The 57671-nt window shown below is 41.5% G+C and carries 53 protein-coding genes and 2 riboswitches (1 of these 55 running past the window's edge); of the genes, 46 read left to right on the top strand and 7 right to left on the bottom strand.

The annotated features are described in order from the left end of the window. From purL to purD, 6 genes are all read left to right on the top strand, one after another. Nucleotides 1–1960 carry the 3' portion of a phosphoribosylformylglycinamidine synthase subunit PurL gene (gene purL / locus QT711_RS16410; protein WP_317946050.1) on the top strand. Its footprint begins 272 nt before the window's first position, so 1960 of the gene's 2232 nt are visible here — the last part of the coding sequence; the start codon falls outside the window, past its left edge; it ends in the stop codon at nt 1958–1960. Further along, nucleotides 1936–3363 (top strand): amidophosphoribosyltransferase, encoded by a 1428-nt coding sequence (gene purF / locus QT711_RS16405; protein ID WP_317946048.1) that lies wholly within the window; start codon nt 1936–1938, stop codon nt 3361–3363. The genes purL and purF overlap by 25 nt, the downstream gene beginning before the upstream one ends. A gap of 200 nt (nt 3364–3563) precedes the next feature. Beyond that, nucleotides 3564–4622 carry a phosphoribosylformylglycinamidine cyclo-ligase gene (gene purM, locus QT711_RS16400; protein ID WP_317946046.1) on the top strand — a complete coding sequence of 353 codons (1059 nt, stop codon included), beginning with the start codon at nt 3564–3566 and terminating at the stop codon, nt 4620–4622. After that, nucleotides 4619–5203 (top strand): phosphoribosylglycinamide formyltransferase, encoded by a 585-nt coding sequence (gene purN / locus QT711_RS16395; RefSeq protein ID WP_317946044.1) that lies wholly within the window; start codon nt 4619–4621, stop codon nt 5201–5203. Before purM ends, purN begins: the two co-directional genes overlap by 4 nt. 19 nt (nt 5204–5222) lie before the next feature. Next, nucleotides 5223–6758 (top strand): bifunctional phosphoribosylaminoimidazolecarboxamide formyltransferase/IMP cyclohydrolase, encoded by a 1536-nt coding sequence (gene purH, locus QT711_RS16390; protein ID WP_317946042.1) that lies wholly within the window; start codon nt 5223–5225, stop codon nt 6756–6758. A gap of 18 nt (nt 6759–6776) precedes the next feature. Next, entirely contained in the window at nt 6777–8036 is a 1260-nt protein-coding gene (gene purD, locus QT711_RS16385) for a phosphoribosylamine--glycine ligase (protein WP_317946040.1), read from the top strand. Nucleotides 8037–8262: 226 nt separating this feature from the next. On the opposite strand, the gene QT711_RS16380 is transcribed toward purD, so the two are convergent. From QT711_RS16380 to QT711_RS16370, 3 genes are read right to left on the bottom strand one after another with little or no spacing between them, the layout of a single operon-like run. Then, a complete protein-coding gene (locus tag QT711_RS16380; RefSeq protein ID WP_317946038.1) occupies nt 8263–9354 on the bottom strand; it encodes a Ger(x)C family spore germination protein in 1092 nt (363 codons plus the stop codon). After that, entirely contained in the window at nt 9351–10445 is a 1095-nt protein-coding gene (locus tag QT711_RS16375; RefSeq protein WP_317946036.1) for a GerAB/ArcD/ProY family transporter, read from the bottom strand. Before QT711_RS16375 ends, QT711_RS16380 begins: the two co-directional genes overlap by 4 nt. Then, on the bottom strand, nt 10438–11802 hold the full coding sequence (locus tag QT711_RS16370; RefSeq protein WP_317946034.1) for a spore germination protein: 1365 nt from the start codon (nt 11800–11802) through the stop codon (nt 10438–10440). Before QT711_RS16370 ends, QT711_RS16375 begins: the two co-directional genes overlap by 8 nt. A gap of 181 nt (nt 11803–11983) precedes the next feature. Between QT711_RS16370 and QT711_RS16365 the strand changes: the two genes are divergently transcribed. The 12 genes from QT711_RS16365 (at nt 11984) to QT711_RS16310 (ending at nt 26495) form a co-directional block, all read left to right on the top strand. Continuing rightward, nucleotides 11984–13702: an adenine deaminase C-terminal domain-containing protein gene (locus QT711_RS16365; protein ID WP_317946033.1), complete on the top strand. Its 1719-nt coding sequence runs from the start codon at nt 11984–11986 to the stop codon at nt 13700–13702. Nucleotides 13703–13711: 9 nt separating this feature from the next. Beyond that, complete coding sequence (locus QT711_RS16360) at nt 13712–14788, top strand: DUF3048 domain-containing protein (protein ID WP_317946032.1); 1077 nt, start codon at nt 13712–13714, stop codon at nt 14786–14788. A 26-nt stretch (nt 14789–14814) separates the two neighbouring features. Continuing rightward, nucleotides 14815–15132, top strand: coding sequence for a YerC/YecD family TrpR-related protein (locus tag QT711_RS16355; protein WP_317946031.1), 318 nt, complete (start codon nt 14815–14817; stop codon nt 15130–15132). Nucleotides 15133–15238: 106 nt separating this feature from the next. Beyond that, on the top strand, nt 15239–15931 hold the full coding sequence (locus QT711_RS16350; RefSeq protein ID WP_317946030.1) for a heptaprenylglyceryl phosphate synthase: 693 nt from the start codon (nt 15239–15241) through the stop codon (nt 15929–15931). Between the two features lie 55 nt (nt 15932–15986). After that, on the top strand, nt 15987–18221 hold the full coding sequence (pcrA, locus tag QT711_RS16345; RefSeq protein ID WP_317946028.1) for a DNA helicase PcrA: 2235 nt from the start codon (nt 15987–15989) through the stop codon (nt 18219–18221). Nucleotides 18222–18233: 12 nt separating this feature from the next. Then, on the top strand, nt 18234–20246 hold the full coding sequence (gene ligA / locus QT711_RS16340) for an NAD-dependent DNA ligase LigA (RefSeq protein WP_317946026.1): 2013 nt from the start codon (nt 18234–18236) through the stop codon (nt 20244–20246). Nucleotides 20247–20252: 6 nt separating this feature from the next. After that, the gene (locus tag QT711_RS16335; protein ID WP_317946024.1) at nt 20253–21368 is read left to right on the top strand and encodes a CamS family sex pheromone protein; all 1116 of its coding nucleotides are present in this window, start codon (nt 20253–20255) and stop codon (nt 21366–21368) included. Nucleotides 21369–21553: 185 nt separating this feature from the next. Beyond that, nucleotides 21554–21841 (top strand): Asp-tRNA(Asn)/Glu-tRNA(Gln) amidotransferase subunit GatC, encoded by a 288-nt coding sequence (gatC, locus tag QT711_RS16330; protein ID WP_317946022.1) that lies wholly within the window; start codon nt 21554–21556, stop codon nt 21839–21841. A 24-nt stretch (nt 21842–21865) separates the two neighbouring features. Then, nucleotides 21866–23332: an Asp-tRNA(Asn)/Glu-tRNA(Gln) amidotransferase subunit GatA gene (gene gatA, locus QT711_RS16325; RefSeq protein WP_317946020.1), complete on the top strand. Its 1467-nt coding sequence runs from the start codon at nt 21866–21868 to the stop codon at nt 23330–23332. Then, a complete protein-coding gene (gatB, locus tag QT711_RS16320; RefSeq protein WP_317946018.1) occupies nt 23332–24762 on the top strand; it encodes an Asp-tRNA(Asn)/Glu-tRNA(Gln) amidotransferase subunit GatB in 1431 nt (476 codons plus the stop codon). Before gatA ends, gatB begins: the two co-directional genes overlap by 1 nt. Before the next feature lie 134 nt (nt 24763–24896). Beyond that, the gene (locus tag QT711_RS16315; protein WP_317946017.1) at nt 24897–25466 is read left to right on the top strand and encodes a thioredoxin family protein; all 570 of its coding nucleotides are present in this window, start codon (nt 24897–24899) and stop codon (nt 25464–25466) included. Between the two features lie 87 nt (nt 25467–25553). After that, nucleotides 25554–26495 carry a diacylglycerol kinase gene (locus tag QT711_RS16310; RefSeq protein WP_317946016.1) on the top strand — a complete coding sequence of 314 codons (942 nt, stop codon included), beginning with the start codon at nt 25554–25556 and terminating at the stop codon, nt 26493–26495. A gap of 25 nt (nt 26496–26520) precedes the next feature. On the opposite strand, the gene QT711_RS16305 is transcribed toward QT711_RS16310, so the two are convergent. Continuing rightward, nucleotides 26521–26955 (bottom strand): NUDIX hydrolase, encoded by a 435-nt coding sequence (locus QT711_RS16305; RefSeq protein ID WP_317946014.1) that lies wholly within the window; start codon nt 26953–26955, stop codon nt 26521–26523. 276 nt (nt 26956–27231) lie between these two features. On the opposite strand from QT711_RS16305, the gene QT711_RS16300 reads away from it, so the two are divergent. The 6 genes from QT711_RS16300 to QT711_RS16275 all read left to right on the top strand — a co-directional run bounded on the left by QT711_RS16300 (nt 27232) and on the right by QT711_RS16275 (nt 33313). Next, nucleotides 27232–28578 carry a cytochrome ubiquinol oxidase subunit I gene (locus QT711_RS16300; RefSeq protein ID WP_317946013.1) on the top strand — a complete coding sequence of 449 codons (1347 nt, stop codon included), beginning with the start codon at nt 27232–27234 and terminating at the stop codon, nt 28576–28578. Continuing rightward, nucleotides 28575–29600, top strand: coding sequence for a cytochrome d ubiquinol oxidase subunit II (locus QT711_RS16295; protein ID WP_317946012.1), 1026 nt, complete (start codon nt 28575–28577; stop codon nt 29598–29600). Before QT711_RS16300 ends, QT711_RS16295 begins: the two co-directional genes overlap by 4 nt. Nucleotides 29601–29612: 12 nt before the next feature. Next, nucleotides 29613–29741: a cytochrome bd oxidase small subunit CydS gene (gene cydS, locus QT711_RS16290; RefSeq protein WP_317946011.1), complete on the top strand. Its 129-nt coding sequence runs from the start codon at nt 29613–29615 to the stop codon at nt 29739–29741. A 147-nt stretch (nt 29742–29888) separates the two neighbouring features. Further along, entirely contained in the window at nt 29889–31253 is a 1365-nt protein-coding gene (rlmD, locus tag QT711_RS16285) for a 23S rRNA (uracil(1939)-C(5))-methyltransferase RlmD (RefSeq protein ID WP_317946009.1), read from the top strand. A gap of 171 nt (nt 31254–31424) precedes the next feature. Further along, nucleotides 31425–32261 carry a hypothetical protein gene (locus QT711_RS16280; protein WP_317946008.1) on the top strand — a complete coding sequence of 279 codons (837 nt, stop codon included), beginning with the start codon at nt 31425–31427 and terminating at the stop codon, nt 32259–32261. A gap of 140 nt (nt 32262–32401) precedes the next feature. Continuing rightward, nucleotides 32402–33313 (top strand): hypothetical protein, encoded by a 912-nt coding sequence (locus QT711_RS16275; protein ID WP_317946007.1) that lies wholly within the window; start codon nt 32402–32404, stop codon nt 33311–33313. A 125-nt stretch (nt 33314–33438) separates the two neighbouring features. On the opposite strand, the gene QT711_RS16270 is transcribed toward QT711_RS16275, so the two are convergent. Next, nucleotides 33439–34731 (bottom strand): Na+/H+ antiporter NhaC family protein, encoded by a 1293-nt coding sequence (locus QT711_RS16270; RefSeq protein ID WP_317946006.1) that lies wholly within the window; start codon nt 34729–34731, stop codon nt 33439–33441. 785 nt (nt 34732–35516) lie between these two features. Here QT711_RS16270 and QT711_RS16265 point away from each other — a divergent pair. From QT711_RS16265 to QT711_RS16230, 9 genes are all read left to right on the top strand, one after another. Then, nucleotides 35517–36377, top strand: coding sequence for an ABC transporter ATP-binding protein (locus QT711_RS16265; RefSeq protein ID WP_317946005.1), 861 nt, complete (start codon nt 35517–35519; stop codon nt 36375–36377). Next, complete coding sequence (locus tag QT711_RS16260; RefSeq protein ID WP_317946003.1) at nt 36374–37150, top strand: ABC transporter permease; 777 nt, start codon at nt 36374–36376, stop codon at nt 37148–37150. The genes QT711_RS16265 and QT711_RS16260 overlap by 4 nt, the downstream gene beginning before the upstream one ends. Before the next feature lie 42 nt (nt 37151–37192). Further along, a complete protein-coding gene (locus tag QT711_RS19650; RefSeq protein ID WP_450097603.1) occupies nt 37193–37327 on the top strand; it encodes a listeriolysin S family TOMM bacteriocin in 135 nt (44 codons plus the stop codon). 106 nt (nt 37328–37433) lie between these two features. Further along, nucleotides 37434–37733 carry an LlsX family protein gene (locus QT711_RS16255; protein WP_317946001.1) on the top strand — a complete coding sequence of 100 codons (300 nt, stop codon included), beginning with the start codon at nt 37434–37436 and terminating at the stop codon, nt 37731–37733. Next, the gene (locus QT711_RS16250) at nt 37730–38596 is read left to right on the top strand and encodes a SagB family peptide dehydrogenase (RefSeq protein WP_317945999.1); all 867 of its coding nucleotides are present in this window, start codon (nt 37730–37732) and stop codon (nt 38594–38596) included. Before QT711_RS16255 ends, QT711_RS16250 begins: the two co-directional genes overlap by 4 nt. A gap of 5 nt (nt 38597–38601) precedes the next feature. Then, a complete protein-coding gene (locus QT711_RS16245; protein WP_317945997.1) occupies nt 38602–39549 on the top strand; it encodes a hypothetical protein in 948 nt (315 codons plus the stop codon). After that, nucleotides 39539–40828, top strand: a complete 1290-nt coding sequence (locus tag QT711_RS16240; RefSeq protein WP_317945995.1) for a YcaO-like family protein — start codon at nt 39539–39541, stop codon at nt 40826–40828. Before QT711_RS16245 ends, QT711_RS16240 begins: the two co-directional genes overlap by 11 nt. Further along, nucleotides 40803–41390 carry a CPBP family intramembrane glutamic endopeptidase gene (locus QT711_RS16235; RefSeq protein WP_317945994.1) on the top strand — a complete coding sequence of 196 codons (588 nt, stop codon included), beginning with the start codon at nt 40803–40805 and terminating at the stop codon, nt 41388–41390. The genes QT711_RS16240 and QT711_RS16235 overlap by 26 nt, the downstream gene beginning before the upstream one ends. Before the next feature lie 289 nt (nt 41391–41679). After that, complete coding sequence (locus tag QT711_RS16230; RefSeq protein ID WP_317945993.1) at nt 41680–43041, top strand: MATE family efflux transporter; 1362 nt, start codon at nt 41680–41682, stop codon at nt 43039–43041. 127 nt (nt 43042–43168) lie between these two features. On the opposite strand, the gene QT711_RS16225 is transcribed toward QT711_RS16230, so the two are convergent. Beyond that, the gene (locus QT711_RS16225; protein WP_317945992.1) at nt 43169–44869 is read right to left on the bottom strand and encodes a methyl-accepting chemotaxis protein; all 1701 of its coding nucleotides are present in this window, start codon (nt 44867–44869) and stop codon (nt 43169–43171) included. A gap of 238 nt (nt 44870–45107) precedes the next feature. On the opposite strand from QT711_RS16225, the gene QT711_RS16220 reads away from it, so the two are divergent. From QT711_RS16220 to QT711_RS16210, 3 genes are all read left to right on the top strand, one after another. Further along, on the top strand, nt 45108–45824 hold the full coding sequence (locus QT711_RS16220) for a dihydropteridine reductase (protein ID WP_317945991.1): 717 nt from the start codon (nt 45108–45110) through the stop codon (nt 45822–45824). Nucleotides 45825–46057: 233 nt separating this feature from the next. Next, nucleotides 46058–46786, top strand: coding sequence for a DUF421 domain-containing protein (locus QT711_RS16215; protein ID WP_317945989.1), 729 nt, complete (start codon nt 46058–46060; stop codon nt 46784–46786). Nucleotides 46787–46897: 111 nt separating this feature from the next. After that, nucleotides 46898–47320, top strand: a complete 423-nt coding sequence (locus QT711_RS16210) for a DUF7878 domain-containing protein (protein ID WP_317945987.1) — start codon at nt 46898–46900, stop codon at nt 47318–47320. 53 nt (nt 47321–47373) lie between these two features. Here QT711_RS16210 and dapA read toward each other — a convergent pair whose 3' ends face one another. Beyond that, nucleotides 47374–48258 carry a 4-hydroxy-tetrahydrodipicolinate synthase gene (gene dapA / locus QT711_RS16205; RefSeq protein ID WP_317945985.1) on the bottom strand — a complete coding sequence of 295 codons (885 nt, stop codon included), beginning with the start codon at nt 48256–48258 and terminating at the stop codon, nt 47374–47376. 118 nt (nt 48259–48376) lie between these two features. After that, a riboswitch (Lysine riboswitch) is annotated at nt 48377–48555 on the bottom strand. 181 nt (nt 48556–48736) lie between these two features. Here dapA and QT711_RS16200 point away from each other — a divergent pair. The 10 genes from QT711_RS16200 (at nt 48737) to QT711_RS16155 (ending at nt 57482) form a co-directional block, all read left to right on the top strand. Next, a complete protein-coding gene (locus QT711_RS16200) occupies nt 48737–49459 on the top strand; it encodes a VCBS repeat-containing protein (RefSeq protein WP_317945983.1) in 723 nt (240 codons plus the stop codon). A gap of 405 nt (nt 49460–49864) precedes the next feature. Beyond that, nucleotides 49865–51079 (top strand): MFS transporter, encoded by a 1215-nt coding sequence (locus tag QT711_RS16195; RefSeq protein WP_317945981.1) that lies wholly within the window; start codon nt 49865–49867, stop codon nt 51077–51079. A 129-nt stretch (nt 51080–51208) separates the two neighbouring features. Then, complete coding sequence (locus QT711_RS16190; protein WP_317945979.1) at nt 51209–51787, top strand: ATP-binding protein; 579 nt, start codon at nt 51209–51211, stop codon at nt 51785–51787. A gap of 143 nt (nt 51788–51930) precedes the next feature. Beyond that, on the top strand, nt 51931–52422 hold the full coding sequence (locus QT711_RS16185; RefSeq protein ID WP_317945977.1) for a hypothetical protein: 492 nt from the start codon (nt 51931–51933) through the stop codon (nt 52420–52422). Between the two features lie 191 nt (nt 52423–52613). Continuing rightward, a complete protein-coding gene (locus QT711_RS16180) occupies nt 52614–53612 on the top strand; it encodes a YecA family protein (RefSeq protein WP_317945975.1) in 999 nt (332 codons plus the stop codon). Nucleotides 53613–53657: 45 nt separating this feature from the next. Further along, nucleotides 53658–53858, top strand: a complete 201-nt coding sequence (locus tag QT711_RS16175) for a hypothetical protein (protein WP_317945973.1) — start codon at nt 53658–53660, stop codon at nt 53856–53858. A 176-nt stretch (nt 53859–54034) separates the two neighbouring features. Further along, nucleotides 54035–54140: riboswitch (TPP riboswitch) on the top strand. A gap of 80 nt (nt 54141–54220) precedes the next feature. Beyond that, nucleotides 54221–54802, top strand: coding sequence for a YkoF family thiamine/hydroxymethylpyrimidine-binding protein (locus QT711_RS16170; protein ID WP_317945972.1), 582 nt, complete (start codon nt 54221–54223; stop codon nt 54800–54802). A 2-nt stretch (nt 54803–54804) separates the two neighbouring features. Further along, complete coding sequence (locus QT711_RS16165; protein WP_317945971.1) at nt 54805–55386, top strand: ECF transporter S component; 582 nt, start codon at nt 54805–54807, stop codon at nt 55384–55386. Next, entirely contained in the window at nt 55373–56746 is a 1374-nt protein-coding gene (locus QT711_RS16160) for an ABC transporter ATP-binding protein (RefSeq protein WP_317946066.1), read from the top strand. Before QT711_RS16165 ends, QT711_RS16160 begins: the two co-directional genes overlap by 14 nt. Then, nucleotides 56727–57482, top strand: coding sequence for an energy-coupling factor transporter transmembrane component T family protein (locus tag QT711_RS16155; RefSeq protein ID WP_317945969.1), 756 nt, complete (start codon nt 56727–56729; stop codon nt 57480–57482). The genes QT711_RS16160 and QT711_RS16155 overlap by 20 nt, the downstream gene beginning before the upstream one ends. Nucleotides 57483–57671: the final 189 nt, after the last annotated feature.

Genomic DNA, 57671 nt, shown 5'->3' with positions numbered 1-57671 from the left:
AGCAGCTGTGTTTAAACTTGAATCCCATAACTCCCCTTCTGCAATCGAACCTTTCATCGGAGCAGCAACAGGAGCAGGTGGAATCATTCGTGATGTGTTTTCGATGGGAGCACGTCCCGTTGCTCTCGTGAACTCCATGCGCTTTGGAGATTTAACGGAAGCACGTGATCGTTATTTGTTTAAAGAAGCGGTAGCGGGTATTGCGAGCTACGGAAATACGATTGGAATCCCAACAATTGCAGGAGAAGTGCAATTTGATAATTGCTATTCAAAACGCCCGCTTGTCAATGCGATGGCTGTTGGCTTACTGAACCATGAAGATATTCAAAAAGGGCTTGCTTCCGGTGTTGGCAATACCGTTATGTATGTCGGGGCAAAGACAGGACGTGATGGCATTCACGGTGCAACGATGTCTTCAGCAGAAGTGGCTGTCGATAAAGAAGAGGAACTGCCAGTCATGCAAGCAGGTGATCCGTATCTTGAGAAGCTCCTCATGGAGGCATGTCTAGAACTCGTGAAATCAGATGCGCTAATTGGTATTCAAGATATGGGGGCAGCCGGACTGACGTCTTCATCAGCTGAAATGGCTTCAAAAGCGGGCTATGGTGTGGAGATGAACTTGGATCTAGTTCCACAACGTGAAGAAGGTATGACTGCGTACGAAATGATGTTATCTGAATCCCAAGAGCGTATGCTCGTTGTCGTGAAGCAAGGTCGCGAACAGGAAATCATCGATTTATTCTCAAAATATGGGCTTGAAGCAGTTGCAATCGGTAAAGTGACGGATGATAAGATGTTAAGGCTTTACCATAAAGGGGAAATAGTAGCGGAAGTCTTAGCAGACACACTTGCTGAAGATGCACCTGTTTACTATAAAAAATCAGAAGAGCCTGCGTATTATAAGGAATTCCAAGCGATGGCCAATGAAGAGCCAAACGTTGAAGACTTGAAGGAGACGTTAGTAGCGTTATTGAAACGACCGACCATTGCGTCCAAGGAATGGGTGTACAACCAGTTTGATACGCAAGCACGTGCAAATACTGTTGTGGCTCCAGGCTCTTCAGCGGGTGTCATTCGGGTAAGAGGGACGAATAAAGGCCTTGCCATGACGGCAGATTGCAATTCGCGTTTCATATACCTTGATCCGGAAACGGGTGGAAAAATTGCTGTAGCTGAAGCGACGCGCAATCTGATCTGTTCAGGTGCTGAGCCAATTGCTGCAACGGATTGTTTGAATTTCGGTAGTCCGGACAAACCAGAAGTGTTTTGGCAAATTGAGAAATCTGCGGATGGAATTGCAGAAGCATGCCGTAAATTAAATGCACCCATTATTGGTGGGAATGTTTCAATGTCCAATGAAGTGAATGGAGTGCCTGTGTACCCGACGCCAACGATGGGGTTAGTAGGAATTGTCCACGATTTGGCGCAAGTGACGACTACATCGTTTAAACAAGCTGGTGATACGATTTACGTCATTGGGGAAGCGGCTACGGAATTCGGTGGCAGTGAATTGCAACAAATGATTGAAGGGAAGATTTTCGGTAAAGTGCCTGCAATCGATTTAGACGTGGAAGTAAACCGTCAAAAAGGATTGCTTACTGCGATTCAGAATGGCCTTGTCCAATCAGCTACTGATCTTTCAGAAGGTGGTTTTGCTGTAGCACTTTGTGAAAAGGCGTTTGATGCGAAAGGTCTCGGTGCAGAAGTGACGCTTTCTGGCTCACCAGTGACAGCGCTTTTCAGTGAAACACAGTCACGTTTCATCGTTACGGTAAAAGAAGAACATGCACATGCATTTGAGCAATTGAATGAGGACGCTGTACGAATCGGTACTGTGACCGATCGAGAGGAAATCAGGATTACGGGTGAAGAGGATTCCGTGTTGATAGATGGGACGGTGGAAGAGTTCCGTTCTGCATGGAAAGGAGCAATTGCATGCTTGCTGAGCTCAGAGGCTTAAACGAAGAGTGTGGAGTGTTTGGGATATGGGGTCATGAAGATGCGGCGCAGATCAGTTATTATGGTCTGCACGCATTGCAACATCGTGGTCAAGAAGGTGCTGGAATCGCGACGAAAGATCACAAAGGTCTTCATGTTGTGAAAGGGGAAGGCCTTGTCAATGACGTATTTTCAGGCGACGCTATACGAAGTTTGACAGGTCGCAGTGCGATCGGTCAAGTCCGGTATACGACAGAGGATGGGCGTGGTGCAGAAAACGTACAACCCCTCGTTTTTCGTTCAACGACAGGTAGTATGGCTATTGCACATAACGGGAACTTGATCAATGCAAAAGACTTAAAGGAAAGCTTAGAGAGACAAGGGAGCATTTTTCAAACGACTTCGGATACAGAAGTGTTAGCGCATTTGATTAAGCGAAGTAGCAGTGGGTCCTTGACACAGCGGGACCGTGTGAAAAAAGCGTTGTCCATGTTGAAAGGGGCTTTTGCTTTTGTTGTGTTGACGGAAGAAGGTTTAATGGTTGCTCAAGACCCGAACGGTTTACGACCGTTGTCGTTGGGGAAATTAGGGGATGCATGGGTCGTTTCTTCAGAGACATGTGCGTTTGACTTAATTGGCGCGGAATGCATTCGTTCTGTCGAACCGGGAGAATTGGTCATTATTAATGAAAGAGGTTTGCAGTCGGATCGTTTTGCTGAGCCAGCTGAACGGGCAATGTGTTCGATGGAGTATGTCTATTTCTCCCGACCGGATTCAGATATTGACGGCATAAATATTCATATGGCGCGCAAACGTTGCGGCAAGCAATTGGCTCGGGAAGTGAAAATTGAGGCAGACGTAGTGACAGGTGTACCTGATTCAAGTATTTCTGCAGCAATCGGCTTTTCAGAGGAAAGTGGCATCCCCTATGAATTAGGACTCATCAAAAATCGATATGTGGGTAGAACGTTCATCCAACCGACGCAGTCGATGCGTGAGCGTGGCGTGAAGATGAAACTGTCTCCAGTGCATCAAGTCGTTGCCGGGAAACGTGTCGTCATGGTCGATGATTCGATTGTGCGAGGAACGACGTCAAAACGGATTGTCAGTATGTTGAGGGATGCCGGTGCTACAGAAGTCCATGTCGTCATTGGTGCACCGCCTCTAGTGAGCCCTTGTTTTTATGGCGTCGATATTAGTACGGACTCAGAGCTAATTGCAACCGGACGTTCAGTCGAGGAAGTACGTGAGCTGATTGGAGCAGACTCGCTTACATTCCTTTCTGCTGAAGGGATGCTGAAAGCGATTGGCAGGTCACCTGAGATGAAAAATTGTGGCCAATGTCTTGCTTGCTTCACAGGTGAATATCCGACAGACATTTATGCGGATACGGTATTGCCGCATGAGAAGGAAATCGGACGGTAAGTGATTGTCAGACGCACAAATACCGATCCGTTCGATCTTTTAGCTTGCGTCGTTGATTGTCCATGTAGACGCACTCATACGTAGTTGATGACGTATAAGCGGCTCTGTTTGGTTTACTCAAAGGTGTTACGTATCCAGTAGGTTGGTAATTCGTCATTGTGATGGATAGTTGTACATATTTGCTCAAAGGAGGAAATTCCATGTCGAAGGCTTACGAAAAAGCGGGTGTCAACATTGAAGCGGGTTATGAGTCCGTAGAACGCATGAAATCACATGTTGCACGGACAGCACGTAAAGGGGTTGCGGGTGCATTTGGTGGTTTCGGTGGAATGTTCGATCTTTCTGCGCTCGGGTATAAAGAGCCTGTGCTCGTTTCCGGTACAGATGGAGTCGGAACAAAACTGAAAGTGGCATTCATGGCTGATCAGCATGATACAATTGGCATTGACTGTGTTGCGATGTGTGTAAATGACATTGTTGCTCAAGGGGCAGAACCGCTTTATTTCTTAGATTATATCGCACTCGGAAAAGCAGTTCCTGAAAAAGTGGAAGCGATTGTCAAAGGAATTGCGGATGGTTGTGTACAAGCCGGTGCTGCGTTAATCGGTGGCGAGACAGCTGAAATGCCAGGACTTTACGAAGTCGATGAGTACGATGTAGCAGGATTTGCTGTCGGTGCTTGTGAAAAAAGCAACATTGTGACAGGTGAGTATGTACAAGAAGGCGATGTGTTAGTCGGTCTCGCTTCTAGCGGAATTCATTCAAACGGTTTTTCGTTAGTACGTCAAATTGTTTTTGAAGAGCAAGGCTATACGATGGATGAATACATTGCTGGTTATGAAGAACTTGGACGAATTGGTCACGCGCTGTTGGAACCAACTAAGATTTATGCAAAACCCGTCCTGCAAATACATGAAGAGTTAGACGTACATGCAATGGGGCATATTACAGGTGGTGGTTTCTTTGAAAACCTTCCTCGAATGTTCCCACAAGGTTTTGGTGTGGAAGTGAAGCTCGGCTCTTGGCCGGTACTCCCTATCTTCAACATGTTAAAACATAAAGGGGAATTACTTGATAAAGACCTGTATAGTGTCTTTAATATGGGCATCGGATTTGTGATCACCCTTCCTGCTGAACAGGCGAAACGCGCTATTCAAATTGCAGCTTTGCACGGGGAAGATGCATACGAAATTGGTCGTGTCGTTAAGTCGGAAGGCATTACGTTCATTGGTAAGCACGATGGGAGTTTAGCGCAATGAAAGAAAAGGTGAAGATTGCGGTCTTTGCTTCAGGGAGCGGCAGCAATTTTGCCGCTCTTGAAAATGCATGCCGTGAAGGGGAATTGAACGCAGAGATTGCGCTTGTCATGACGGATAAACCGGCTGCCTTCGTTGTTGAACGTGCCAAGCAAGCTGCAGTTCGCGTCGTAGCAGTTGAGCCTAAAGCGTTCCCAACTAAGAAAGCATTTGAAAAAACGGTAATTGACATTCTCCGCCAAGCTGAAGTGGAATGGATTGTATTAGCCGGTTATATGCGTTTGATCGGTCCTGATTTGTTGGCCGCTTTTCCATCACGCATTGTTAACATCCACCCTTCCTTATTACCATCGTTTCCAGGTAAGGACGCAATCGGACAAGCGATTGCGCATGGCGTGAAAGTGACAGGCGTCACCGTACATCTTGTAGATGAAGGAATGGATACAGGCCCGATTCTTGCGCAAGAAGCTGTTCGGGTTGTGGATGGGAATACTGAAATGACTGCACAATCCATTCATGCCATTGAGCATGTCATTTACAAAGAAACGTTGCAAAAATTATTTGTCGCTAACGCAATTAACTAGTAATCGGAGGATATAAATCATGAAAAAACGCGCATTGCTCAGTGTGTCGGACAAAGCTGGGATTTTAGAATTTGCACAAGCGCTTGTCGCATTGGATTACGAAATTCTGTCAACAGGCGGAACGATGAAACATTTAAAAGACAATGGAGTAGCAGTCACAGCTGTCGATGAAGTGACAGGTTTCCCGGAAATTATGGAAGGCCGCGTAAAAACATTAAATCCGATGATCCATGGTGGTTTGCTTGCTAAACAAGATGATAGCTCCCACATAGCACAAATGAAGGAACACGGGATACAACCAATCCATATCGTATGTGTGAATTTGTATCCATTCAAAGAAACGATCGCCAAACCCGACACAACAATTGAGGATGCTATAGAGAACATTGACATTGGCGGCCCAGCAATGTTACGTGCATCGGCTAAAAACCATGCTTATGTTACCGTCATCGTGGATGCAGGAGACTATGAGCAAGTGCTTAAAGAATTAACATCTGCTGGTGAAACGACACTGGAAACTCGTCGCCGTCTTGCAGCAAAAGTATTCCGGCATACCGCGGCGTATGATGCCCTTATTTCGAGCTATTTGACAGATCTTGCTGGTGAACAATTCCCGGAGCAAGTGACCTATACATACGAATTGAAACAACCGCTCCGTTATGGTGAAAATCCACATCAGAAAGCGGCATTTTATAGCCGTCCGCTCGGCTCGGATTTCTCAATTGCTTATGCAACGCAATTGCACGGAAAAGAACTATCCTATAATAATATTCAAGATGCGAATGCTGCCCTTCAAATCGTCAAGGAGTTCCAACAACCGGCTGCTGTCGCAGTAAAGCATATGAATCCGTGTGGAGTTGGTACTGGAGCAACAATTGCTGAAGCGTTCAATAAAGCATATGAAGCAGATGCTACCTCGATTTTTGGAGGGATTGTGGCACTAAATCGTGAAGTGGATGCGAAAACTGCAGAGCAATTATCGTCAATCTTCCTGGAAATCATTATCGCACCATCGTTTACAGATGAAGCAATGGAGCTGTTGACACAGAAGAAAAACATCCGTTTATTGACCATTTCGTTCACCCAGCAGAAAAAAGATCAGTGGAACACGGTTTCTGTAGAAGGTGGGTTGCTCATACAACAACCGGATACATATGGGTTCGATGATGCGGACATTCGTGTTGCTACAGATCGTAAGCCGACAGAAGCAGAGTGGGAAGCGTTGAAACTCGGTTGGTCCGTTGTCAAACACGTGAAGTCTAATGCAATTGTCGTATCAGATGCGCAAATGACGTTAGGTGTAGGTGCAGGGCAAATGAATCGAGTAGGTGCAGCAACTATTGCATTGGCACAAGCGGGGGAACGGGCTAAAGGTGCCGCACTGGCATCGGATGCATTCTTCCCGATGGATGATACCGTTGAAGCTGCAGCACTAGCAGGTATTACAGCGATCATTCAGCCAGGTGGATCAGTGAAGGACGAAGATTCCATTAAGAAAGCGAATGAATACGGAATTACGATGGTATTCACGGGCGTGCGTCATTTCAAGCATTAATACAAGGGGGATCTATTCATGAAAGTTCTCGTAGTCGGAAGTGGGGGACGGGAGCACGCGATTGCAAGGCAATTTAAGCAGTCTCCTTCTGTCTCTGAAGTGTTTGTTGCGCCTGGGAATGATGGCATGAAAGAAGACGCTGAATGTGTACAAATACGCGCCAACGATTTTGCAGCGCTCGCAGAGTTTGTCGAAAAAAATGCGATTGACCTGACTTTTGTAGGTCCTGAGCAACCGTTAGCGGAGGGAATTGTTGATTACTTCCAAATACGAAATTTACGAATTTTCGGTCCGACACAAGCCGCAGCACAAATTGAAGGCAGCAAATCATTCGCCAAAGAATTAATGAAGAAGTACAACATTCCAACTGCAGCTTACGGCACCTTCACGGATGTGGACGAAGCAAAAGCATTCATCCGTCAACAAGGCGCACCTATTGTTGTAAAAGCCGATGGACTCGCTGCAGGTAAAGGTGTCGTCGTGGCAATGACAATGGAGGAAGCATTGGATGCAGTAGATGAAATGATTGGCAATCAAAAATTCGGTGATTCATCATCACGCGTCGTCATTGAGGAATACCTCGAAGGTGAAGAGTTTTCTTATATGTCGTTTGTCCATGCTGGGCGTATCTATCCAATGGTCATCGCACAAGATCATAAGCGTGCATTCGATGGCGATACAGGGCCGAATACCGGCGGCATGGGAGCATACTCGCCTGTTCCTCAAATTTCAGAACACGTCATCCAAGAAGCGTATAATCGGGTTATCGTACCGACTGTTGAGGCAATGGCATCAGTTGGTCTGCCTTTCACTGGGATCTTATACGCCGGACTCATTTTGACAGCTGAGGGACCAAAAGTGATTGAATTTAACGCTCGTTTCGGTGACCCGGAAACACAAGTCGTATTACCACGGATGGCATCTGACTTGGGAGAATTCATGATGGCGCTCATGACAGGCAAACCATATCAATTGAAATGGCATGATGATGCTGTGTTAGGGGTCGTCGTTGCTGCAGACGGTTATCCGGGAGATGTAGTAAAAGGAAATGCATTGCCAGAGTTAGATGTTTTAAAGAACATCGGTTTGGAAGTGTTCCATGCGGGCACAAAGATAGAAGGTGAAGGGTTTATCGGGAATGGAGGCCGTGTCCTCCTCGTTACATCGAAGGCTTCTTCATTGAAAGAGGCGCAGGAACATGTCTACCAAGGCTTAAATAACTTGGAGTGGAATGATTTCTTCTACCGTACAGATATTGGCTGGCGGACATTTGAGTAATTGATTAAACTACGTCTATAAAATCAAAAAAGCGCGAGAAACCATTTTGGGGTTGAATGGTTTCACGCGTTTTTCTGTTAGCGAAAAGTTGATGTTGCTAATGAGAAGTGATCCGCCGGTTTATGGGCGTGACACCTTTCAGTTTCGTTGCGACCCAATTGATCATTACCGCTTCTTGTCTGCATTCCATCTACACATGATCTTTCTAAAACGAGGTAGGCAGCTATCACTCAATCGCACCCGTACTTTTCAACTGCACGTCTACGGTTACATCGATTGGGAGTGTCGGATAGGCTTCTTTCCATTTATCAAATAGCCCTTCTTCATTCAATCGAGTTGCACGGTAACGCAGACCGAATCCAGGGTCAAGCTCTTCTTCTTGCAGCATCTTCAAGAAATCTAACAGCTTTTTCTCGATGGCTTTTGACGAAAGTTTATTATATTCATCTAACTTATTAATAGATAAAATCTTGTTAGATTGGCCAATGATCCCAATCATCTTGACATCTAACTTTATCGAAACAGGTTGATTGTTTTCTGTAATGATTTTATAAGACGTGCGAATATTATCGATATTGAGCATAAGAACTAAGTCGTCACTCTTTACTTTGTAATCAAATCCGCTCATTTCTTTAAATACTGAATTATAGTACTTCGTTTGGACGGATGTGAGAGCTAGGAATTTATCATTCTTTCCCGTCACGATTGCTTTATTGACACGAAGTTCAGTTTTATCCTCATTTGCCTCCATTATCGGAACAAAGGTATCAATTCCTTTACCGTAGTATTCCCGACGGAACTGAAACAAAAAGGTGGTTGTAATGAACGGACTTTCGGTGCCAGTATGATCGAAGAAATTAAAGATGGACACTGTGGAAGCAGATTCAGTAGAGGGTTCAGTTTTTAACACGTCTTCAGCGGTTGGACGTGCTGCAACAATATACGCAATGAGTTGGATATCACCTCTACGTGTAAAGTAATCCATATATTCCTCTACGCCATTAGCTAACAGTTCTTCATGAATGACTATAGCTTTTAGATGACCAAATTCAAGCACTTTGTCAGTATGTGTTTCGAGGATACGTAATGATTCACCAATTGTATCTCCTTCTTTTGAAAAATAGGCATATTTAGCACCTGAAGCATCTTTAACGGAGCCAATCGGTAAAGCGATTTTTACCGTCACTTTATATCCTTCTCCACTTTCACTAGGATCTATGCCAATCGCTGAAATGAATACACGTTTATCGATATCTTTAAAGCCACATCCTGAAAGAATTAAACAAAGTGAAATAACTAAAAATCGTAATTGCTTCATTTCTTCACACCTCGCTTAATGACGAAAAAGACGATGACCAAGATAGCAAAGAATAGGGGAAGTAAATTAAAAAAATTGCTCGTGAAAATGAATAGTTGATGCTCGGTCAAATAAGATACCATATAAATGCCACCAATCCAAAACAATAATAGAATCAGCGCAGGAGAAAGTTGTTTATCTCTCCACTTCAAATTTTTGAGCGGAAACACTGTTGAGAAGAACTTTACAGATACATGCCAATGAATAACAATGCTTAGTACAGCAATTGCTAAAAAGATTAATAAGAAGACGAAAAGTAAGCGTTCCACTATACCGAAGCGCATACGTATAGAGTCACTTGTTGAAATCCAAGGATAGATTAATCGATCGATTTCGTCGAAACCTGCAATGCCAATAGGCACGAAATAGGTTGTCAATAAGACAAATGTGCCAGCAACTCCGACAATGATAATCTGTTTGGTTCCAAAACGAATTTTTTCAGTTAGAAAACGATTAAAGACAACGAGATTGACAATCCCGATATACAAGTATGTGGAAGCTGTATAGGCGGAATAACTTGGCCACTCATTTACATGCATCAATGCGACTTTTACAAAATCCATATTAAATACGTCGTTCACATATGATTTAACGATGAGTAAAAAGACAAAAGGGCTAAATAGTATAACTGTCAGTTCAATCATGTACAACAAACTTTTCGTTTGTGCAAGCACTCCGTAAGAAATAATCAGCAAAAAACTAAGCACAAACATGAAAATAGATGTTTCTGGAGAAAAAAAACGAATGAGAATAAAAGTGAATGTCACTAAGGTTATAAGCCCGGCGATATACCAGTTCACTGCGAAATAGAGCAGAACAGGAACGGAAAACCATTTTGAAGTTCGGGTTTTGAGTAATTCAATGAGGTCTTGTCCGGGAAAATTGTTAAAACATTTGACGGTGATGAACGTAATAATTACACCCGAAATGGCTGCTAACCCCATGGAGAACAGCACACCGTTTTTACTTTCTACAACGAGTATTCTAGGAACTGTCGCAACTAAGTTCGCAACCATATTAATGAAAATTAAATAATAGACGTATCTATTCATCTCCATTCACCTTCAATTCATCAGTACGGTTTTTCCAATAGATTTTCAAATACGGTTTTCCAAAACTTTCTTTATTCGTCAAATACATCATAATGCCGAGCACACCAATGATGACCCCCGCCAAGCCAAATAGAGAGGCATACAGCAATAAAAAAAATCTTGAAATGCGAATAGAAAAACTCATTTCGTTGATGGGGATAACGAATGTTGAAATTGCAACGAGTGACACGACGATAATCATAATATTGGAAGCAAGGGCAGCCTCGACGACTGCTGTCCCAAGTATTAAACCACCGACAGTTGTTGCTGTTGCACTAACCGCCTTCGGTAATCGAATACTTGCTTCCGTGAGCAATTCAATAAAGACGAGCATGAAAAGCACTTCAATATAAGAAGGATAAGGAACTCCTATTCTGCTCCCGGCAACTGTAAGGGCAAGCTCTGTGCGAATGACATCTGGATTGAAAGAAATGATGGCTACATACAGTGCAGGCAAAATGATACAGGTTAGTAATCCTGCATAGCGTAGCATGAGCGTTGACAGTGAAATCCAAAAAGAGTGATAATGATCTTCCATTGAAACCATGAAATCAAAGAAGACTGCAGGTGCCATTGTCGCCTGGGGACTTCCGTCCACTAGTAGAACAACTTTTCCGGTGGCCAAATTATAGGCGATTCGATCTGGTCTTTCGGTTAATAATGTATCAGGAAACAATGTTAGTTTTTGATTGTTTAAATATAACTCTAAATCCCCTGTAGACTGGATAAGAGGGTTTTTTAAATCTTTCAACCGTTCTTTAACCAGATCTAGGACATGCGTATCAACATGTTTTTCATCATATAAAATGGCAATTGGCCGATTGGATTCATCGTTTAAACTAGCTGTCTCCACTACAAGTGAAGAAGTATAGTATCTATGGCGAATAATATTTAAATTTGTTTCCAAACTTTCACTTAAACCAAACTGAGGTCCATGAATTGTCGGTTCTAAAGCCGTTTCCAAAACTGTGTTTGTAACACTCTTCTTTATGTCCAATAAAAAAGTCCGCTGACCGACGACAACTAAGACATTCCCTTTCGTCAATTCGATGAGAAGTTGTCTTTCAGCTGGAACGTCGACTTTATTCGGCAGTGAAGAAAGATACTGAACAAAAGAGTCTGCGGCACGTAGTTCGAAAAATGGTTTAATAACAATTGTTTGAAGTAGTTGGCCATCTACCACACTTTTTAAATAGAGTACATGTGCTTTTGTTCCATCAATGTGTAATGGTGTTTGTATGATGTCAGCAGATGGTTGTAAATGATGAGCGAGACGTTGTACAAGAATGGGCGCTTGTTCATCATGATTACTATTCAACTTTCGTACCCTCCTTCCATAACCTTGCTCTTAGCGTAACCGAGAAAAAAGAAGTTCATTCTTACCTCTATAGGTTTGTCTTTATGACGGAACATTCTCTCTTCGCGCATATTGGCTCTATATTTCCAACGATTGCTATGCTACGATAAAACCATAGAAAGATAAAAGAGGAGTCAATATTATGTGGGACCAACATACAATAGATGGACAACTTCAAATTATTAACGGTAAAGCTTCGCCTGATATGGTGATCCAGAATGCTACTTACCTCCATTCTGTTTTAAAGCAGTGGGTAACAGGAAACATTTGGATTCATGGTGATCGTATTGTGTATACAGGCAGTCGAATGCCTGTCTTGATGGAGGAGACGGAAGTGGTTGACGCGACAGGGAAAAAAATCGTTCCCGGCTATATTGAACCGCATGTTCACCCATTTCAGTTGTACAACCCTGAATCATTTGCATCTTTTGCAGGGAAACGAGGCACGACGACATTCATTGCAGATAATTTGACGTTCTTCTTGCTCTTAGGGAATGAAAAGGCTTTCAAATTGGTTGACCAATTACACCAATTGCCATTTTCGTTTTATTGGTGGGCGCGGTTTGACTCGCAAACCGTGTTGCACAACGAGAGAGAAATGTTCACTCCAGCAGCAGTTGCTGAATGGATAAAGCGTAGCGATGTGCTGATGGGGGGAGAGCTGACGGGTTGGCCAAGACTTCTGAACGGCGATGCAGAGATGATGACCAATTTGTTTGCTGCCAAGGCTGCAGGCAAAAAGATTGAAGGGCATTTTCCGGGTGCCTCTGAACGAACGTTGGCTAGGATGAAGCTAATTGGCGCAGATGGGGATCATGAAGCGATGACTGTGGAAGAAGTGGAATCACGCTTACTTCATGGCTATGCGGTGACGCTTCGCCATTCTTCCATTCGTCCTGATTTACCGCATTTGTTAAGAGGTATTGTGGACAAAGGATTACATGTTTTTGATCATTTAATGATGACGACGGATGGATCTACACCTTCATTCCACACGGATGGGGTCATGGATAAATGTATCCAAGTTGCATTGGATGCCGATGTTAAACCAATTGATGCCTATGCAATGGCCTCCTATAACATAGCAAGATATTACGGAATGGATGATTTGCATGGACTCATTGCAACGGGTCGATATGCTACGCTGAACTTCCTTGACGACGAATGGCATCCGGTACCTACAGATGTCTTATCAAAAGGAAAATGGCTAAAGAGGGACAATGAATCCACTGGAACTTTCCAGCACGTGGATTGGTCCATCATTCCGGATTGTACACTCGATTTTGATTTGAGTGAACAAGATTTTGACTTTACACATCCTGTCGGCATTGGAATGGTCAATGATGTCATTACGAAACCGTATGAAGTAACGATCGATTTATCAGTGGACAAGTTAGCGGAAGAACATGATGAAAGTTTTCTTCTACTTGTCGATCGACATGGGAAGTGGCGTGTGAACACAGTCATAAAAGGCTTTGCCAATCAAGTTCAAGGATTGGCCTCGTCGTATTCAAATACAGGTGATCTCATTTTGATTGGCAAAGATAAGGGTGCGATGAAGCAAGCATTTGATGAGATGAAACGGATGAACGGTGGAATGGTGCTTGTCGAAGATGGCGAAGTTGTTGCTTCCATCGCTCTACCGATTGGTGGGGGATTATCTGCTTCCTCTGTAGAGCGTTTAATTGAAGAGGAAGTGGCGTTAAAAGAAGCTTTAGCGACTCGGGGTTACCAACATGGAGATGCGGTCTACACCTTTTTGTTTTTACAATCGACGCATTTGCCTTATGTTCGAGCTACGCAGCTAGGACTTTATCATGTAATGAAAAATGAAGTGATCATTCCGTCAGTGGAAAGATAGGGGGAAAAGATGGAAGGGAAAAACAGGGGATGGCTAGTCGGACTGGCGATCGTGTTGTTGCTGTTGTCGGCGTGTTCAAAAAATGAGAAAACAGATGCAGAAGAAGTGGACCACACACAAGAAAAACCCGAAATCATTGAAGTTGAGGATGAGCAGGAGGGAATGGATGACGAGCGAGCACTTTTTCCAACATTGTTTACAGGTGTAAAAGGTGAAACTGAAGTGGGCGATCGTGCAGTCCTTGCTACGATTAATAATCATCCTCAAGCTAGACCACAATCAGGTCTAAGTGCAGCGGATATCGTGTATGAGTTTGTGGCGGAAGGCAATGTCACTCGTTTTTTGGCACTCTTTCAAAGCGAGCTGCCAGAATTGATTGGACCCGTTCGAAGTGCCAGGGATTATTTTATAGAACTTGCTAAGGGGATGGATGCTTTTTATGTTGCGCATGGGTATAGCCCGGATGCGAAGGCATTATTAGATAAACGGTATGTCGATCATGTGAATGGCATGCAGTATGATGGCATTCTGTTTAAAAGGTCGGTTGAGCGTAAAGCGCCACATAATTCCTATATTAGTAATGAAAATGTACGGAAAGCGATTGAAATGACAAAATCGCAGGCTGTTGTCACAAAGATTCCTCCGTTTACGTTCCATGAATCGCTTGAGGATGCTAAAATAGAAGATATCGCCTCAATGCTTGTTGTTCGTTTCAGTAACAACAAAGAATTCATCAGTACGTTTGCTTACAACCCGGATAACGGGACTTACCAGCGTATGGTGAATGACGTCTTGACAGTCGATAAAGAAAACAATTTACCGGTTGAAGTGGCAAATGTTGTTGTCATAGAGACTGCCCACCGGACAATTGACAACGAGGGTAGACAAGCGGTAGATATTGAAAGTGGCGGCAAGGCAATGCTTTTTCAAGCGGGTGCTGTAAAAGAAATTGAGTGGAAGAACATTGATGGGTTTATCGTCCCGGTGGAAGACGGTGTACCTGTGAAATTGGTACCCGGGAAGACGTGGTTCCATGTCATCCCAACGTCACTTGGTTTGGCGAAATCCGTTTCCTATACTCCTTGACACGAATAGAAAGAGGGAGAACATATATGCAAATTGATAAAATTCGTAGTGAGCAAACGGATCAACTATTTAAAGCGATTTTGGAACTGAAGAATATTGAGGAATGCTATTCGTTCTTCGATGATCTGGCAACAATGAGTGAGCTGCAATCGATGACCCAGCGTCTAGAAGTTGCACATGCATTGAGACAAAAGAAGACATATGACCGGATTCAAAATGAAACCGGTGCAAGTACAGCGACTATTTCTCGGGTAAGACGATGTGTCGATTATGGTTCTGGCGGTTACAATATGGTGCTCAACCGTTTGTATCCTGAACTAGAAGAGAATACGGATAAGAAGTAAATCGGGCGGAGAATCTTTCCGCTCGTTTTTTTGGTATACTGTTGGATAGAGTTTACCTCAACATGTAGACGTGAAATGTTAACTTTACTAAATAGGTGGTCATACAATGGATATTAAAAATTGGCGTCACGCCTTTAAAGTGGACCCTGCAAAAAACATTACAGATCATGCGTTGGAACGGCTTGCTGAATCAGGGACAGACGGTTTGATCATAGGGGGGTCAGACGGCGTGACATTGGAGAACGTACTCGACCTTCTGGCACGAATCCGTCGCTATTCGGTTCCAGTCGCTCTTGAAGTATCGACTGTCGATTCGGTGACACCTGGATTTGACTTTTATTTCATTCCAACTGTGTTAAATGCGTCCAAGACAGAGTGGATCAACGGAATCCATCATGCTGCGTTAAAAGAATACGGTCATATGATGAATTGGGAAGAAGTCATTGCTGAAGGGTATTGTATCGTAAATGTCGATTGTAAAGCTGCAAAATTGACAGGTGTCGATAAAGTACCTGATGAAGAGGATGTCGTCGCGTATGCACGCATGGCGGAGCATTTGTTCAAGTTACCTGTCTTTTACTTAGAATACAGTGGAATGTTTGGGGATCCAGCGATCGTCAAAGCGGCTGCACGCGTGCTTGAGAACACGAAATTATTCTATGGTGGCGGCATTCGCAATGCTGAGGACGCAAGGGAAATGGCACGCCTAGCCGATACGGTAATAGTAGGTAATGTCATCTATGAAGATTTGGAAGCGGCGTTAACGACCGTACAAGCTGTGCAAACGATGTCCCATTGATGAGGAATATCATGTATAATAAAGAACAAACGTTCTAAGAAAGGCGGAATTCCTTATGAATGAACTAAGCGAAAACCTACTTGCCGGCATGAATCCGGAACAAGCGAAAGCAGTTAAAAAAACGGAAGGTCCATTGCTTATCATGGCAGGAGCAGGATCTGGGAAGACCAGAGTGTTGACACATAGAATTGCATATTTGATTGTTGAAAAAAACGTGTATCCTTCCAATGTTCTGGCAATCACCTTTACAAATAAAGCCGCACGTGAAATGCGGGAGCGAATTGACAGCCTGTTAGGACCAGGTACGGGTGAGCGCATGTGGGTGTCAACGTTCCACTCGATGTGCGTCCGGATTTTACGAAGAAATATTGATCGGATTGGCATGTCAAAGAACTTCACAATCTTAGACTCGTCAGATCAATTGACAGCGATTAAAAATGTTTTAAAAGAACGTAATATCGATTCGAAACAATACGATCCACGCACGATGCTAGGAACGATTAGTTCTGCGAAAAACGAATGTATCGATGCGGAGAAATTCAAAGCACAAATTAATATGCAAAACCCTTATGAAAAAACGGTTGCAACTGTCTATGAAGGGTACACAAAGAAATTACGTCAAAACCAATCCCTCGACTTTGACGACCTCATCATGATGACACTCACATTGTTCGAACGGGTCCCTGATGTCCTCGACTATTATCAGAACAAATTCCAATACATTCACGTTGATGAGTACCAAGATACGAACAACGCTCAATACCGACTTGTTAAAATGTTAGCGGCGAAGTTCCGTAATATTTGTGTTGTCGGGGATTCAGATCAGTCCATTTATAGATGGCGTGGTGCGGATATCGGTAATATCCTTTCGTTTGAAAAAGATTATACGGATGCAACGGTTATCATGCTGGAACAAAACTATCGTTCAACAAAGACGATATTACAAGCGGCGAATGATGTCATTCAAAACAACGAAAGTCGATACGATAAAAAACTGCGTACTGAAAACGAAAACGGGAATGCCATCACTGTTTATAAAGCAGCCGACGAGAAAGACGAGTCACAATACATTGTGCAAAAGATTATTGAGCTGAAAGAGGAAGAGAATTTGTCGCTCGATCAGTTTGCTGTCCTTTATCGCACGAACGCTCAATCCCGGATGATTGAGGAATATTTAGTAAAGTCCAATTTGGATTACACGATCGTGGGGGGGACAAAGTTCTACGATCGTAAAGAAATTAAAGACTTACTCGCGTACTTACGATTAATAGCCAATCCTGACGATGATTTAGCACTGGCACGTATTATTAATGAACCAAAACGTAGCATTGGCGCAACGTCATTTGAGCGGATGGCAATGTTTGCACTTGAAAACGAACGCTCCATTTTCGACGCACTACAGGAAGTCCACTTCATGGGGCTTACTGCAAAAGCGGCCAATGAAGCGGTCAAGTTCAGAGACATGATCGAAGGCTTTGCAAAAATGCAGGAATATTTACCGGTTACGGAATTGGTTGAACAAGTACTCGAAAAAACGGGTTATCGTGCGATGTTAGAACGCGAAAAGTCGATTGAAGCGGAGAGCCGTCTTGAAAATATTGATGAGTTCTTATCCGTAACGGAAGCTTTTGAGAAGCGGGCAGAAGAGGATGATAGTGACCGCTCACTCGTTGCCTTCTTAACAGACTTGGCGCTCATTGCGGATATTGACTCGTTGGATAAAGAGACGAACCAATCGACGGAGAAAATCGTCCTTATGACCATGCATGCTGCAAAGGGATTGGAGTTCCCGGTCGTCTTTGTCATTGGTATGGAAGAGAATATTTTTCCGCATTCCCGTTCAATTGGTGACAGTGCAGAAATGGAAGAGGAACGTCGACTTGCATACGTGGCAATCACGCGCGCAGAAAAAAGATTGTTTTTAACTTGTGCTGCCTATCGAACGATTTTTGGTCGTACTAGTTACAATAACCCGTCCCGATTCTTGCATGAAATCTCTGAAGACATTTTGGAAGTGGCGTCTACGAATTCATATGGATTCTCTTCGGGCGGTTTTGGTCGCTCATCTGCACCAGTACGTCCAGCGGTCAAAAAACCTGTTTACAAAACGAGTGGCGGAGAGAAGCTAGGATGGAAAGCTGGCGATAAAGCGGTTCACAAAACATGGGGGACCGGTATGGTCGTTAGCGTGAAAGGGAAAGAGGACGATGTCGAACTGGATATCGCTTTTCCGAATCCAATCGGCGTGAAGCGGCTACTCGCCAAATTCGCTCCAATAGAAAAAGCATAGGGAGAGGAACAAATGGAACGAAAAGAAGCTGAAAAGCGCGTGCAAGAACTAAATGATTTGCTGAAGAAGTATGGACATGCCTATTACGTAATGGACGAGCCACTTGTCTCCGATTCCGTTTATGATGCCCATTTGCAGGAGCTAATTGCCATTGAAGCACAGTTCCCAGAGTTGATACATCCCAATTCCCCTACGCAAAGAGTAGGCGGTGACGTTTTAGCTGGATTTAGTAAAGTCATCCATGCGTACCCGATGTTAAGTCTCTCCAATGTGTTCAACGAAGAGGATATCCGTGACTTCGATCGACGTGTACAAGCGGGCACGGGGCAACCGCTCAGTTATATTTGTGAATTAAAGATAGACGGCTTAGCCGTTTCATTAAGATATGAAAATGGAGAATTTGTACAAGGCTCCACACGCGGGGATGGAACGATTGGTGAGGACATTACAGCCAATCTAAAGACCATTCATGCCATTCCGTTAGAACTTGCTGAACCGGTAACCATTGAGGTTCGTGGTGAAGCATATATGCCGAAAAAATCATTTATGCGGTTGAATGAACGACGGGATGAAAACGGCGAAGAACCTTTTGCGAATCCACGAAATGCAGCTGCCGGTTCACTCCGTCAATTGGATCCTAAAATTGCGGCAAGCCGGAACCTGTCTGTATTTATATATGGAATCGGCGGCGATGGCGGTGCTTACGGTCAAGATACGCATGCAGATTCACTGGACTATTTAGCTTCTCTCGGTTTTCAGACGAATCCGTTCAGTAAACGATGCAAAACGATTGAAGACGTGCTTGTTTTCATTGAATCATGGCAAAATCGTAGACAGGATTTGGACTATGAAATCGATGGAATCGTCATTAAAGTCGATAGCTACGAAGAGCAGGAGCAATTGGGATTTACAGCAAAAAGTCCGCGTTGGGCAACTGCTTATAAATTCCCAGCAGAGGAAGTCCTTACGAAACTACGTGATATTGAGTTAAGCGTCGGCCGTACAGGAGTTGTCACACCAACTGCACTACTAGACCCGGTAAAAGTTGCCGGTACGACTGTTTCTAGAGCTTCATTGCACAATGAAGACCTCATCCGAGAAAAAGATATCCGCATCGGCGATACAGTCATCATCCGTAAGGCAGGCGATATCATCCCTGAAGTTGTAAGTGTCGTGATGGACCAGCGTAATGGAGATGAAGTGCCCTATCATATGCCGGAAAACTGTCCGGTATGTGATTCTGATCTGGTCAGGATTGAAGGAGAAGTCGCTTTACGTTGTGTGAATCCACAATGCCCAGCTCAAATGAAAGAAGCACTTATCCATTTTGTCTCTCGAAATGCGATGAACATTGAAGGTGTTGGGGAACGTGTTGTGGACCAACTTTATACGACAGGTCTTGTGAAAGATGTAGCCGATTTGTACGCGCTTACGAAAGAGCAACTGCTGTCCTTAGAAAGAATGGGTGAAAAATCTGCGACCAATCTCGTAAATGCAATTGCCGCTTCGAAAGAGAATTCTATGGAAAAGCTCCTGTTTGGCCTTGGAATCCGACATGTCGGCGCAAGAGCAGCAACTTTGTTGTCTGAAGAATTCGGTACGATAGATGCATTAGCTGAGGCTGACGTAGAACGACTCATTGCAATTCATGAAATTGGTGAGAAGGTTGCTGACTCCGTCGTTACATTTTTCGCAAATGAAGATGTCCAGGAAGTCCTTGACAAACTAAAGACTTTTGGTGTGAATATGACTTATAAAGGTCGTACCCGCCAGGAAGTACCGACTGAAGGTCCTTTTGCAGGAAAAACAATCGTCCTGACAGGAAAATTATCCATTTTAACGCGTAATGAAGCAAAAGAGCAAATTGAAGCGTTAGGTGGCAAAATCAGTGGGAGCGTAAGCAAAAAGACGGATCTCGTCATCGCAGGAGAAGACGCGGGTTCAAAACTGGCCAAAGCTGAAGAACTTGGTATTCCTGTATGGAACGAAACCGAGCTTGTCGATGCACTCGGTGAAAAGGAGTAATTCGTAATGAAAAGGTTATTACTAATACCGGTTGCGGCGACTGCTATTTTCTTAAGTGGTTGTTTACCATCAATCGGTCCTAAAAAAGAGGAAGTCATACAAGAAAACGATGAAAAAGTGGAAGAGACCGTCATTATTCCAGAAGCACAATTAAAAGATGACTATTATCCAACGCTACTCCCTTTTAAGAAAAGTGCCAGTCGTGGACTTGTCGTAAATAATATTTACACAAAATACGATATTGAGGAAGCCGAACAAGGCCTTTTGCGGTTATCCACACAGCATTTTGATACAAAAAAATACTATTTTCAAGAAGGGCAATATATTGATACCGATACTACAAGAGCTTGGTTATCTAGAAGCTCAACAAACGCTGAAGGACTGAACCCACCAGCAGCACAAGGGGAATCGGAGGAAGAGCAGCCGATATTTTTAGCCCATATTATTGAACAGAACTATTTGACGTTAACCGATGATAAAAAATTACGGTTATCAGGCATTTCAATCGGACTCGCGTTAAACTCCGTTTATTATGGCAAAAATGGTAAAGAAACGACGATTCCGGACAAAGAACTTGAACAGCAAGGCATGAAAGCTGCAGAAGAAATTGTTAAAAGAATGCGGGCAAAAGAAGGGTTTCAAGATATTCCAATTGTCGTAGGCTTATTTAAACAACAAAAACGGAATTCGATCGTGCCTGGTTCTTACTTTGCAACAACTCTTTTTGATAAAGGGAAAACGACTCCAAATGGATGGAAAGAAGTGAACGAACAGTACGTTTTGCTTCCAGCGTCGTCTTCAATTGAAAATTACCGGGATATTAACACGACGTACAACAATTTCAAACAGGACATCGATAAGTACTTTCCAAGTTTTGTGAACGTCGTTGCAACAGGACATTTCATAGACAATCGGATGCAGTCGCTAACAATTACTATTCCAATCCAGTTTTTCGGTAAAAGCGAAACGATTGGTTTTACGCAATTTGTGACGTCAAAAGTGAAAGATTATTATAAGGATATTGATGTGGAAGTGAGCATTACATCTGTGAATGGTCCTGAAGCGCTTATTGTCAAAAAGGCAGCGGATGAGGAGCCATTTGTTCATATTTATGGCTACTGACTATAAATGGTAAGAAGTATAATGGGTTTGTTAAGAATAAATACGATGTAAACTACTGAAATACATTCGAGTTAAATCTTAACAATCCCTCTTATTCGTAGCGGTTTGTTCCTGGAACAGTTACTTTTCAACATACCTGTTAGGTGGTATGATTAGTCGTACAATTGCAATAGGGAGGAACGAAAATGACGAAGTTTACACAAGATGATGTGCGGTACTATGCAAATTTTGCTAGAATTGCTGTCTCGGATCAAGACACAGAGCTCTTTTCAACAATCATTTCCGAGTTAGTTGAATTTGCAGAAGAACTGCAAGAAGTCGACACAACTGACATAGAACCGATGACACATCCATTGCAACTATTCAATGTTCTCCGTGAAGATCATCCGGAAGATATTCTGGACCGCGATGACATGTTGAAAAGTGTAAAAGAGCATGAAAACGGAATGATAAAAGTTCCGAATATCCTGTAAGAAGGAACTTTAGGAGGATGTAAGATGATGTTAATGAAAAAGACGGCAACAGAACTTCAAGCACTATTACATAACCGAGAAGTTTCTGTCAAAGAAGTAACCGAAGATGCATTCAAACAAATCGCTCATTTGGATGACAAAGTACAAGCCTTCCTTACAGTGACAGAAGATGAGGCACTTACAAGAGCAGAAAAACTGGATAACGAACCAATGGAGAACCGTGGGACACTATTCGGTTTACCGATCGGCATTAAAGATAACATCATTACAAAAGGGACAGTTACGACTTGTGCGAGCAAAATGCTCGAAAACTTTGTGCCTGTCTATGACGCAACTGTAATGGAGAAAATTAACCAAGCTGGTATGATCAGTGTCGGTAAATTGAACATGGATGAATTTGCGATGGGTTCTACGACTGAACGGTCTGCATTCAAGGTCACAAGGAATCCTTGGAACTTGGACTGTGTACCTGGTGGTTCGTCGGGTGGATCAGCAGCTGCTGTAGCAGCAGGCGAAGTATTATTCTCTCTAGGGACGGATACAGGTGGATCGGTTCGTCAACCGGCCGCTTTTTGCGGGATTGTTGGAATGAAACCGACATACGGTCGAATTTCCCGTAACGGTCTTGTTGCATTTGCTTCTTCTTTAGATCAAATCGGACCGCTTACGCGTACGGTAGAAGACAATGCCTTATTGCTGAGTGCAATTGCAGGACTCGATCACCGTGATTCGTCTTCGTCGTCTAAAGAAGTACCTGACTTTAGAGCTGGTTTAACGGGCGATATTAAAGGGTTGCGGATTGCTGTTCCGAAAGAATACATGGGCGAAGGGGTTGCGGAAGATGTAAAAGCATCTGTTAGACAAGCCCTTGATGTCCTTGAAAGCATGGGTGCAACATGGGAAGAAGTATCACTTCCACATGCTCGTTATGCATCACCGACTTACTATGCAATTGCAACTGCTGAAGCTTCTTCAAACCTTGCACGATTTGATGGTATTCGTTATGGCTACCGTCCTGATGATGCAAAGAACTTGGAAGAGATCTATTTGCGTTCACGTGCTGAAGGTTTCGGCACTGAAGTGAAAAAACGTATTCTCTACGGTACATACGCGTTAAGCGATGGGCACCATGATGAATTATACGTAAAAGCACAAAAAGTACGTACACTGATTGCGCAAGATTTTGCGAACCTCTATGAGAACTACGATATTGTCGTTGGTCCAACGAGCGCTACAACCGCTTATGAGATCGGTGGTATCGTGAGAGATCAGCTGACACTTTATACGAACGATATTTTAACAGTTTCAGTCAACTTAGCTGGCCTACCTGCCATCTCCGTTCCATGCGGTTTCTCTGATGGCTTACCGATCGGATTGCAAATGATCGGTAAACATTTTGACGAAGCGACTCTATATAGAGTGGCGCACGCATTCGAACAAGCGACTGAATTTCATAAACGTACTCCATCTATTGGGGAGGGACATGAATAATGAACTTTGAAACAATTGTCGGACTTGAAGTCCACGTCGAGTTAAAGACGGATACGAAAATCTTTTCACCAGCTCCAGCGCATTTCGGTGCAGCACCAAACATGAACATTCACGTGACAGACTTAGCTTACCCAGGTACATTGCCTACATTGAACAGAAGAGCTGTTGAATTCGGCATGAAAGCCTCTATGGCATTGAACTGTGAAGTTGCACGTGTCATGAACTTTGACCGTAAACACTATTTCTACCCAGATAACCCGAAAGCGTATCAAATCTCACAAGACGACCGTCCAGTAGGCTCAAACGGTTGGATTGAAATTGAGGTGAATGGCAAAAAGAAAAAAATCCGCATTGAACGCGTCCATCTTGAAGAAGATGCAGGGAAATTGACACACTCTGATAACGGCTATTCACTTGTCGATTTGAACCGACAAGGTACACCACTCATTGAAATCGTTACAGAAGCAGATATTCGTTCACCTGAAGAAGCGTATGCTTTCCTGGAGAAACTGAAAGCAATTATTCAATATACAGGCGTTTCTGACGTACGAATGGAAGAAGGATCTCTCCGTTGTGATGCGAACATATCGTTACGACCAATCGGTGAAGAGAAATTTGGCACGAAGACCGAATTAAAGAACTTGAACTCTTTCAACTTTGTACGCAGAGGGATTGCGAATGAAGTGGAGCGCCAAGAGAAAATCCTCTTAGCTGGCGGTAAAATTGTGCAAGAGACACGCCGTTATGACGAAGCGACAGGGCAAACTGTTCTTATGCGGGTTAAAGGAAGTGCGAATGACTATCGTTTCATCAACGATCCGGATCTTTCCGAAATCCATATCGACCAAGAGTGGATGGATCGTGTCCGTGCAGAAATTCCTGAGTTACCAGACGCACGAAAAGCACGATATGTACAAGAACTGGACTTGCCGGAATACGACGCACACGTCCTAACATTGACGAAAGAGATGTCGGATTTCTTCGATGCGACCGTTGCTGCAGGCGCGGATGCAAAACTAGCGTCCAACTGGTTGATGGGCGAAGTGTCTGCTTATTTGAACGCAGAACAAAAAGAATTGCATGATACTGCTTTGACACCAGAAGGACTGGCAAGCATGATTAAATTGATTGCAGACGGAACAATATCTTCTAAAATCGCTAAAAAAGTCTTTAAAGAACTCATTGACAACGGGGGCAATGCAGCTGACATCGTCAAAGCGAAAGGTCTTGTTCAAATATCCGATGAAGGCACACTTCGTACAATTGTAACGGAAATATTGGATGCTAACGAACAATCGATCGAAGATTACAAAAACGGTAAGGACCGCGCTGTCGGTTTCCTCGTCGGACAAGTGATGAAAGCAACAAAAGGGCAAGCAAACCCACCACTTGTCAATAAAATACTTCTCGAAGAAATTAATAAGCGATAACGTATTTCTGAATAATCCTATACGAGTCTTTCATAAGTCTCTGTATAGGATTGTTTTTGTGTTTCTTTAGTGGCATCCTATTTGATTCGCATTACGAATAGCTATACACTAAAGAAAAGGGAGTGTGAGAGGGATTGAAAAGCGAGCAGCAATATTTTGAAGAAGCCATTACACTTACAGCATACATGGATCAAATGGAAAAGCATAAAGAGAATAGTTTCGGTGTGTACGAAAAATTCGATGTACCGAAAGACGATGAGTTCATCGGTTTATTAAAAGAAAAAAGTCCAAGAATTCTTGTCATCACCGAAGATTGGTGTGGCGATGCAATGATGAATAATGCGATACTCCGTAAGATTGCAGAGGCTGCTTTATTGGACGTACGCGTCGTCTACCGGGATGCAGATACAGAATTGATAGACCGGTATTTGACGAACGGTGGCCGTTCCATTCCAATCTACTTGTTATTGGATGATGAAGGCAATGTGTTAGCGAAATGGGGCCCGCGTGCTGCTTCTATTCAAGAAGACGTCTTGGCACGTAAAAGCCAGTTGCCAGACAAGGATGCACCAGATTTTGAAGAACGACAACAAGCCTTTATTGAACAATTAATGAAAGAATATACGACGCAACATGAATTATGGTTGACTGTCTATGAAGACATTCGCAAAACGTTTATGCCGGTGTTACAACAATCAAAATGAGAAATCGGTTGCAAATTCAAATGGATATTTTCGGCACACGTTTGTGTTTAGCGTGTTAGAATTTGTATGAATTGAGAGGGAATTAGGATGAAGCGTGCACGTATCATTTATAATCCGACAGCAGGTCGTGAAATTTTTCGGAAGCATCTTGCAGAGGTGCTAGAAAAGATGGAGAAGGCGGGTTATGAAACATCCGTTCATGCAACGACAGGAGAAGGCGATGCGACGGAAGCAGCGAGATTGGCGGTTGAACGGAACTTCGACTTGATCGTCGCTTCAGGTGGTGACGGTACTTTAAACGAAGTGGTGGCGGGGGTTTCACCGTTTGAGAAGAAACCTAAAATCGGACTCATTCCTACGGGGACGACGAACGATTTTGCCCGTGCTTTGCGCATACCGAGAGATATTGACGATGCCCTTGAAATTATTTTAAAAGGGGATACGATTCCGGTCGATGTCGGATTGATGAATAATCGTTATTTCATCAACATCGCAGGTGGCGGAAGAATGACGGAGTTGACGTATGAAGTACCGAGTCGATTGAAAACCGTCCTTGGTCAATTAGCATACTACTTAAAAGGAATTGAGATGCTCCCTTCCATCCATTCATCAAACGTTCGTATCGAATACGACGATAACGTTTTTGAAGGAGAGGTTATGTTATTTCTCGTTGGGCTTACGAACTCAGTCGGTGGATTAGAAAAATTAGCACCCAACTCGAGTATTAACGACGGGAAATTTACATTGCTTGTTCTGAAAAAGTGTAATATAGCAGAATTTATTAGAGTCGTCAGTTTAGCCTTACGTGGAGAACATTTGGATGATCCTTTAGTGATCTCCTCGCAAGCAGAGAAAGTAACAATCACTTCTTCTGAGGAAGTGTTGTTAAATTTGGATGGAGAATATGGAGGTACATTACCTGCCACTTTCCAAAACTTGTATCGTCACATTGAGATGTTTGTTCCGTTAGATGCGATTCGCGATCAAGACCGTATTGCACATGAAGATAAAAAAACTGCATTGGATTGAACAATCCAATGCAGTTTTTGCAATTTCACATAATAAATTCGATTTCGTCCCCTTGACCAGCTGCAAGTGCTGGTAATTCGTGAACAGGGATCCATTTACAATGAAATACCATTCCGTTATCTTTGCCCGTGCTGTTTACACAATTATCCCACTCTACATCACAATCCCCAATATACGTCAGATGAAAGATATTGCGTTCATGGACAGTATCTTGCTGGTGCGTTGGAAAGTAATTGCGCTTATTCACTTTTCCTTTTAGTTCCAGTTGATCGCGTCGAATACCTGTTTCTTCTTCGATTTCACGATACAGTGCATCGATCAGCAACTCGTTATCTTCAATCGTTCCGCCAGGTACTTGAATGCCTGCGTCAGGATTGTCTTTTTGCTCAAACACAAGGATTTTACGCTCTGTGTTTTCTCCCTTTGTAATGTACGCTAACACTTTTCTCTTCACTTTCATTTTGTTCACCCCATTATGATTTCTTTAGTATACGAAAGATTCTAATTATTGTCAAGCTGATTTGCTTGTCGAAAACTCTTCACAAAAATACCGCCCTATACAGTTTTTTAGGCGTAAAATAGGGAATGAATAGGTAGATAGCTGTTTTATAATGTGGAGGGATTCCTCGTGTATAAAAAACATGAAAAAAGATTGATGTGGTTGGCATTTATTGTAGCAGGCATCATGCTAGTTTCGATTCTTGGAAGAATTTTTGGAAGCTGAGGAGGGGACGAGATGGGGAACGAAGAAGCTGTATTTTATTCGCGTGTATTAACGGAGTTGACGCTTTCCTTCCACATTCTCTATGCAACCATCGGGGTGGGTGTACCGCTCATGATTATGATTGCACAGTGGGTCGGGATTCGAAAAAACGACGAGCACTATATTCTACTTGCACGTAGATGGGCACGCGGTTTTGTCATTACTGTAGCAGTCGGTGTTGTAACCGGTACTGCAATCGGTTTGCAGTTGTCATTACTCTGGCCGAACTTTATGGAGCTTGCAGGGAATGTCATCGCACTTCCGTTGTTCATGGAAACGTTCGCATTCTTTTTTGAAGCTATTTTCTTAGGAATTTACTTATATACGTGGGACCGTTTTGAAAACCAGAAGAAGCATTTACTGTTGCTAGTCCCTGTAGCGATTGGCGCTTCTTTCTCTGCTGTATTCATTACAATGGTGAATGCATTTATGAATGCTCCACAAGGGTTTGATATTGTAGATGGGGAACTTGTGAATATTAACCCAATCATCGCGATGTTCAACCCTGCAATGCCAACGAAAGTTGCGCATGTCGTCATTACAGCTTACATGACGGCAGCTTTCGTACTTGCTGCCATTGCAGCGTTCCGTCTATTAAAAGGCTCAGATCATATTTATCATAAAAAAGCACTATTTCTCACGATGAAAGTCGGTCTCATTTTTGCAATTGGAACGGCTATGATCGGAGACTTCTCGGGAAAATACTTGGCGGAATACCAACCAGAGAAGTTAGCAGCTGCCGAATGGCATTTTGAAACACAAGAAAATGCACCACTCCTATTATTAGGTATCATGGATGATGGAGAAGTAAAGTACGCCATTAAAGTCCCATTTGGATTGTCTTTACTCGCGCATAACAACCCAACAGCAGAAGTGATCGGGTTGGACCAATTCCCAGAAGATGAAGTCCCGCCGTTATATATCCACTACTTATTTAACATCATGGTATTAATCGGCATGTGGATGGTCTTCTTGGCAGCTTGGTTCTGGATCGGCATTAAACGCGGTTGGAAGAGTGTTACAACGCGGTGGTTCCGTTGGTTGATCGTTTTAGGCGGTCCGTTGTCATTCATTGCCATTGAATCAGGATGGTGGCTAGCAGAAGTTGGTCGCCAGCCGTGGATATTACGGCACATTATGCGGGTTGAAGATGCCGCAACGACAAGTGGGCATGTGGATCTTATGCTCATCCTGTTCGCTTTATTGTATTTAGTACTCGGTATCGGAAGTATCGTTGTGTTAAGAAGGATGTTCCGTAATAATCCAGTAGAACGTGAGCTGGAAGATCGCCATACCGAAAAAGGCGGTGACGTACATTGAACTTAGAAATCTTAGGAATCTCTGTTTTATGGACGTTTTTATTCGGCTATATTGTCGTCGGTGCCATCGACTTTGGGGCAGGTTTTTTTAACGCCTACAGTTTGATGACTGGAAAGCAACGGATTTTGACGAAAGTCATCCAACGTTATTTATCACCTGTGTGGGAAGTGACAAATGTATTTCTCGTGTTCTTCTTCGTAGGCATTATCGGGTTTTTCCCGAAAACGGCTTTCTATTATGGAACGACACTTTTAGTACCAGTCAGTTTCGGGGTTATCTTACTCGCCATTCGTGGCTCGTATTATGCGTTTGAAACGTATGGTGCAAGAGGACATAAAGGTTACTCATTCATGTATGGGCTTGCGGGATTACTCATTCCCGCATCCCTCTCCATTGTCTTAACGATTTCAGAAGGCGGCTTCATCGAAATGGTCAACGGCAATCCTGTGCTTGACTACTGGGAGCTGTTCACGAGTCCCTTGACGTGGTCGATTGTCGTACTAAGTATTGCAGCAACACTCTATATATCCGCGGTCTTTTTGACATGGTATGCAAATAAAGCAGGCGACAGGGAAGCGACGAAACTGCTTCGTAAATATGCATTGATATGGTCGTTGCCAACAATCGTTACAGCGGGCGGAATAATTTTTGAACTTCGAAAACATAATCCCGACCACTATGCAAATATCCAGACATTCTGGCCAATGTTCCTCATATCGTTCATCCTGTTTGTTGGAACGGTATACCTGCTATTGAAGAAACAGCAATACGGATGGGCGTTTGCATTGTTAGTAGGTCAATTCGCATTTGCCTTTTTCGGATACGGGGCATCGCATTATCCATACTTGCTCTATCCGTATTTGACGATTTACGATAGTTTCACGAATCCGGCAATGGCAATCTCACTCGTAGTAGCGTTTATTCTAGGGCTTTGTTTGTTAATCCCATCACTCTTCTTGCTATTACGCCTGTTCTTGTTCAATAAAGACTATGTGCGTGGAAAAGAAGATCACCACGCGTAAGGAGGAAACAACATGGCAGAATTCTTATCCGAGTTTATCATTTTCTACGCACCATTCGTCGTTCTCATACTTGCAATTATCGTTGCGTTCCTCGTTGCCCCGCTTGATAGTGCGGTGACGAAGAGTCGAACGAAAAAGTGAAGAATGCCAACACTGATAATCGTACAAAAAGTAGCGGGGGACGCATGAAGTTCCTCCGCTCTTTTTCATTAGAAAGTTGTACATTTTCCGTTAAGATTACGCGAAACATGCTAAACTGGGTACATACGAAATTTGGAGGAAGTAAACATGTCTTTTATTGTCAATCAAAATGATCGTCTGACCGTATATGTGGAGGATTTGACGCATGACGGATCAGGCGTTGCGAAAGTGGAAGGCTATCCACTTTTTATACATGGTGCGTTGCCTGGTGAGGAAGTAGAAGTACAAGTGGGCAAGACGTTGAAGAATTATGGATTTGCACGCCTGTTGAATGTGGTAACTTCTTCTCCAGAGCGAATAGATGCCCCGTGTCACGTGTTTGAACAATGTGGTGGTTGCCAACTGCAACACTTGTCGTACGAAGGCCAACTGCTGCAAAAGCAGAAACAAGTCCGAGATGTGATGGACCGCATTGCAAAACTGCCTGACGTACCTGTACATCCTGTAAAAGGCATGCAAGACCCTTGGCGCTATCGCAATAAATCCCAAATTCCTTTCAGCGAACGAAACGGAGAAGTGGTTGCCGGTTTTTACCGATCGCGCTCCCATCATATTGTCGATACGGACGTCTGTATCATCCAAAGTGAAGAAGCAGACGAATTAATGGCTACGTTAAAACGGGAAATGCTCATCCACGGCGTGGACGCATACAATGAGCGCACGCATCGGGGGATGTTGCGCCACCTAGTCGTACGAAAAGGACAAGCGACCGGAGAAATCATGGTTGTCCTCGTAACAAGCAAAAAGAAATTCCCACAACGTGATGCAATTGTAGCCGTCATTAAACGCGTACTTCCGGAAGTAACGTCCATCATGCAAAATGTGAACGGTGAAAAGACAAACGTCATCTTTGGCAATGAAACAATTTGTTTGTACGGAAAATCGGTTATCATTGACACAATCGGTGATATCCAATTTGAAATCTCTGCCCGTTCCTTCTACCAAGTGAACCCTGCGCAAACGGAAGTGCTCTATCGTCATGCACTCGAATATGCAGAGCTATCGGGCAATGAAACCGTCATTGACGCATACTGTGGAATCGGAACGATCTCACTCTTCCTCGCTCAACAAGCAAAAGAAGTATACGGCGTTGAAATCGTCCCTCAAGCAATCGAGGATGCAAAAAGAAATGCTGAACTAAACGGTATTACAAATGCATACTTCGAAGCAGGCGCATCGGAAGACGTCATTCCGAAATGGTACGAGCAAGGAAAGCGATTCGATGTATTAGTCGTCGATCCGCCACGCAAAGGCTGCGACGAGAAGCTGTTGCAAACAATCTTAAAGTACAAGCCGAAGCGTGTTGTGTATGTATCGTGTAACCCTGGAACCTTAGCACGTGACTTGCGCATGTTGGAGGATGGGGGCTACCGGACGAAAGAAGTGCAGCCGGTGGATATGTTCCCGCAATCGAGTCATGTGGAGTGCGTGGCGTTGATAGAGTTGGAATAGCCTTGGTAGCAAGGTGTGGATCAATACCAAAAGGGAATATTACGTTAAGGTTTTCTTGGTAAAATAGTATAATGGGCTACCTAAAAAAAGAATATTAATGCGATTCATCAAGAAGACCACCTTATTGGATAAAGGTGGTTTTTCTTAAACATAGTGAAAAAAAAGGGGGAGATGGAGATAGAAATTTTAGAGTTGTATTATAAAAAATATACTGACACAGTAGAAGCATCAGACTATATAGAGTGGGCAAAAAATCATTTATATATGGATATAATTGAAATGAAGAAGTTAGCTAGTATGAGAGAGCCTTTAAATTTCTTTGAGATTGAAGAAATGTTTGCAAATACTATGAAGGTAATGAAAAGAAAAGCTCCTTCTGAAAAAGAATGTGTAAATTATCATTTAAAGAACTTACACTCACAACTATTAATTCCCATTAAAAATGCTAAATCGATTGTGAAAGAGATATACAGGTGCACAATCAAACATGACTTATTCGAGGAACAAATGAATTGGCGGGAAATCAGTAATGTGATTAATAATTATCAGGATGGAGATAAGCAGCATGGCTATACAGAAGAGAAGATAAATGAAATGATCATCACACTTGCACGTAGACTATGGCATACAAAAATAAGTAATGTCACTTTTCATGATATGATTGGAGAAAAAGTCACTGCTATTGATTCAGAAGTTCACTTCATTATTCAATTGGGAAAAGGTGCAATTATTATTGAATGTCCTTGGAGAATTCGGGATACAAGTGGAATATTACTAGGCGAAACTGATATCCAATCTAATCATAAGGAGTGGAAATCAATTGAAGAGTTATTGGTTGGTAAAACAATTAAAGACATTCAGTTATTAGAACAATGTCCACTTCTAATCTTACAATTTGACAATATTTTTGTAGATTTGTTTCATGCGAGTTCTTTCTTTGATGGCTGGACATTAACAGATGGATCGGAATTCTATATGTTTTCCATGCATGGTGGGGATATTGCTTAAAAGTGGTTTGTGTGACTTGAATCTCCAAGAAAACGTATTTTGGTAAATATCGGATTTTTTAATCACGCAAAATATTTTACATACTCGGTCTAAATGTTTCTTGATGTTTCATATAATAGATGTTTACTGACAGAATACATATGATCGAATGGTTAGGAAATGGGAGCAGAGGATTGAAAAACTCTATATGTAAAAATCAGGTATTCCGCTTAGGGAGCAGTCGTAATATTATGCAGCTCATCATAGCTGCACTGCTATTGGTGTTTGCACTATTACTCACGGCGTGTAGTCCATCTAGCAAAAATTCGGGGGAATCGTCACTACCTGATTCATCTAAAGACAATGAGCAATCAACAGGGGTAGAAGACGTGTCGAAGCAAGAACCTCAGGAGGCAAATGAAGAGGAATTAGAGGAAGAAGTCCAGGAAGAGCAATCCCTGCTAGAATGCGAAGGAATTATTCTTGAATCGAATGCGGTAATTGAGGGTGGGAAATTAGCCGATTGTATCGTGGCAGCGATGTTAGCTGCGGGCACAGGAACCCATCGAGTGGAATCTTCAGCTGCACCTCCGACTGTTGTTGATTTTTTATGGGACCCCGATTTCTCGATGAATGTGAGAGAAGGACAAAATAGTGTCATTATTAAAGGGAATACAGGGTGGTATAAAGGAGATAATGGAAAATGGATTCAGGAAGAAGATCATTCATCTGACCCTGACGTCAATTTAGCAAATGGAATTATTAAATTGACTAGAGTTTTTTCAAACCCTCTCGTACTCCGGGATTATTTTGCTTCATCGCCGACATGGATTGTTGTTGGAGAAGAGTCCGTTCCAGCAGATGATGCGGTGAGTGATATTGCATGGCATCTTGTTCCAGAAGCTCCTATCAATTATAATGGCGTCATTTTGACAGACGTTGGAATATGGCTGACAAGCAATTATTTAGCAGCATATTATGTCTCGACTGCTACTATGATGGGGGTAACGGATACGACGAGTAATACCTTCTTACAATGGGGAGAAAAAGTTGAAATTCCTGACCCGAGTTGACTAGCTAGTGATCGCATGGTTGAAGGTATTTTGGTGAAATGAAAAAAGCTGTGATGAAAATCCATTCGTCTTTAGGATTTTCATCACAGCTTTCTAAATGTAATAAATCATACTACAAAGTAAATTTACGATTTTATAGTTTTATTTTTCATTCTCGGATAACCGATAAGAATGGCAATGACTCCGCAAACGCCGACTAAAAGCGAGTAATAGGAGTATTGCATGATTAATATCGGAGAAATGCCCGCGATGCTGGCAGCTGCTATAAATTGTGCGCCGTACGGAATGACTCCTTGAACTACACATGAAAAAATGTCAATGAGGCTTGCTGATTTACGTGGCTCAATCGCGTATTGGTCGGCAATGTTTTTGGCTAGTGGTCCAACAATCATAATGGCTATCGTATTATTGGCGGTTGAAAGGTCGGTTAAACCAACTAAACCTGCTATTGCAAATTGGGCATCCTTTTGTGACTTAATTTTACGCGTGACAATATGTACGATAAAATCAATACCGCCATTATGCTTAATGACCTCGACCATACCGGCAATTAACATCGCTAAAAAGGCCATCTCAAACATATTGCTCATGCCGTCACCGATTGCACCGATAAATGTCATCACTTCATAACTGCCATCCAGTAAGCCGATCGTTCCAGCGAGGATGATTCCGCTTGCTAATACGGTAAAGACATTGACGCCGATTAAAGCAAAAACAATAACGAATACATAAGGAATTAACTTGTACCATTCAAAACTCGCATGTGTCACGTGGGCTGAGGAATTCAGCGTCAAAAAGGCTAACAGAACACAAGTGACAATTGCTGCGGGCATAACGATAAGAAAGTTTACTTTAAATTTGTCTTTCATTTCGGCGCCTTGTGAGCGCACCGATGCAATCGTTGTATCCGAAATGAATGATAAGTTATCACCAAACATCGCCCCACCAATAACAGTTGCCATTAATAGGGGTATTGAAAGTCCTGTTTGCTCCCCAATCGCTAAACCAATTGGAGCGAGGGCAACGATCGTTCCAACTGAAGTGCCCATTGCTAAAGAGATAAAACAAGCAATGATAAACAGGCCAACAACTAATAAGTTTTGTGGCAAGATAGATAGTGCAAAGTTTACCGTTGCTTCAATCGCGCCCATTCCTTTGGCGGATTCCGAGAATGCCCCGGCTAGTAAGAAAATGATGACCATTAACATGACACTCGAATTCCCAGCGCCAGTCGTAAAGGCTTCAATTTTTTTGGTCATCGTTTCTTTATGGTTCATGAAGAGGGCAACAGCACTAGCAATTGAAATGGCAACCGTTACAGGAAATGCATAAAAGTCATTTAATACAATTCCCGAGCCGATAAATAATAATAGAAAAACAACAAATGGAATCAATGCCCACGGATTTCCTTTTTGCATTTCTTCCTCCTTTCCTCAGCGCACTTACAAATAAAGGCCTCTTCTACAATGAACAAGAAGAGGCACCACATATACTAGCGTGCATAATAATTATCTGGATTATTTGTGGGTCAGAGCATGATACGTATCACTTCATTGTAAAGTGTTCATTTTGCCCAACCCTCAGTAATATTTTATGAAATAAACTTTAGGATATATGAAAAATCATGTTGAGTCAATTTGATTTTTAATTCAGGATGATATAAAAATAATGTATTTTGGAAGTCTCACATGAATGTATATGTATTGTGTAGGTGTAAGATTTTCCTACTCTACTTAAGTATGTGAGCATGAATGAAAAAGTATTGGGAATGTGTCCGTTTTTGAATGCAATCTGGAACCTTTTTGTGTTTTTTTCAACTGTGAACGGTGAATTAGTAATAGTAAATTGCGCCTAAACTATTTTTTTAAAAAATCCAATCTTAGTCAGTTGTATTGGAAGGCTATGTTAATAATTAATAGTAGAGATTTAAAATTAGAGTAAAAACTTGTCGAACGAAGACCAATATCTGAAATTCTTTTGGGAAAATTCGCTAGGTATAAAGATTAGTAGATTGGAAATGTTATAATTTCGTAATGGATTTAATGCTTTTTACCTAATGAAAATAGTGTTGACATCGTAAATACCTTGTATCTATAATTGTGTTATAAATAATCAGAATTTAAGTTATTTTCGTTTATATTAACTTCTCTTGAGAGTTCTTCATGTATGATTCGTCAAAGTAATAAGAAAAGAGGTTTTACGAATGCCACTAATCGAATTACAACAAATATCTGTGGTGAAAAAAGACAGAACCATTTTGGATTTAAAAAACGTTGATATCTCGATTGAAAAAGGAGATAAAATCGGCATTATTGGAAGCAACGGATCAGGGAAGACGACAATGATTCGAGTAATTCTGAACTTAATTCATTACAATGGCAACGTGCATCGGCATATCCAAACGAAAGACGTCGGTATACAAATGCAACACAATCAGTTCTCCGATTTAATGAAAGTTAAAGAGATCATTTCGCTCGTGTGTAATTGTTCTTTAGCAGATTCACGCATTCAAGAAGGGTTACAGCGATTTAATCTACAGAAGCTTGTAGATAAAAGACTCTCTTATTTGTCTGGAGGGGAAAAACAGAGACTGACGATTTTTCTAGTAATTTTCCACAATCCCGCTCTATTAATATTCGATGAAATCACATCTGGCTTAGACTTCGATAGTCGAAATTCAATTATTAAGCTCATCCAATCACTCACCTCTGAGAAAACACTCCTAATTGTATCCCATTACTTTGAAGAAATCGAAAAATTGGCAGATAAGCTATTGATCTTAGATGATGGTAAATTGCTAGCCTTCGATACAATCGAGAATTTATGTGCGACCCATCAATTTTTCTCAGCAATCAGCATCGATCGTGATGTGTCATTTGAGAATTTGTCACTCCGTTTTGTACAAACAGATACCCAGAAGATCTTTATGACAAAAAATCAGGAGGAAGAAGAAAAAGTCATGGAGAAGTTGCGACATGACAATATTCCTTTCACTTATAAACCGAAAGATATTAAGACGCTTTATACGTATATACGACAACAGACGGAGAGAGAGATCGTATGAGGTATTTACGCTATATAGGGATTGAGTTGAAGGTCATTTTGCTGCGAATCCCGATCGTATTATTTTTTAGTATACTATTTCCCCTTATGATGATGGTTATCGTAGTAGGAAGTGTTGGAAACATTGAAATCGGAGACGGTTATCATCTTTCTGATAAATACATCATGATCGCTTCAGGTATTGGGTTAATTCCTTTATGTTTGGTTTCACTTCCTGTCTCAATTACAGCTGAAAGAGAGTCAGGCGTGATGGAAAGGTACCTTCTTTTTGGCATCAATCCATTTGCAATCCTTGGTTCAAAAGTTGTCGTACACATGATGATCGCGATCATCCAGTTTGTACTCGTCTGTTTGTTTGCAAAAATTGTTTTCTCGCTCAACATACCAGGGGGCTTGGCCATCATCAGTTTCATCTCACACTATTTGCTTGCAGCCATATTTACTTTGTCGTTAGGCGTGATGTTGGGACTCCTGACCGAAAGAGTACAAATCGTACAAGTTGCTGGGTTAGCGCTTATGTTTTCCATACTTGCTCTATCAGGCGGATTCAATGAATTTAACACGTTACCGGAAGGTGTCCAAAATGCGATGAACTATTTTCCGGTGAAATATTTGATGAATGATTTTATCAATATCTGGTTTACTACTGACCTTTTTTTAGGAGAGTTTGTTCGATTGACGCTGATCTATTTAGTTGTTATAGGGATAGTGATTTATATGCTTATCCGAAAAACGTTTAAATTCCATTATAGTTTTCAATCATTAGGAAAATAGATAAGTACAAGGTTGAGAGTGAATTTAAAGGAGGTGAGGTAAGTGGATGTGAAAGTTAGCACGATTCAGTCGCATAGTTTTCTAAGCACCGAAGAACAGACGCAAGCACTGAACTACGCTGCAGGATCTTGTAGTTGTAGCTGTTCATGCTCTTGTTGCTGTAGCTCATCGTCTTAATTCTTCATCATGAGTAATTTTTGTCAGAGGGGTATCAGGGCCCTTGACCCTCTTTCTATAGAAAAGGGTCAAGGGAATTATTACATTGAAAAAAGAGGTGCAACCTATGAATATGAAACGCATTTCAATTTCTTTTGTGTTGGCCATTATTATAACGATGGTTGGTTTTTACTTTCTCATTACTTATGGTTACCAACAGGTCGATGTACAGAAACTCGAAACAGATAAATCGTTAAAAATCCTAGGTTTGGAATATTTCAGATTTGAACCAGTTGAAGGTGCTGCGGCACGAGGTGTCCCGAATAACTTTAATATGGCGCTTGTCGGAATGGGCATGGGAATTCTTCTGTTTTTCTTCTTGGAAATTTGGAGTAGTCGCCGAAGTGGGGGAGGTGCCAAGAGATGAATAAAGGATTGATGAATCTTCACAGCCTTGTTTATGAGGATAGGAATAACATTGCCAACCTATCCAATACGAAGTTATTTGCCAATATCGTAAAAGGCTATTCAGATTCGAATGCTTTTAATTACTTACTTGGCATGACCAATATAGGAATTAGTGATATCCGTTCTTTGAACTTTTATAATGAAACAGGATTAGCAGATACGATTAATGCCCATAGAAGTATGGAAGAAGTTGAAGACGATTCATCCATGATTGCATTGCCTAAGCCGAAAAACGTAAGGGGATCGCTCAGCCAGGCTTTAAAATCACGCCAAAGTACGAGAGCGTTCAGCAATTACAGAATGAATTTGGATGAATTATCTACACTGCTCACCTATTCAGTTGGGATTAGTAATCGATATTCAAAAGATGCGGAGGGGAATCGTTCCTTCCGTCGTTACCATGGGTCTGGAGGAGGAATCTATCCAATCTCCGTCTATTGTGTTGTGAATGCAATTGAAGGCTTGCGAAATGGTATCTATTTATATCGTCCTTATACCCATGCGCTAAAAAAGATCACCTATACGGGTAATCTTGAGGAACTGTATCAGAATGCCCCAATAGACACACAGAATGCTAATATGAGCTTGTTATTTTCGTACGAGCTTAACAGGAATTATTTAAAGTATGGAGAACTTGGGATGTTGTTGGCTTTTGTAGAAACAGGCATGATGGCACAAAATATTCATCTTGTTGCAAATAGTGTAGGATATAGCTCTTGCGATGTAGCAGGATTTGATAAGAAATACGCTGAAAAAACAATCGGTCTAGATGGTGTGAATTCACATATCATCTATTCCATTATGGTTGGAAAGGAGCAGTAAAAAACATGACAAGCATCCAAACTGAAGTACGTACAGGAATTACGTACAAGAAAACGAAGGGCGTCCAACTAACGAAAAATGGTACAGAGATTATTTTGAGAAAAGGTGCTCTCCATCAGACAGAGTTGGTCATCGATAAAGAGAGTAGTTCTCCAACGTTTATCAAACTTCTTGAAGCGATATTGGATGGTGAAGAAGTAACAATTGAATCCAATCATATCCATCAAAATGATTTCAAAACGTTATACAATTATGGAATCATCCGTAACAAGATTCAATCAGGCGCAACACTCGTCATGGTTGAAGACCAACAGGTGTTTGACATGGTCAAAAATAGCGTGCCGGGCAGTAGCGTTTTCAAAAGATCAGAAATCATCTCAGATGCTGATATGGATTTGCTTAGCGCTGGTACAAATTTTTTAAAGGTAGATGCTTCTATGGAAACGGCACGAGAAGTCTTTTCGTCGTATTCCTCGGTGTATTATATAGCTACTCTAAATGAACGCCGTAATGTACAAACAGTTAATAAACTGATGGTTGCTTTAGATCAGAGCTTTTTTATGGCACTATTTGATAATGAAAACTTTTTGTTGTTCGGAGTCGAACCTAAATTGACGGGCTGTTACGAGTGCCTAGAAAAGAAAATATTGTCTCGTCTTCACTATCAAGCAGAAACCCAATTTGTCTATGATGATTTTGAAGTGACCAGTGCAGAATTGCTAGTTGGTTTAGGGTTAATCATGAAAAATATCGAGCAAACAGAAGTAAATGGCATGTCTATGCTCACGGGAGCTGTCCTCTATTATTATTTCCCTAACTTTGAGTATTCCTTTGACTTTAATCGAAGAACAATCCTATGTAATACGTGCGCTGGTATTCATCAAGTAGATTTTGATGAACAGAATGTAGCTTCAGTCAATATTACGAAGGAGTTACTTGCAAATGAAAGTTAAATTGACTGATCAACATATTGATGATCGTATGCGCCATTTTGACGGAAAAATTGCCGGACTATGGAAATCTCCAGATAAGTTTTATCGACTACGTTCATTTCCATTGCCGGATTTTCATTTTATCACTTCTAATTATCCAAGCTTCGAAAAATTTGTATACGACCAAGATATCCATTTTACCTATCACTTGAGCGGTTATGGCAAGTTATATAATGAAACAAGAATGTCGTTTTTAGGGGAATCAGCCGAAAGGTTTGCTTATGCTTCACAATTTAGAGGGCTTCAGCATTTAGTTGTAAAGAGAGATTATGAAACGCTTCAAAAAGAAGTGGATACTGGGGATCTCATATGTCCACTTGAATATGTGAACTTGCTCTATGATGATCAAGATTGTCGTTATATACAGCCTACAGATGAGCTATCATGGGTGAAAATGAATTCTTTAAATGAACCAGGCAAGTCTGTCTATATCCCCATGCAATTAATGGTATCAGGCACTCATTTTTTAAAGAAAGATGAAAAGATTGCAGCTCCGAATGCAGTCTCGACAGGAACTGCCTCTCATGAGACATTTGAACAAAGCCTTGAAGCTGCAATTATTGAAATCTATCAATTGGACTCCTACAATTTGTATTGGTTTGGGGGATTGCGGTGTGAAGATATTACAGATGATTGGAGAGGGCTAATCGATAAGATACTTGGCGATTCATCTTTTTATGATTATTTTGATGTCACGATCATTGATATAACACTGGACAAACCTATTCCGATTGTCATGTGTGAAATAACATCTAATCGACCTTATATGCCTCAATACACCGTTGGTATCCAAGGATCCTATTCGCTAGAACGTGCAGTATATCGATCATTGATGGAGACGCTTGCCATCGTTGAATATAATATGAATGCGAGTTGGACGCATGCAGAGACATTCCACTCGGTTTTGAATCAAACAGTTTTTGATAACCTTGATGACAATGTTCTTTTTTATGCTCGAAAGGGAAAGCCGGAAAATCTAGCCTTCCGAGAAAGTCCATTACCAGCAAGCCAAAGGAGCGAAAATCTTAAAGACTTAGTAAAGAGCGTTCCATCCTTCAGTCAATATGCAGCATTTTTAAACATTACACCTTCTGATTTCTTAGGGTCCCAACAAGTGATTACCCGAGTTGTTATACCAGAATTACTTCCTTTGTGTACACCGAGTTTTCCACAAAAATATCATCCAAGATACAATGGCATCGGAGGCATTTTAAATGATCTGGTCCATCCTCTTCCATAGAATTGTTACCATTCTCATCTTTTTTCCAGGCATTTTTTATTTACTGTTTGATAAAACAAACATTGCACGAAAAGGGACAACCGACAAATTTGTATATGCGTTACTTAGTTCGATTTTTCTTAGTTTTTTATTTGTCCGGGATATGAGTGTTCTTATATTAATATTTTTGTGTATCGCGATTCCATCAGTGCAAGCAATCCTTGAACTGAAAAGCGCAAAGCACTTTTTCAATGCCTGTAAAGAGAAGAAGTTCCTTTTGCAAACGCTGATCCTTATTCCGATATTAGAAGAGTATATTTTTCGTTTTGTGATGTATGAGTTGCTTACAGCTCACGAAATTCCGCCTTTATTTTATATAACTTTTTCGTCTTTGGCATTCACATTTATTCACTACTTTCAGCTCAAAGCAAAAAGTTATTACAAATTAGGACTTGGGCTTATGTTGGCAACCGTCTATGTATACACAGCGAACCTTTTTGTTGTTATTCTCATGCATGTACTCTTTAATGTACTCGTTTATTTGTTCAAATACACCAATCATTACAGAGGCTATCAGACGTAATCAGGATGTTCTGTATGAATGCAATACCATTATTCGCAGGCATTGTCAGTATTCCTATTAACCTTCACTACAATTGAAGCGTCATCAAGACTGTAGTGGAAATTTGGAATGTGGACAAGCCTGTTTTAAAGTGTATTTTTTTTAAAAACGCAGTACTTCTCATATGGAATATACATAGCGGGGGAGTTAGATACATCTTTTATTCAGCATAAAGGTATTTGACTATTCCCTTATGAATGAAATTCACGTAGACTTATCTCCATATGCTTATGGAAAAGAAGGGTAATCAATGAAAAACGAAACGAATAAATATCAAGACCAATCTTTGTTTAGTATTACGTGGCCGCTTTTTATTGAGATATCTCTCCATATGAGCGTTGGGATTATCGCGACATTAATCCTAAGTGGTTATTCAGATAAGGCCGTTGCGGGTGTTGGGGTTGCGAATCAGATTGTTAACATCTTTATTCTTATTTTCAACGTGACTGTAATAGGAGCAATGATATTAATTGGGCAAAAGTTAGGTGGAAACCAATTAGACCGAGCTCGTCAGCTTGCACGTTCAGCAGTTGGAATAAACTTTTGGATTGGACTAACGATGACTGCAGTTGTTGTATTGTTTGGTGGGGTATTTTTAAAGTTTTATGGACTGAGTGGAGAGATATATGATTTTGCTCTCACGTTTCTAACCATCACCGGTTTTTCACTCATTCTTGAAGCAATTTCTCTTGCGTTAAGTGCAATATTACGTAGCTACGGTCATACAAAAGAAGCAATGTACATGACGGTAATTATGAATGTAATCAGTGCTACAGGATACTTCATTGCAATAAAAGGATTGTTTGGGCTCCCTGTCACAGGAGTAGTCGGTGTTTCGTATTCGATTATTGTTGCGAGGGTATTTCTAATTCTTGCACTCTTATACTTTGTCTATAAAATATTACATTTAAAGTTCTCGATAAAAGATTTTGTATCTCTTAAAAAATCCGATATGAAGGAAATCTTTCACATTGGGCTCCCTTCAGCTGGAGAAAATCTTTCTTACCAGCTTTCACAAATCGTAATTACGAGTTTCGTTGCAATGATTGGGGATGAAGCATTAGCAGCCCGAGTGTATATCCTTAATATCTCAATGCTTTGCTTCCTATTTACGATGGCGATTGCTCAAGGGACGCAGCTATTAATTGCACGTTATATTGGGGCTAAGGATTATGATCGAACGTTGAAGCGTGGCATTAAGACGTTGAAAATTTCGATGGCTGTTTCATTGGCTGTATCGCTAGCGATAGCTCTTACTGGGGAACCAGTGCTGGCTGTATTTACATCAGAACCTAGTATTATTGCAATCGGACTTCCGGTATTATGGGCCATTGTATTTATTGAACCAGGTCGTGCGATGAACATTGTTTTAATGGGGTCTCTTAAATCTGTTGGCGATGTTCGTTTCCCGGTTATTATTGGAGTGATTTGCATGTGGGGCGTTGCAGTTGTATTCAGCTACCTATTTGGAATCGTCTTTGGGCTCGGGTTGCTTGGAATTTGGATTGCGCAAGGATTAGATGAATGGATTCGTGGAACCTTTGCATTAAGAAGATGGTTATCTAAGCCTTGGATGAAGAAAAAAGTAGAGAAGCAAGCAATAGCAAGTTAACGAGTACTTGATTTTGGGATAAATAATTTCGATCTGTTTCCTACTCAATGGCTGTCGTAGTCAAAGTTCATAATGAAGACCAGGCAATCCCAAATAGGAAAGCCTGGTCTTTTATCGTTTGCTTGAATTACAATTTAAACTGTCCAACCATTCGATTAAGTTCTTCTGCCAATTCGGCAAGGTGTTCTGAACTTCCTGCAACTTCTTCCATTGAACTGCTTGCTTGTTGGGAAGAGGCGGTTACTTGCTCTACACCTGCTGCTGATTCTTCGGATAGCGCAGCGATTTCTTCAATTGATTCGTTCATGTCCTGACAACTTACAGCCGTTTTTGCTAAGTTGGTTGAAACGACTTTAATGTTGTCGACCATTTCAACGAGTGCTTCGCTAATTTCGTTAAATGTTTTGCCAGTTGCTTCGATTTCGGTTGTACCGTGTTCGACTTCTTTGTATCCAATCGTTAACGATTCGGCAACTGAGCTTGATTCGTTTTGAATATCCGTTACAATCTCTGTTATATCGCTGACGGATAGGGCTACTTGTTCGGCAAGCTTTCTTACCTCGTCTGCTACGACGGCAAACCCTTTGCCGTGTTCTCCAGCTCTAGCTGCTTCAATCGCTGCGTTAAGTGCTAAAAGGTTCGTTTGATCTGCAACATCTTTAATAACGGTGACGAGTTGTGAAATTCGTTTTGATTGATTGTCTAAGTCTTGTACTTTTGTGACGGCTTCTTTTACGATGTGGTTGATTTTTACCATTTGCTCCGTAGAAGCATTCATGAGCTGACTTCCATTCGTCGTTAGCTGCAATACTTTTTCTGAGTTTGTTTGGATTTTTTCGCCGCTGTCGTTTGCTTCATCGACCATTTCAGTAAGTGATCCCATATTTCCCGCTAAATCACTTGCATTGTTCGCTTGAGTCTCAGAACCCGTTGCAAGTTCAACCATTGTAATTGCAACTTGTTCGGTGCCTGCTTTTACTTCGCCTGCAACTTGTGTTAACTCTTCACTTTGACTCGAAACTGCCTCAGACACTGTATTCATTTTTCGAATCATATCACGCATGCTGTCGTTCATATCGTTTGTAGCATCCACTAATTGACCAACTTCGTCTCGTGAATGGATGAGTAATCTTTCGTTGCTCAAATCACCTTCCGCTATCGATTTCATTCGTAGCATGACCAAACGTATCGGTTTTGCAATCGTGTTTGCTGTAAATAGGCCGATAATGATGCTAAGAACGATCGACAAAATGACGATGACCGTCGTGATCACGATGGTTGTTTTACCGCTTGAAATAATGGATTGCCCTTGTTGATTAATGCTCGCTTCTCCGTTTTGAGCTAATTCCAAATAGCTTGTTTGAAGCTCTTGTGCAATGATTAGCATTTGCCCCATATTTTCTTTTGCAGATTCTTTGTTTCCTCGTTTGTATTCCTCAAAAATATTTTGTGAGATGAAGTCTGCCCAATCATCTGTTTTGGTTGCTAAAGCAGAGAATTCTTCTGTATGGTTCAGCTCTTGTACAACCGCTGCATATTCCTTGCCGTTTTCGTTGTATTGATTGAATCGGTCAATGAACTTTTCTTCTCCGTCTATGAAGAAGGCTCTCGTTGCAGAAACTCTATCGGAAACGGAAGCTACTAATCGCTCATTTGCGATGAGCAACTGCACTTCCTTATCAATGATATCTTGTGTTCGCTTATTGACGGTGTTGGCGGATAAAAGGCTATACACGCCTAAACCTAGGACGAGTACAACAACGATTGAAAATCCGAATAACACTTTGGCTTTAATACTTTTGAAACCTAGTCGTTTTTTTATTTCCATAATCTCCTGTCTGCTACTATTTTCTAACAAATAAAATCATAATTAGTTCTAAAGTTCTGTAACGATTCACCTAACTAATATCGGTATCGATTAGAACATGTTAAGCAATTTGTATATTTTATTTTGAAATGTTTCCTGATTTTCTTGCTAGATAGGTATAGAACTTAATTGAGAATAGTTTTCAATTGATGTATAGTAAGTAGTGAGAATTGCTATCAATGAAAAAGGGGAATCGATTATGCAAATTTATTGGACGAAAATAAATAAAATTATTGATGAAACACCTGAGGTGAAAACTTTTTTATTGGACTGTCCACAAGATTTCACATGGGAAGAAGGGGCTCATACCCATTTTGCGTTGAAAGGATTTAATGCAGCAGAAAAGCCAAACCGTAGTTTGATTCGACATATGTCGATATCGACTTTGCCTCATGAGCAGTCAATCGGCATTACAACGAGGATTCGCGAAAAGTGTTCGGAATTTAAAACGATATTAAAGACAATCAACGTTGGGGATGAAGTGGCGATTTTTAAAACGAGTTCGAATGTACCGTTAAAGAGGGAAGGGAAAAAGGTATACTTACTGTCATCGGGTGTCGGTCTAGCAACATTTAGACCACTCGTGCTCGACTATTTTAAGCGTGCGGATGATGTAAGTGGCGTGCACTCTTTAAATATAGATTCCTCAACAGACTATTTGTTTACCGATATTTTTACATCGGCTGCTGACAAAGAATTCACTGCAATGTTCGTTAATAATCGTAAAGACTACTATGAAGAAGTAAAAAAACTAGCAGCAGACAAAGAAGGGATTTTCTATGTCGTCGGTAGCGATGAGTTCCTTTTACAAAATATTGAGTTGTTGCGTCATGAAGGCATCCCAGATGAGCAAATGATGTTGGACAAACATGAGTGGCAACTGACGGAGTTCTTTTCTTTAGTGCAGACAAATTAAGAAGCGTGAATGCTTCTCTACACACTAAAAAAGATGTAATACTTTACATTGAAATAAATAGACCGATGCACAAGCCCCTCGTTAACCAGCTCGAGGGGCTATTTATATTGAAGATATTACTTGAAATTATGTACAGAAATCAGAGCGAAATCCTTTTGGTATAAATACAAAGTACAAAGGCAAGCATGAAAGAAGAGACTTTCTAGCCACATGTCGATAAATGAGGTGTTTTGGTGGAACATGCTTTTCAAATCGTGAAAATCTTAGGGAGGATTGTAACGATCCTGCCACTCGCATTGTTTGCTACGATCTACATGGGAAAACGTTCAATCGGTGAATTGCCGGTATTTGATTTTTTAGTCATTCTAACGTTAGGAGCCGTTGTCGGAGCTGATATTGCTGATCCAAAGATTAATCATATTTATACGGCTGTCGCAATTGTTGCCATTGCATTGCTACAGAAGGTTACCGCTAAAGTAAAGATGAAACAGCGTAGGATTGGCCGTATGTTGACATTTGAACCGACAATTGTCATCTACCAAGGGCAGTTTTTAGTGGAGAAAATGAAAAAAATACAGTTTCCAATTGATACAATCTTACAAATGCTAAGGGAGCAGCAAGTGTACAATGTGAAGGACGTGGAGCTAGCCAACATAGAGGCAAATGGGAGTTTGTCTGTGAAGTTAGTAGCAGAGAAAGAATCTGTACGAGTCGAACACGTTCATCCAAACACATACACAAGCAAGGGAATTGACGTACCAGTTATCATTGAAGGGAAGATTTACACGGAAGTTTTGTTAGCAAGAAACTTAAACGATGCATGGCTTTATAAAGAATTAGAGCGAAAAGAAATTTTTGATGTGAAAGAAGTGTTTTACGCAGCTGTGAACAACTTGAACGAACTACATGTCAGTATGATAAAAACAGAGGAACCAAAAAACCTTCCACCTATTCTGCACTAATAGACGAAGGTTTTTTGCGTATAACTTTCCTCGATTTTGAACGAAATGTACCATTCGGTGATGGCATGTTAAAATACAAGCATATATATTGCTTGTAGAGGAGCTGGAGATTTGACTAGCTTGCAAATACACCCTCAGGTTGATACGACAGTTGAGATTGAGCAGAAATTGATTCGCCAAAGGAATGGGAAGTTGTTAGTGGATATTCAAGGAAAGTTGGAAATCCTGGTGAACGGTAAGTGTTTCTTTTTAGAACCAGCACTTGCATTGCTTGAATTTGGAGTGGCATTGTCAAAGTGGGACAGGATGAACGATTTTTACTATTACACGATGGAACATGACGAAAGAGAAGGTCCGATTATAGCATTCATTCATGATGATAGAGGGTGGCGATTGGACTCGATATGGAGAGAATTTGATTGTGAAGAGCGACTGCCGGACTACACAATTACAGAGGCTGTCGATCATTTCTTAGCGAATGTAGATGGTGCATTCATGCGCTATTACGGCATAAATACACGCGATTTTATCTAAACAAAAGCCTGTGCGGGGAGTGTTACACATTTCCTGCACAGGCTTTTTACATGTTAGGAAGCTACAACTTCATGAATTGTTAGGACTTGTTGCAAAGTACGTAGCTGTTCATTTGTCAATGGAACCATTGGTAAACGCACGCCGCCTACAGGAACCCCGTTTATGTTCAATGCGGCTTTTACAGCAGTTGGATTTGGAGCTGAGAATAAGGCTTTCATGATTGGTAATAATTTGCGGTGTTCTCTTGCGGCAACATCGGTGTTGCCACATTTAAAGTTTTTAATCATCGTTTGCATTTCATTGCCAACAATATGAGAAGCAACAGAAACGACACCTGCTCCACCAATCGATAAGATTGGAATGGTCAATCCATCGTCTCCACTATAAAGTGCAAAGTTCTTTGGAGTGCGTTCAATAATTTCAACCATTGCATCTAGATTGCCACTTGCTTCTTTAATGGCAACGATATTCGGTATTTTAGCAAGACGAACGATCGTATCAACAGACATGTTGACGACACTGCGGCCAGGGATATTGTAAAGCATTACGGGTAAAGATGTCGCTGCAGCAATTGCTTTAAAGTGTTGATAAAGTCCTTCTTGGCAAGGGTTATTGTAGTAAGGCGTGACGAGCATGACGGCATCTACACCTACATCCTCTGCAAGCAAAGTCAGTTCAATTGACTCTTTTGTGTTGAACGAACCTGTTCCGGCAATCACCGGTACTCTGCCATTTACAACGTCCACTGTAAACTTGAATAACAGCACTTTTTCTTTCTCTGATAATGTCGGGGATTCTCCTGTCGTTCCTGAAACGACTAATGCCTCTGTCCCATTTGCTAGCAGATGGTTAATTAAGTTCCTTGTCGCTGGGAAATCAATCTCTCCGTGTTCATCAAAAGGTGTCACCATAGCAGTTACAATTTGTCCGAAATTCATCTTTCTCCACATCCTATCATTTTTTTAATAAAAAAGAGGGAGAAGGGCAGTTGTAAATGAACGCAAAAAGCAACAACGAGGGCTCGTTGTTGCAGTGAAATAATAAATTATTTCTTTTGCATAAGATAGCCCTCCATATAGTTTCCTATATGACAATTCTGTGTTTGTTCAACCCAGAACCAGCTTCGAGACTTATGAGCATCTCTCCACTTCGGCAAATTCCCCTTTCCACAATTTTCGTCGGATCTCATATTCCTCGAATTGTGTACTGATGGTCTTTGCGCCTCTATCCTTACTTCAAAACTTTCGAAATAAGTAAATTTTTAATTACTCCTACCATACCTCTTCTTAAAACAGATTGCAAGTGAAATATGTGAAAATTATTTTATTACGCGCGAATAAAAGATGTTAAACGGTAACAATTCCAACATTCGTCCATAACATAGTTACTAAAAGTATGCATGAAAAGGGGAGTATGATGAATTATCAAGTTAATCCACCAAAGCATCATCCAATGGTAGTGGCGTTCGCTCAAGGGGATGTGAATGGGGATTGTGTCATAGACCAAGTGTATTTGACGGGTACGAAAACGCCGGACAGTCCCTTTACACAAAATATTGTATTGCACATTCGAGACGGAAGAACAGGAATGATCGGCTCTATCCCATTGTCGGAAAATACAGGTTATAATCCGACACTTTTCTTAGGTGATTTTACGGGAAATGGTGTGGATGAAATTCTGATCAGCATCGCAACCGGTGGGAGTGGCGGAATTATGAATGCTTACATTGTCTCTTATATTGGAAATCAAGCAAGGTTTATCTTTGACTCAAGTGTGTATAACAACCGGTACACATACAGCGTAAATTATTTGGATCAGTATAAAGTGGAACTCATTAGTGATGCAAATAACGAGAAATATGTAATCGACCTTTCTCTCAGGGACAAATCATATTTGAACGAAATTTATGATGCAAACGGCAAATTAAAGCAACCAATTACTGGATTTGTAAATCCCTTAAGTGGCATATATCCTGTAGACTTCGATTTGAATGGTGTAGACGATCTCCTAATTTATCAAAAGATTGCCGGACGGTATAATGCAGATTCTTTAGGGTATTTCTTAAATACTTTAGTTTGGAAAAACAATCGTTTTGTTTTACAAAATCAGTATGTCGCTATATATGGCACGGAAATGTAGTCGTTCGCTTTAATCCAATTAACAGGAAAAAAGTAGTTAGGTGAAAATAGATTTACCTGACTTTCGAAATTACTAGAACTTTTATGCTACTCCAACTTTGGTTTTCCGTAAATTTCTTGTAGAAAAGCACCAATTGCTTTGTTACAATAAGAAAAAAATAATTGCTCTTTAATTCGGTCCAGAGAGGCTGATAAGGCTGCTGATATAGTTGAGTTCGCGTAACTCGGTTTTTTCATGCCCTTTTGTCCTCTGTGAGACGATAGGGTTTTTATTTTTGCTTTTTTTGTAAGTCCTCTTTTAATACAAGTCCTGTGAGGCTTAAAAGGAGAATGGAATCACATAAATTAGATCCATTCCTTTGGAAGTGAAAGAGTGTAAGCTATAAGAAAACTGGAGGAATGGTACATGGATTATCGTAAAAAGACCGTTGTCGCGTCTGTCGCAGGTTTAACATTGGAAGGAATGGACATTATGTTCATCTCTTTTGCCATGACAATGATTATTTCAGAGTTTAACATTGACCTGGCTACAGGGGGGATGATTTCATCCATTACAAATATCGGGATGTTAATCGGCGGAATTGTTTTTGGGATTTTAGCAGATAAATACGGACGTGTAAAAGTATTTACGTATACAGTGATATTATTTGCAATCGGTACGGCGTTAACAGGTTTGGCAACAAGTATTGAGCAAGTTTATTTGTTCAGATTCATAGCAGGGATCGGTGCAGGTGGGGAATACGGAATCGGTATGGCGCTTGTCGCTGAAGCGTGGCCGAAAAACAAACAAGGACGAGCTTCTTCTTATGTAAGTGTAGGCGCACAATACGGTGTCATTTTAGCCGCGTTGCTAAGTGCGATCATTCTTCCGACGCTAGGTTGGAGAGCATTATTTTTCGTCGGCATTTTACCAGTCATTTTTGCCTTCATTGTACGTAAGAATTTAGATGAATCACCTGAGTGGCTAGCAGCACAGAAAGTTAAAAAAGCAAACAAAGTTGTAGAAAAAGGAAAACTGGTCCAATTATTTGAAACACCTCGTGTGACATTCACGACGATTGCGTTAATGATTATGGCGACTGTTCAAATTGCAGGATACAACGGGTTGATGATTTGGCTGCCGTCTATGTTGCAACAATCACAAGGATTATCTGTTTCTAGCTCTGCGCTTTGGACAATTAGTACGGCAGCTGGGATGATCATTGGAATGCTGACATTTGGTCGATTCTTAGACCGCTTTGGTACGAAACGTGCTTTTGGTGCCTTTCTGATCGCTTCGGCATGTGCAGTGTTTTTATACGCCTATGCAACGGGAAGCGCTGGGGTATTAATTGGGGGAGCAATTGTTGGTTTCTTCTCTAACGGGATGTTTGCAGGCTATGGTGCGCTAATCGGCAATCTGTACCCTGTTCAAATTAGAAGTACAGCGACGAATACGATTTTCAACTTTGGTCGGGCAGTCGGTGGATTTTCACCAATACTTGTCGGTTATCTTCTACAAAATTATGATATGAAAGTTGCAATGCTGTACTTGGCAGCGTTGTATACACTCTCCTTCATTGTCATGCTGACATTGAAAAAGAGTGAATCTCAACATGTAACAGAAGCAGTATACAACTAACGAATTGCCATCCGATGACGTCTTGTAAATCGGATGGCTTTTTTGATAGGTAAGTCTTTTCATGTGGTACTCTGTAAGTGAACATTCATGTGCTTACATGCGTTTTTGCTCAAAAAAGGGGGACTTGTTTTGAAAAGACTCGTTATATTGACTGTGGGAAAAACACATAGTGGAAAAACGACTTTTGCGCAAATGCTTGAGAAGGCTCTTGATCATTCGATTGTCATTGACCAAGATAATCATGCCGCATTCATCAATACGTATTACAGAACACTTCAACCGACAACGGGACCGAATACATTGAAGCATGCCATTTCTCAGCTCATGGTAGAGTATGCGAAAGAACATAGTGATTGTCATTTAATTATTTGTAATGCCAACCGTAATCGAAAGGGCCGTGAAGACTTATTGGAAAATGTGTTTCCGCGTAGTGCGTTTTTGCAAATCATTGTCCATTTTGACTTGCCGGATGCAGTGCTTGAATCACGTGTCGCGAGGAGCACACGTAATAAAAATATCTTCAGAAGTGCTTCGACTTTTGAAGAAGTGCTCAAAAGACAACAAACGGATTCAAGTCTTAAAGACATAAGCGATCCAGATGAACGGGAAGCGGATCACTTGTTTGTCATTCGGGATTGTGCCCAAGTCGATGAGGTTATTGAACAAATCGTCCGGTTAGCTATATGTTCTAATCAACCAAATGGATAACTGTCCAACTTGACAATGGAAGAGGAGTGTATAATTTCTTTGCATATACCTGTTTGTTCCTTCTTGTGTTGAGAGAACAATATGCCCACGTGAAGCATAGACTATTTAGGCAAAGGCGGAGTCAATGGAGGGAGGATATCTCAATGAATTTCATGTCATTTAGTGGGACAGTAACAATGATCAATGATTTTTTTATCATGCAAAATGATCCTAATGTAGGGTGCTATAAGTTATTCACGGTGGAAAATGGAAATGGGGCGATTGTAAATTTCGTCGTGGAACCGTCTACGTACTTCGTGGATCATGTAACTGTAAAAGTAGGGGATGATGTAACGGGTTTTTATGATGCCGATGTACCTGTACCGCTCATTTATCCACCGCAATATCGAGCGGTCGTGATGGCAAAGAACCGCTCGAATGAGTTTGTGAAAGTGGACTTCTTCAATCGTCAATTAGTGAGCAGTGACGGTAGTTTGCAGTTGAACATTTCGTCACAAACGAAAGTGCTTTTGGAAAACGATCAAACATTTACAGGTAGCCCAGTCAATCGATACTTAATCGTCACGTATTCAGCGACGACAAGAAGCATTCCTGCACAGACGACCCCTCGTCAAGTAATTGTCATGTGTGAATGAATAGTTAACGAACTGTGTAGACAAAAGCAATTTGGGCTTTGTCTACATTTTCATTATTAAATCGGAAAACTATGAAGATGTAATCATATGATTTTTATATGGAAATTTGAGAAAACAACGATAGTTTATCCTGCAATCATCTAATGATATTATAGAAAAGGAAAACAAATTTTTTAAGGAAGTGTGTTTGTATGGTAGGCCGTAATGATAAGTGCCCATGTGGTAGTGGAAAGAAATATAAGAAGTGTTGCGAATCGAAGGAAGCAGTTTCGGTTGCGGAAGTTACTTCAGAAGAACTTGAGCGGGTTTTACAATCGTTTTATGATGAGTATCCGGAGCGTAAAGATATCCGAGAGTATTTGAATTTGGCGAACGAATGGAAACAAAATTTACAACAAAACTTTTCTGAAGAGATGATTGAAGCAATTGTACTGGATGAATTCTTCTTCCATCACCGTGAAGATATATGGCAAGGCTATTTAGAGAAGCAAAAGAAGAAACTTATTCGCCCAGTCGTCCTAAAGGTTATCGACCAATGGACAAGCCCACAAGCTATTATTGGTGAGGTATTGGGAGTTGACGAAGAGTACTTGACGGTAAAAATAATTTTAACAGATGAAGTGATTCAATTGAGAAGAGAGGTTGACAAACCGGTACCTGTCGGTGTGCATTTGTATTGCTTTATTTTACCGGATGGTACAGAGAATGAAAATCATTTCTTAGCGGTATCGAGCCTCATCTTCTTCCCGATAGATCACCAACAAGTGTTTACGGAATTCATCAAGCTATTTGAAAAGACAGATGGCCAAACGACTGAGCAATTTATGAAAGAACAAGGGATGTCGTTTTGGAAGATGCTTGCAAATGATAACTACGATGGCAGTGAATTCACCAACTTTGAAGCAGGTGTTTTACAGTCCATCATGGCATTTTTGGATAAGCATGAACAGGAATCAGACAAGCTGTTAGAGATTGTTGAAGACTTCCTCGTGGAACAACAACCGAATGCGCGGAAAGAAGTTGCCATTGCTGCTGGTGCGATTCGTTTCGGACAAGAAAAAGGTCTTTTTGATTCGATTCAGATGACCGTAAAAGAGATCGCTGAATCGTTTGAAGTATCCCCTTCATCCATGAATAAGTATTATAAAGATCTGCTTGCGTATGAGGAACAGAAAATCGGAGTTGAATAACGAGGGGATGTGAAGTGAATCTAGCAAGCAAAGGGGTTATGATTGGTGAGTAAGAATAACAATAAGAAGTATTCGGATGACCAGTTGTTTGGGCAAGACGAGTATTTCTATTTTATCGCAGGCTACACAGAGTCCGGTTTTGCATATGGGACGACTTGGGAAGAGGCAATTGCAGATGGTCTCGTAGATGAAAATAGAAAGCCGATAAAAGAAGAAATTGTTGTGGATGAATTGTATCCATTTTGAATGAGAAATGGATATCAAGCTATGACAACGGTAAGGAAACTGTTTTATAAATATTTTATCTCCCACCAAAGTACGAGTTTGCAAGAATACATTTACAAATTCGCAAACTTCCACTATACTGGGCTCAACATAAAAAAGTGATGAATGACAATCCATTCCATCCAACTACATACCGTTTTCTACACTAGGGGTGCCCACTATGGCTGTGATGCGAGCAACTGCTCCGATCCCTTATTACCCGATCAAGATAATACTTGCGTGGGGAAGTGTAGTGACTTTCCGCGTTTTTTTACGATTGGACAAGTGGCTACATCTTCCGGGATGTAGTTTTTTTATGTAAAAAAATCGAGGAGGTTTTACAAATGAAGTGTGGCGTCAGTCCAATTATCGGATTCCGGTTCTCGTTGTATCCGATGGCGGCGAATTTTGTGGAAGTTATTAAGGGAGCACTTGAACAAACAGATACTTCGAATGTTTGGATGCATACCGATGATGTTTCAACAGTCATTAGAGGAAAACAGGTGCATGTATTCAATGTCGCAAAAGCGATTTGCTTACATGCCGCGAAAACAGGTGAACACATTGCGATGTCTGGAACTTTTTCCGCAGGCTGTCCAGGAGATACAGCGGGTGATGTTTATTTGGAAAAAGGGGATGAAGTGGCGAATATAGATACTACAAAACAATACGTGTCATCCCAATTCGCGCTGTATCCGATGAATAATCCGGATTACATGGATGTCATTTATCAAGAGGTGGATCGTGCGAAGGAGCGTGGTGTGTTCAATGAATCTATGCACTATGCAAGCGGAATCCACGGAGATATTCATGATGTGTTTGCTTTTTATGAGGAATCCTTTACGCATGCGCGCTCTGAACAGCATAAGCATTTAGTGATGACGGTGTCGATGAGTATAAATAGCCCTTCACATGGAGGTCGATGAGTATGTTGAAATCTTGGAAGTTAAAAGAAGTCGTTCTCATGTCTCTATTTTCTGTTGTGTTTGGCATTGTCTATTTACTGTTTTTACATGTCGGAAATATATGGGCTGGTTTTATTGGCCCAATTGCATATGAGTGGATTTTTGGTATTTGGTTCATTGTTTCCATTATTTGTATGTACATTATTCGAAAACCCGGGGCTGCGGTCGTGTCAGAAACAATTGCTGCTGCGATAGAAGTATTGCTAGGGAATGCGGTTGGTCCGAGATTAATTTTGGCAGGTCTTATTCAGGGATTAGGAGCAGAAGCGGCATTTGCAGCAACAGGTTACAAACGATTTAACGTGTGGGTGCTCATGCTGGCGGGAATTGGCGCAGCTGTTTTCAGTTTTGTCTATGGCTATTTACTCGGAGGATTTGCTGTTTTCAGTACGGGCTATGTTGTGTTGATGTTGGCAATCCGGATTGTGAGTGGTGCAATGATTGCGGGTGTTGGCGGAAAAATGGTCGTTGATGGTTTATTGGCAACAGGATCCCTTAGAGGATATGCGATAACGAGATCCGTTAAAGGTGATGCCCGTGCCTGAAGTGATCAAGTTTGAAGATGTCTGTTTTCGTTATCCTGATGAAGATAAATGGATCTTAGATAAGGTTTCATTATCTATAAAGCTTGGTGAAAAGGTAGTCATCACTGGACCGAGTGGAAGTGGGAAGACGACATTACTGTACGTATGCAATCGGTTGTATCCTGATAACTGTGATGGCATTATGACGGGTTCGGTGAAGTTGTTTGGTAGGGAAAGTAGTTCATATGCCCAAGGAGAAGTGAATCATCGCGTAGCAACTGTTTTTCAAGATCCAGATGCACAGTTTTGTATGTTGACGGTAGAGGAAGAGCTTGCCTTCACATTGGAGAATCTCGATGTTGACCGTAGTGTAATGGCTGAGAAGATAGACGATGTGTTAACGATGACAGGTTTAATTGAGTTTCGGCATGCTGTCATTCAGCAATTGTCTGGGGGAGAAAAGCAGCGGATTGCTACAGCTTGCGCATTGATTATGGAGCCGGATGTATTATTACTGGACGAGCCGATTTCTCATTTGGATCCGTATACGGCTAGAAAGTTTATTGCTTGGTTGGATGAATTGCAAAACCAAAAAGGATTTACAGTTGTGGCAATTGAGCACCGGCTGGACTTATGGGGGACGTTTTTTGACCGCACGATTGAATTGCAAAAAATGGATCAAGTGCCTCTACTGGAAAAGCGAAAAAGTAGTAGGCAAGTGGAACAATCTTTGCTCGTACAAGATGTGTCTACACCTTATTTGAAGAGGACTTCTTTTCATCTGCTAAAAGGGGAAGTGGCAGTGCTTGCAGGGCCGAACGGAAGTGGTAAATCCACATTGCTTAAAGCGCTTTGTCAACTTATCCCTGCAAAAGGATCGGTTGTACCTGAACAATTAGGGTATGTTCCGCAGTCTCCGGAATTTCTATTTGTTACGAAAAGTGTAGAGGATGAGGTGGCATTCGGCGGGGGAGCTGATGTGCAGGATATGTTGGAACGGTTGTATTTGAAGCGTGTAGCTGAAGCCCATCCGTTTGCCGTTAGCCATGGGCAGAAACGAAGAGTTGCGATTGCGGCTATGCTGTGTGACGGTCGGGAAGTGATCTTGATGGATGAACCGACATCCGGGCAAGATGCCGCTGGCTTATTCGAATTACTTCAGTTGATTGATGAACGGGCTCGTAACGGTGCGACGTTTGTAATTGTGACGCATGATATGGAGTTTGCTTATGCGATTGCAGACTCCGTGTTGCTTATGGATCAAGGGGAATTGACAGGGAAATTTGAAGCGGAAAGAGTTTGGGCGAATGAAGGATTGTTACTAGCGCATCATCTGTTGCAGCCGAAAGGGTGTGTAGACAATGAAGTCAGCTATGCATGAAATGAATCCTTCGGTGAAATTTATCCTCGTGACCGTTTGCATGTTTACGCTAGCATTCTTTTTCGATCCATGGACGCCGTTTTTCGTATGGGTTGGCGTGTTGCTTATACAAGTTCTGTTCAGTCGCATCGAGTGGAAGCGATGGCTGTTGTTCATGATTCCCTTTTTTATCATGGCATTTGGGTATTTTTGGACGACGATCGTATTTGCAGAAGATCGTTCAGGGGCGGTTGTATGGACGTTGTGGAATTATCCCGTGACGGAAGTACAGCTACATCACGCTTTGTCATTGAGTTTTCGTGTATTAGCTTTTTCAGGTCTGTCCTTGCTGTTTGCATTGACGACAAAACCTGTTTCGTTCATTTTAAGTTTAATGCAGCAAATGAAGCTTTCACCTAAGATTGCTTATAGCATTTTAGTCGGTTATCAATTTTTACCTGTATTGAAAGAGGAGTTTGTTCAGATTCAACAAGCGCATCGATTACGAGGGGCCAGCAAGGAAAATAATGTTGTTATGCGTTTGTGGAACATGCGAAAAATACTTCTTCCTATGCTTGCAGGAGCTGTTCGTAAATCGGAACGAGCGGCTTTTGCGATGGAAGCTAAAGGATTTACGGGTGAAAAGAGAAAGCATTTCTACTATGTTGTAGGTGTTGGTAAAGTAGATGGACTGATGGGGCTGCTTTTTGTTATTTTGTTGGTTGCTAGTTGTACGAGTTCGATTTGGATTGGATGATTGGGACGGGTTATGCGGCGTTTGGCGCAAGTATGCGGCGAAACCTGGGATAATGCTGAGTTCTGGGTAAGCGTTAATCGAAATACACCTTATTCTATTTGTTTGTCCATGCAATACTGGTAGTAACTTTTAGAAACAGAGAGGTGTTTGAGATTGTCAGAATTAGCGAATCCATCCGCGATACATGAT

Origin of the sequence: Sporosarcina saromensis, assembly GCF_033253735.1 — a bacterium.
In the GTDB taxonomy this organism is placed as follows: domain Bacteria; phylum Bacillota; class Bacilli; order Bacillales_A; family Planococcaceae; genus Sporosarcina; species Sporosarcina saromensis.
This window is presented reverse-complemented; position numbering and strand designations above follow the sequence as displayed.

Coding starts and splice junctions, on each gene's coding strand:
- QT711_RS16265 (WP_317946005.1), top strand. CDS start 35,517: ATGCCACTAATCGAATTACAACAAATATCTGTGGTGAAAAAAGACAGA.
- QT711_RS16270 (WP_317946006.1), bottom strand. CDS start 34,731: ATGCAAAAAGGAAATCCGTGGGCATTGATTCCATTTGTTGTTTTTCTA.
- QT711_RS16185 (WP_317945977.1), top strand. CDS start 51,931: ATGAATTTCATGTCATTTAGTGGGACAGTAACAATGATCAATGATTTT.
- ligA (WP_317946026.1), top strand. CDS start 18,234: ATGGAACGAAAAGAAGCTGAAAAGCGCGTGCAAGAACTAAATGATTTG.
- rlmD (WP_317946009.1), top strand. CDS start 29,889: ATGTCTTTTATTGTCAATCAAAATGATCGTCTGACCGTATATGTGGAG.
- QT711_RS16250 (WP_317945999.1), top strand. CDS start 37,730: ATGAATAAAGGATTGATGAATCTTCACAGCCTTGTTTATGAGGATAGG.
- QT711_RS16245 (WP_317945997.1), top strand. CDS start 38,602: ATGACAAGCATCCAAACTGAAGTACGTACAGGAATTACGTACAAGAAA.
- QT711_RS16375 (WP_317946036.1), bottom strand. CDS start 10,445: ATGAATAGATACGTCTATTATTTAATTTTCATTAATATGGTTGCGAAC.
- gatA (WP_317946020.1), top strand. CDS start 21,866: ATGATGTTAATGAAAAAGACGGCAACAGAACTTCAAGCACTATTACAT.
- QT711_RS16350 (WP_317946030.1), top strand. CDS start 15,239: ATGGATATTAAAAATTGGCGTCACGCCTTTAAAGTGGACCCTGCAAAA.
- QT711_RS16235 (WP_317945994.1), top strand. CDS start 40,803: ATGATCTGGTCCATCCTCTTCCATAGAATTGTTACCATTCTCATCTTT.
- purM (WP_317946046.1), top strand. CDS start 3,564: ATGTCGAAGGCTTACGAAAAAGCGGGTGTCAACATTGAAGCGGGTTAT.
- pcrA (WP_317946028.1), top strand. CDS start 15,987: ATGAATGAACTAAGCGAAAACCTACTTGCCGGCATGAATCCGGAACAA.
- QT711_RS16225 (WP_317945992.1), bottom strand. CDS start 44,869: ATGGAAATAAAAAAACGACTAGGTTTCAAAAGTATTAAAGCCAAAGTG.
- QT711_RS16280 (WP_317946008.1), top strand. CDS start 31,425: ATGGAGATAGAAATTTTAGAGTTGTATTATAAAAAATATACTGACACA.
- QT711_RS16300 (WP_317946013.1), top strand. CDS start 27,232: ATGGGGAACGAAGAAGCTGTATTTTATTCGCGTGTATTAACGGAGTTG.
- QT711_RS16360 (WP_317946032.1), top strand. CDS start 13,712: ATGGAAGGGAAAAACAGGGGATGGCTAGTCGGACTGGCGATCGTGTTG.
- QT711_RS16365 (WP_317946033.1), top strand. CDS start 11,984: ATGTGGGACCAACATACAATAGATGGACAACTTCAAATTATTAACGGT.
- QT711_RS16275 (WP_317946007.1), top strand. CDS start 32,402: ATGATCGAATGGTTAGGAAATGGGAGCAGAGGATTGAAAAACTCTATA.
- QT711_RS16380 (WP_317946038.1), bottom strand. CDS start 9,354: ATGAAGCAATTACGATTTTTAGTTATTTCACTTTGTTTAATTCTTTCA.
- QT711_RS16195 (WP_317945981.1), top strand. CDS start 49,865: ATGGATTATCGTAAAAAGACCGTTGTCGCGTCTGTCGCAGGTTTAACA.
- cydS (WP_317946011.1), top strand. CDS start 29,613: ATGGCAGAATTCTTATCCGAGTTTATCATTTTCTACGCACCATTCGTC.
- gatC (WP_317946022.1), top strand. CDS start 21,554: ATGACGAAGTTTACACAAGATGATGTGCGGTACTATGCAAATTTTGCT.
- QT711_RS16310 (WP_317946016.1), top strand. CDS start 25,554: ATGAAGCGTGCACGTATCATTTATAATCCGACAGCAGGTCGTGAAATT.
- QT711_RS16155 (WP_317945969.1), top strand. CDS start 56,727: ATGAAGTCAGCTATGCATGAAATGAATCCTTCGGTGAAATTTATCCTC.
- QT711_RS16335 (WP_317946024.1), top strand. CDS start 20,253: ATGAAAAGGTTATTACTAATACCGGTTGCGGCGACTGCTATTTTCTTA.
- purD (WP_317946040.1), top strand. CDS start 6,777: ATGAAAGTTCTCGTAGTCGGAAGTGGGGGACGGGAGCACGCGATTGCA.
- QT711_RS16305 (WP_317946014.1), bottom strand. CDS start 26,955: ATGAAAGTGAAGAGAAAAGTGTTAGCGTACATTACAAAGGGAGAAAAC.
- QT711_RS16160 (WP_317946066.1), top strand. CDS start 55,373: ATGCCCGTGCCTGAAGTGATCAAGTTTGAAGATGTCTGTTTTCGTTAT.
- purF (WP_317946048.1), top strand. CDS start 1,936: ATGCTTGCTGAGCTCAGAGGCTTAAACGAAGAGTGTGGAGTGTTTGGG.
- gatB (WP_317946018.1), top strand. CDS start 23,332: ATGAACTTTGAAACAATTGTCGGACTTGAAGTCCACGTCGAGTTAAAG.
- QT711_RS16255 (WP_317946001.1), top strand. CDS start 37,434: ATGAATATGAAACGCATTTCAATTTCTTTTGTGTTGGCCATTATTATA.
- dapA (WP_317945985.1), bottom strand. CDS start 48,258: ATGAATTTCGGACAAATTGTAACTGCTATGGTGACACCTTTTGATGAA.
- QT711_RS16355 (WP_317946031.1), top strand. CDS start 14,815: ATGCAAATTGATAAAATTCGTAGTGAGCAAACGGATCAACTATTTAAA.
- QT711_RS16200 (WP_317945983.1), top strand. CDS start 48,737: ATGAATTATCAAGTTAATCCACCAAAGCATCATCCAATGGTAGTGGCG.
- QT711_RS16240 (WP_317945995.1), top strand. CDS start 39,539: ATGAAAGTTAAATTGACTGATCAACATATTGATGATCGTATGCGCCAT.
- QT711_RS16180 (WP_317945975.1), top strand. CDS start 52,614: ATGGTAGGCCGTAATGATAAGTGCCCATGTGGTAGTGGAAAGAAATAT.
- QT711_RS16220 (WP_317945991.1), top strand. CDS start 45,108: ATGCAAATTTATTGGACGAAAATAAATAAAATTATTGATGAAACACCT.
- purN (WP_317946044.1), top strand. CDS start 4,619: ATGAAAGAAAAGGTGAAGATTGCGGTCTTTGCTTCAGGGAGCGGCAGC.
- QT711_RS16260 (WP_317946003.1), top strand. CDS start 36,374: ATGAGGTATTTACGCTATATAGGGATTGAGTTGAAGGTCATTTTGCTG.
- purH (WP_317946042.1), top strand. CDS start 5,223: ATGAAAAAACGCGCATTGCTCAGTGTGTCGGACAAAGCTGGGATTTTA.
- QT711_RS16165 (WP_317945971.1), top strand. CDS start 54,805: ATGTTGAAATCTTGGAAGTTAAAAGAAGTCGTTCTCATGTCTCTATTT.
- QT711_RS16170 (WP_317945972.1), top strand. CDS start 54,221: ATGAAGTGTGGCGTCAGTCCAATTATCGGATTCCGGTTCTCGTTGTAT.
- QT711_RS16230 (WP_317945993.1), top strand. CDS start 41,680: ATGAAAAACGAAACGAATAAATATCAAGACCAATCTTTGTTTAGTATT.